Origin of the sequence: uncultured Imperialibacter sp. (assembly GCF_963974565.1) — a bacterium.
Classification (GTDB): Bacteria; Bacteroidota; Bacteroidia; order Cytophagales; family Cyclobacteriaceae; genus Imperialibacter; species Imperialibacter roseus.
On sequence record NZ_CAXBCJ010000016.1, the window covers coordinates 1 to 57,671 of the forward strand.

46 protein-coding genes and 1 tRNA gene (1 of these 47 running past the window's edge) are annotated in these 57,671 nt (G+C 46.9%); 21 read left to right on the forward strand and 26 right to left on the reverse strand.

The features are described from left to right. A partial coding sequence (locus AAC052_RS19645) for a hypothetical protein (RefSeq protein WP_339815155.1) occupies positions 1-303 on the forward strand: 303 nt, incomplete at its 5' end. Beyond that, on the forward strand, positions 215-1,306 hold the full coding sequence (locus AAC052_RS19650) for a hypothetical protein (RefSeq protein ID WP_339815156.1): 1,092 nt from the start codon (positions 215-217) through the stop codon (positions 1,304-1,306). The genes AAC052_RS19645 and AAC052_RS19650, both read left to right, overlap by 89 nt. Positions 1,307-1,524: 218 nt before the next feature. On the opposite strand, the gene AAC052_RS19655 is transcribed toward AAC052_RS19650, so the two are convergent. Continuing rightward, positions 1,525-1,770: a DUF6364 family protein gene (locus AAC052_RS19655; protein WP_339815157.1), complete on the reverse strand. Its 246-nt coding sequence runs from the start codon at positions 1,768-1,770 to the stop codon at positions 1,525-1,527. Between the two features lie 135 nt (positions 1,771-1,905). Next, the gene (locus AAC052_RS19660) at positions 1,906-3,579 is read right to left on the reverse strand and encodes a hypothetical protein (RefSeq protein WP_339815158.1); all 1,674 of its coding nucleotides are present in this window, start codon (positions 3,577-3,579) and stop codon (positions 1,906-1,908) included. Between the two features lie 601 nt (positions 3,580-4,180). On the opposite strand from AAC052_RS19660, the gene AAC052_RS19665 reads away from it, so the two are divergent. The 5 genes from AAC052_RS19665 to AAC052_RS19685 all read left to right on the forward strand — a co-directional run bounded on the left by AAC052_RS19665 (position 4,181) and on the right by AAC052_RS19685 (position 11,157). Then, entirely contained in the window at positions 4,181-5,401 is a 1,221-nt protein-coding gene (locus AAC052_RS19665) for an aspartate aminotransferase family protein (protein ID WP_339815159.1), read from the forward strand. After that, on the forward strand, positions 5,394-6,428 hold the full coding sequence (gene argC, locus AAC052_RS19670) for an N-acetyl-gamma-glutamyl-phosphate reductase (RefSeq protein ID WP_339815161.1): 1,035 nt from the start codon (positions 5,394-5,396) through the stop codon (positions 6,426-6,428). The genes AAC052_RS19665 and argC overlap by 8 nt, the downstream gene beginning before the upstream one ends. Further along, positions 6,425-7,636, forward strand: a complete 1,212-nt coding sequence (argJ, locus tag AAC052_RS19675) for a bifunctional glutamate N-acetyltransferase/amino-acid acetyltransferase ArgJ (RefSeq protein ID WP_339815162.1) — start codon at positions 6,425-6,427, stop codon at positions 7,634-7,636. The genes argC and argJ overlap by 4 nt, the downstream gene beginning before the upstream one ends. 177 nt (positions 7,637-7,813) lie before the next feature. After that, entirely contained in the window at positions 7,814-8,464 is a 651-nt protein-coding gene (locus AAC052_RS19680) for an SGNH/GDSL hydrolase family protein (RefSeq protein WP_317487651.1), read from the forward strand. Between the two features lie 260 nt (positions 8,465-8,724). Further along, a complete protein-coding gene (locus AAC052_RS19685; RefSeq protein ID WP_339815163.1) occupies positions 8,725-11,157 on the forward strand; it encodes an ABC transporter permease in 2,433 nt (810 codons plus the stop codon). Between the two features lie 78 nt (positions 11,158-11,235). On the opposite strand, the gene AAC052_RS19690 is transcribed toward AAC052_RS19685, so the two are convergent. The 4 genes from AAC052_RS19690 to AAC052_RS19705 form a co-directional block, all read right to left on the reverse strand. After that, on the reverse strand, positions 11,236-12,291 hold the full coding sequence (locus AAC052_RS19690) for a sugar phosphate isomerase/epimerase (protein WP_339815164.1): 1,056 nt from the start codon (positions 12,289-12,291) through the stop codon (positions 11,236-11,238). Positions 12,292-12,566: 275 nt separating this feature from the next. Beyond that, positions 12,567-13,025: a hypothetical protein gene (locus AAC052_RS19695; protein ID WP_339815165.1), complete on the reverse strand. Its 459-nt coding sequence runs from the start codon at positions 13,023-13,025 to the stop codon at positions 12,567-12,569. A 101-nt stretch (positions 13,026-13,126) separates the two neighbouring features. After that, positions 13,127-14,983, reverse strand: coding sequence for a sialidase family protein (locus AAC052_RS19700; protein WP_339815166.1), 1,857 nt, complete (start codon positions 14,981-14,983; stop codon positions 13,127-13,129). A 175-nt stretch (positions 14,984-15,158) separates the two neighbouring features. Then, positions 15,159-17,606 (reverse strand): ABC transporter permease, encoded by a 2,448-nt coding sequence (locus AAC052_RS19705; RefSeq protein WP_339815167.1) that lies wholly within the window; start codon positions 17,604-17,606, stop codon positions 15,159-15,161. 375 nt (positions 17,607-17,981) lie between these two features. Here AAC052_RS19705 and AAC052_RS19710 point away from each other — a divergent pair, with 375 nt between their 5' ends. Then, on the forward strand, positions 17,982-23,261 hold the full coding sequence (locus tag AAC052_RS19710) for a PAS domain S-box protein (protein ID WP_339815168.1): 5,280 nt from the start codon (positions 17,982-17,984) through the stop codon (positions 23,259-23,261). Beyond that, a complete protein-coding gene (locus tag AAC052_RS19715) occupies positions 23,227-23,604 on the forward strand; it encodes a response regulator (RefSeq protein ID WP_339815169.1) in 378 nt (125 codons plus the stop codon). The genes AAC052_RS19710 and AAC052_RS19715 overlap by 35 nt, the downstream gene beginning before the upstream one ends. A gap of 33 nt (positions 23,605-23,637) precedes the next feature. Here the strand turns inward: AAC052_RS19715 and AAC052_RS19720 are convergent, their stop codons facing one another. The 3 genes from AAC052_RS19720 to galK form a co-directional block, all read right to left on the reverse strand. Next, the gene (locus AAC052_RS19720) at positions 23,638-26,307 is read right to left on the reverse strand and encodes an ABC transporter permease (RefSeq protein WP_339815170.1); all 2,670 of its coding nucleotides are present in this window, start codon (positions 26,305-26,307) and stop codon (positions 23,638-23,640) included. Beyond that, on the reverse strand, positions 26,304-26,630 hold the full coding sequence (locus tag AAC052_RS19725; RefSeq protein ID WP_151999539.1) for a helix-turn-helix transcriptional regulator: 327 nt from the start codon (positions 26,628-26,630) through the stop codon (positions 26,304-26,306). The genes AAC052_RS19720 and AAC052_RS19725 overlap by 4 nt, the downstream gene beginning before the upstream one ends. A gap of 111 nt (positions 26,631-26,741) precedes the next feature. Next, complete coding sequence (gene galK / locus AAC052_RS19730) at positions 26,742-27,917, reverse strand: galactokinase (protein ID WP_317487661.1); 1,176 nt, start codon at positions 27,915-27,917, stop codon at positions 26,742-26,744. 357 nt (positions 27,918-28,274) lie between these two features. Between galK and AAC052_RS19735 the strand changes: the two genes are divergently transcribed. Next, the gene (locus AAC052_RS19735; RefSeq protein WP_317487662.1) at positions 28,275-29,594 is read left to right on the forward strand and encodes a DEAD/DEAH box helicase; all 1,320 of its coding nucleotides are present in this window, start codon (positions 28,275-28,277) and stop codon (positions 29,592-29,594) included. Between the two features lie 196 nt (positions 29,595-29,790). Here AAC052_RS19735 and AAC052_RS19740 read toward each other — a convergent pair whose 3' ends face one another. The 3 genes from AAC052_RS19740 to AAC052_RS19750 form a co-directional block, all read right to left on the reverse strand. Beyond that, entirely contained in the window at positions 29,791-30,393 is a 603-nt protein-coding gene (locus AAC052_RS19740; RefSeq protein WP_339815171.1) for a hypothetical protein, read from the reverse strand. Positions 30,394-30,791: 398 nt separating this feature from the next. Then, positions 30,792-31,667, reverse strand: a complete 876-nt coding sequence (locus AAC052_RS19745) for an RluA family pseudouridine synthase (protein ID WP_317487664.1) — start codon at positions 31,665-31,667, stop codon at positions 30,792-30,794. Between the two features lie 2 nt (positions 31,668-31,669). Continuing rightward, a complete protein-coding gene (locus tag AAC052_RS19750) occupies positions 31,670-32,557 on the reverse strand; it encodes a class I SAM-dependent methyltransferase (RefSeq protein ID WP_317487665.1) in 888 nt (295 codons plus the stop codon). A 147-nt stretch (positions 32,558-32,704) separates the two neighbouring features. Here AAC052_RS19750 and AAC052_RS19755 point away from each other — a divergent pair, with 147 nt between their 5' ends. After that, complete coding sequence (locus tag AAC052_RS19755) at positions 32,705-33,499, forward strand: RNA methyltransferase (protein WP_339815172.1); 795 nt, start codon at positions 32,705-32,707, stop codon at positions 33,497-33,499. On the opposite strand, the gene AAC052_RS19760 is transcribed toward AAC052_RS19755, so the two are convergent. After that, on the reverse strand, positions 33,496-34,104 hold the full coding sequence (locus AAC052_RS19760) for a phosphatase PAP2 family protein (RefSeq protein ID WP_339815173.1): 609 nt from the start codon (positions 34,102-34,104) through the stop codon (positions 33,496-33,498). The genes AAC052_RS19755 and AAC052_RS19760 overlap by 4 nt on opposite strands. A 169-nt stretch (positions 34,105-34,273) precedes the next feature. Here AAC052_RS19760 and AAC052_RS19765 point away from each other — a divergent pair, with 169 nt between their 5' ends. The 3 genes from AAC052_RS19765 to AAC052_RS19775 are packed head-to-tail and all read left to right on the forward strand — an operon-like array spanning position 34,274 to position 37,024. Then, positions 34,274-34,912, forward strand: coding sequence for a hypothetical protein (locus AAC052_RS19765; protein WP_317487668.1), 639 nt, complete (start codon positions 34,274-34,276; stop codon positions 34,910-34,912). A 22-nt stretch (positions 34,913-34,934) separates the two neighbouring features. Further along, a complete protein-coding gene (locus AAC052_RS19770; protein ID WP_339815174.1) occupies positions 34,935-36,353 on the forward strand; it encodes a pyridoxal-dependent decarboxylase in 1,419 nt (472 codons plus the stop codon). Positions 36,354-36,370: 17 nt separating this feature from the next. Then, positions 36,371-37,024 (forward strand): hypothetical protein, encoded by a 654-nt coding sequence (locus AAC052_RS19775; protein WP_317487670.1) that lies wholly within the window; start codon positions 36,371-36,373, stop codon positions 37,022-37,024. A 9-nt stretch (positions 37,025-37,033) separates the two neighbouring features. Here AAC052_RS19775 and AAC052_RS19780 read toward each other — a convergent pair whose 3' ends face one another. Continuing rightward, the gene (locus AAC052_RS19780) at positions 37,034-37,594 is read right to left on the reverse strand and encodes a DUF3109 family protein (RefSeq protein WP_339815175.1); all 561 of its coding nucleotides are present in this window, start codon (positions 37,592-37,594) and stop codon (positions 37,034-37,036) included. 433 nt (positions 37,595-38,027) lie between these two features. On the opposite strand from AAC052_RS19780, the gene AAC052_RS19785 reads away from it, so the two are divergent. Then, on the forward strand, positions 38,028-38,459 hold the full coding sequence (locus AAC052_RS19785) for a putative toxin-antitoxin system toxin component, PIN family (RefSeq protein WP_339815176.1): 432 nt from the start codon (positions 38,028-38,030) through the stop codon (positions 38,457-38,459). A gap of 56 nt (positions 38,460-38,515) precedes the next feature. Here AAC052_RS19785 and AAC052_RS19790 read toward each other — a convergent pair whose 3' ends face one another. From AAC052_RS19790 to AAC052_RS19805, 4 genes are all read right to left on the reverse strand, one after another. Continuing rightward, on the reverse strand, positions 38,516-39,898 hold the full coding sequence (locus AAC052_RS19790) for an amidohydrolase family protein (protein WP_339815177.1): 1,383 nt from the start codon (positions 39,896-39,898) through the stop codon (positions 38,516-38,518). 133 nt (positions 39,899-40,031) lie between these two features. Beyond that, entirely contained in the window at positions 40,032-42,455 is a 2,424-nt protein-coding gene (locus AAC052_RS19795) for an ABC transporter permease (protein ID WP_339815178.1), read from the reverse strand. Between the two features lie 109 nt (positions 42,456-42,564). Continuing rightward, positions 42,565-43,119, reverse strand: coding sequence for a DUF2911 domain-containing protein (locus tag AAC052_RS19800; protein ID WP_317487673.1), 555 nt, complete (start codon positions 43,117-43,119; stop codon positions 42,565-42,567). 6 nt (positions 43,120-43,125) lie between these two features. After that, complete coding sequence (locus AAC052_RS19805; RefSeq protein ID WP_317487674.1) at positions 43,126-43,578, reverse strand: GNAT family N-acetyltransferase; 453 nt, start codon at positions 43,576-43,578, stop codon at positions 43,126-43,128. Positions 43,579-43,781: 203 nt separating this feature from the next. Here AAC052_RS19805 and AAC052_RS19810 point away from each other — a divergent pair, with 203 nt between their 5' ends. From AAC052_RS19810 to AAC052_RS19830, 5 genes are all read left to right on the forward strand, one after another. Beyond that, entirely contained in the window at positions 43,782-46,067 is a 2,286-nt protein-coding gene (locus AAC052_RS19810; RefSeq protein WP_317487675.1) for a UvrD-helicase domain-containing protein, read from the forward strand. A gap of 116 nt (positions 46,068-46,183) precedes the next feature. Then, on the forward strand, positions 46,184-46,852 hold the full coding sequence (locus AAC052_RS19815) for a DUF4290 domain-containing protein (RefSeq protein ID WP_339815179.1): 669 nt from the start codon (positions 46,184-46,186) through the stop codon (positions 46,850-46,852). Continuing rightward, positions 46,853-48,157 carry a UDP-N-acetylglucosamine 1-carboxyvinyltransferase gene (gene murA, locus AAC052_RS19820; protein WP_339815180.1) on the forward strand — a complete coding sequence of 435 codons (1,305 nt, stop codon included), beginning with the start codon at positions 46,853-46,855 and terminating at the stop codon, positions 48,155-48,157. A 93-nt stretch (positions 48,158-48,250) separates the two neighbouring features. Beyond that, on the forward strand, positions 48,251-48,997 hold the full coding sequence (locus AAC052_RS19825; protein WP_317487678.1) for an OmpA family protein: 747 nt from the start codon (positions 48,251-48,253) through the stop codon (positions 48,995-48,997). 52 nt (positions 48,998-49,049) lie between these two features. Continuing rightward, positions 49,050-49,131 (forward strand) — tRNA-Leu (locus tag AAC052_RS19830). On the opposite strand, the gene AAC052_RS19835 is transcribed toward AAC052_RS19830, so the two are convergent. From AAC052_RS19835 to AAC052_RS19870, 8 genes are all read right to left on the reverse strand, one after another. Further along, on the reverse strand, positions 49,132-49,836 hold the full coding sequence (locus AAC052_RS19835; protein ID WP_339815182.1) for a hypothetical protein: 705 nt from the start codon (positions 49,834-49,836) through the stop codon (positions 49,132-49,134). A gap of 58 nt (positions 49,837-49,894) precedes the next feature. Continuing rightward, entirely contained in the window at positions 49,895-50,647 is a 753-nt protein-coding gene (locus AAC052_RS19840) for a membrane or secreted protein (protein WP_339815183.1), read from the reverse strand. 110 nt (positions 50,648-50,757) lie between these two features. Continuing rightward, positions 50,758-51,882, reverse strand: coding sequence for a DNA polymerase III subunit beta (gene dnaN / locus AAC052_RS19845; RefSeq protein WP_317487681.1), 1,125 nt, complete (start codon positions 51,880-51,882; stop codon positions 50,758-50,760). A gap of 114 nt (positions 51,883-51,996) precedes the next feature. Next, complete coding sequence (locus AAC052_RS19850; protein WP_339815184.1) at positions 51,997-52,935, reverse strand: hypothetical protein; 939 nt, start codon at positions 52,933-52,935, stop codon at positions 51,997-51,999. Positions 52,936-52,939: 4 nt separating this feature from the next. Continuing rightward, complete coding sequence (gene gldG, locus AAC052_RS19855; RefSeq protein ID WP_339815185.1) at positions 52,940-54,625, reverse strand: gliding motility-associated ABC transporter substrate-binding protein GldG; 1,686 nt, start codon at positions 54,623-54,625, stop codon at positions 52,940-52,942. Continuing rightward, a complete protein-coding gene (gldF, locus tag AAC052_RS19860; protein WP_339815186.1) occupies positions 54,622-55,347 on the reverse strand; it encodes a gliding motility-associated ABC transporter permease subunit GldF in 726 nt (241 codons plus the stop codon). Before gldF ends, gldG begins: the two co-directional genes overlap by 4 nt. A gap of 3 nt (positions 55,348-55,350) precedes the next feature. Next, positions 55,351-56,277 carry a gliding motility-associated ABC transporter ATP-binding subunit GldA gene (gene gldA / locus AAC052_RS19865; protein WP_317487685.1) on the reverse strand — a complete coding sequence of 309 codons (927 nt, stop codon included), beginning with the start codon at positions 56,275-56,277 and terminating at the stop codon, positions 55,351-55,353. A 24-nt stretch (positions 56,278-56,301) separates the two neighbouring features. After that, the gene (locus AAC052_RS19870; RefSeq protein ID WP_339815187.1) at positions 56,302-57,006 is read right to left on the reverse strand and encodes an SDR family NAD(P)-dependent oxidoreductase; all 705 of its coding nucleotides are present in this window, start codon (positions 57,004-57,006) and stop codon (positions 56,302-56,304) included. Between the two features lie 24 nt (positions 57,007-57,030). Here AAC052_RS19870 and AAC052_RS19875 point away from each other — a divergent pair, with 24 nt between their 5' ends. After that, positions 57,031-57,671 carry the 5' portion of an acyloxyacyl hydrolase gene (locus AAC052_RS19875; protein WP_339815188.1) on the forward strand. The gene runs 445 nt beyond the window's last position, so 641 of the gene's 1,086 nt are visible here — the first part of the coding sequence; the start codon lies at positions 57,031-57,033; its stop codon lies off the right edge, out of view.

Below are 57,671 nucleotides of genomic sequence, written 5' to 3' on the forward strand. Positions count from 1 at the left end.
ATACTTTACTACTTGATCGAAACAAAATTATATACACATGAAATAGCCATAAGGAATACCATACCCAACGGACCGGCGTGGAACGATGAATATGCCTCTAACACGAGAAATGTTCAATCCCAAACCGGTTCAGCTATTCCCGCTTCGGCGGCGGTTCGCCGAGCGACCGATCGCTCCGGCGAACCGGTGGCCATTGAAAAACAATTATATACACATGAAAAACCAGCTATTACTCTGCCTTCTCTTTATCGGCCTGCTCTCAGGCACCTCGTTCGCTCAAAAAACCTACGTGATAAAGCTTAACCCCGACTATATCAACATTCCTAACAGGAGTTTTTATATAGACCAGGTCATTGACAACCGAACCGATAAAAGCCGGATTGGCATTGTGCACAACGGTACCCAGCGCCTTGCCCAGTTTGAGTACGGACTGGAAAACTCGCTGGAAGGCTACTTGAAATCTGCTTTTCCAACCACAACCCAGGAGATTCCTATTGTGATGGTGATCAACCGACTGGAGATTTCCGAAAAACCGGCAAATGTTGGCGAGGTTGGGTACGCCGACATTTCTGTTGACTTTTTTACTGGCGAAATCAAGCTCTTCAGCACCGATCAGCATGTAGAGGTCACTGGCAACGACGTAACCAAATTGCACGAAGCCAACATACGGGAGGCCGTAGCAAAAAGCCTTTTTGCGTTTGACGACTCCAACTGGGTGTCGGTGATGCATGGCAAAACAGAGAAACCGCAACCGTCCAGAAATACGGTGCCTGGATCCGATGCTGCGCTATACTCTGTCACTCAGCCTGTGAGTGGAGACAATCCTAACTACAAAGCCTCAGAAAGCAAGGCAAATTCAGTAACTCAAGCCCCTGCGGAATCACAGGAAGAGGCAACAACTGAAACCTACTCAGAGAATAGAAATATCACGGCAGTGGGTTACCAAATTGGCGGCATAACGCTGATAGGTGTAGACTATGAAATCAGAGCCAGCGACTATTTCGGTGTGCACCTGGGAGGTGGATTGGCTGGATTCACGGTGGGAATGAAAATTCACACCAACCCCGAAAAGAACAGCTCGTTCTTCAACCTAAGCTTCAAAGACGGTGGCTTCGGAAAAATCACAACCCTGGGATTGGAATTTGGAGGTCGATTGGTATTCAGTAAATCCAGCGACCTTGGACTTGTGACTCAAATAGGTATTCAAAAAATTCTGTCTATCGACGAAGAATTTGAGAAACAAGTATTCAAAGGAAACGGTGCGCCTCCTGTTATGATGGCCTTTGGCATTGGGCTTAGCTGGTAGACTGGTTTATCGCCTAAGTAGGGAGGACAATTATGTACTGGTTGAACTCAGGTATTCGGAAGCTGTCATTACTGGGATTCCTGATGCTTTAAAATCCTTAAGGTCTCTGGTGATGATTGTATCGAGGCTGTTTTCTACAGCAGTATAATATGCAACCCATCCTCAAAGTCTTGTGGCTAGCAAATCAAGGACTATGTTGGTGTCTAGCAGTAGCTTTTTCACTTGTACTTCTCAAGCAAATAGTCAGTATACCCCTCTTTATAGTCAAAATCACCATCAATTTTAATGACTCCACTCAAGCTTCTCACAAGCGGCGTTATTTCTCCAGCCTTCGAACTTCTGTCCGTCAGAGACAATAGGTAGCTTTCTATCAACTTAGAGAGGCTTATCTTATGGGACCTGGCATACAGCTTTGCCTGCTTAATTACTTCCTTGTCAAGGTTCAGTGTTAATTTGGTCTTCATAACACTTAAATTAACGTGAGTTCGATATAAAAGTAAAAAAAACTTAATGCAAGGCGCCCAACTTATTCAGCGCTTGTGCCACAACAATTGATGACATTCTCAAGAATTTCGGGTAGGGATCAGAAGAACGCTTCCTTACTCCCTGATCACCTTCAAATGATCATCATTGCCCGTCATTTGCCAGTGTCCCAACGATATTGGGATACATCCTATGGCATTAAGTTGGTCAAAGAAGTCTTTTACTTTAAATGGTTCATTGTTGGCCTCCTTCATTCTGGCGAACTCTGCCATGGCATTTTCCAGTAAATACTTACCTGTAATGTAGCTGCTGCCATAACCCGGCTGGCGGAGGTATAAATGCTGTTCGAAGAGCAGTAATTCCTTTTCTGTTTTCATCCAGCCTCTTGGTGTATATTCGGAATGGATACCACCTGCTTCCACACTGTTCATTTCGTTGGCCTGAGCGTAAAGCGAACCCAGCCCTCTGGCGGCCCGCTGAGCAATCATGATGTAGACAATTTCCCTTACTCTCGGGTCTTCATCGTAAAAGCCTGCCTGCATAAACATCTCCTCCACAGCTGTGGCAGTGCCCTCATTGCGTGAATCGAAGATATTGTACAACAAAGGCCCTTTTCGAATTTCACTTTCATGGGGTTCGTTGTCCATCCGGGCCAGCTCAAACCAGTGATAGAAATGTGAGTACAGTGGCCGTGGGTCATAGTGCATGCCAATCAGGAAAAAATTACGTCTTTCCTTCGGCACATAGCTGCCCAAGTGCTCTCTCAGCGCTGGCTCCATATAAGGCTTCACCGTCAAAATTTCGTCCTGCTCGAGAAACGTCATCATACTCACAGCCGCCTTTTCCGCCATGGCCTTAAATGCTTCTGGAGAGTCGGCAGCGGTAAGCTCAGGCAAGTCACGGTTGCGGTGTTCTTCCAGTTTAAGAGAAGCCCAGGCACGAGACAATTCCCGTTTTAGCAGCATCACCTCATCGTCCCACGTGAGGGGTACCAGATGAACATTTTGCAGGTACCATGTATAATTTTCCTTCCCAACGCCTGAAGGCCCGGTTTTGGACTCCGCCTTTTCTTCCAGCCATTCAACCAATTCCTCAGTAGACGCAATACCATCATTGATAACTTGCACCAGACCAGCGTCGTCCTTTACACCAGGCAGCATCAGCAACCCCTTCAAATCTTCGCTTTGCGTGCGGATATCCCTGATGCCCGCTACCCACAGGTCTTTGGCATTACCGGTTAAGTTGATTTTTGCTTGTTCGTTAAAAGCTGGAATGACGGACAGCTCTTCCAGGAACTGAATCTTGCCTTCGGTATTGAGGGGAAAGCTGTACTTCCAAACATCCAAAGCGGCATGGTTTGTCGGTCCTTCATGAGCAGGCACGTCGCTGCGCTCCATCCACAGCACTTTGTAGAAAGCCGGATCTCTTTCCCATGGTTTCAATATGTGATGATTGAAATCGTAGCCGTTCATTTCTGCCCAAACAACTGTCCAGTCAACCTTTTCTTCAACTGACCAGCCAGCAGTGTCCACAGCCATCAGCCGGCCCTGCAACTGCTCAAACTCCGTCCAGCGCTTTTCGAACGTGGCTACAGTATAGTCCGGAGCTCCATCCTTCAGGGGTGGGGTTTCGAAGCTCCTCCACTCTTTGAACAGCGCCACCAGGTCTTCGTATCGTTTGGTGGTTGGCGCAGCGGCGGTGACTACCTCTTGCTTAGGCTGCTCAGGCTGGCAACTGGCGACTAGAATGAGCAAGGCTAAAAGCTGGAAAAGCGATGAAAATCTCTTCATTGAAACGGTTGGTTTGGATAAGGGCCGAATATAGGTAATTTCTAAAATCCGTTAGTCCGGGATTACGGGGGCGGTGTATAAATCACGTTAAATCTTTAGTGCAACGTGTAAGTGTCGAAAATGCATATTTGACACCCCAACGTACTGTGCCGGAAACCACAAGCTATACTCCAAATCTCATTTTCACCGCTCCCACCTAATTTTTATCCTTCCATCATATCTAACCCTTCTAAAAAAAGAAACGAGCGGCCGCAGGGAAGGGTTAGCGGTACTATAAAAGCATGGTCGGTTACTCAATGAACTTCTCTTACCGACAATACGCCTGAAAAAGTCGTTTTAAATCATTTAAATGGAACATTTCCGGGCTGAACTGTGTATCTTTGAGGTAGTTGATCAAAGATATTCAAAGGGTTTACCCCTTTAATACCCCAAAACAATGAATCATCAAAATGCCCCAAGTGCCAGTTTTTTTCGTGCCCCTCGCTTCCACTTTACCACCCGAGGCCGTAGTGGTGATTCCTTGTTTTTATAAGCATTAACCAACTCACTTTATTAACATTATCTGACATGCCGGAGGGCATGTCGCAGCTATTTATTACCCATGAGTATATACAACAATCAGCAGCTTCACGACATTGACAAACAACACTACCTCCCCACCTTCGGCAGGTTTCCCATTACATTCGAGCGGGGAAAAGGTGCCAAACTCTGGGATACCGATGGCAAAGAGTATATCGATATGCTGGCCGGTATCGCTGTTTGCAATGTAGGCCATTGTCATCCAACAGTGGTGAAGGCGCTCCGGGAGCAGGCAGGCAAGCTGATGCACATCTCCAACTTTTTCCTCAGCGAGCCCCAGGCGCTACTGGCCAAGAGGCTCAGCGAAATCTCCGGCATGGACAGGGTGTTTTTCAGCAACAGTGGAGCTGAGTCGGCCGAAGGTGCCATAAAAATTGCCCGCAAGTATGGCCATAGCAAAGGAAAAGGCGGCACCGTCATCTCTATGAAAAACTGCTTTCATGGCAGAACGCTGGCCACGATAGCCACTGGCAAAAAAACGATGCAAGATGGCTTCGAACCCATTCCTCAGGGCTTTATGCAAGTGCCATTTAACGACATAGACGCACTGAAGAAGGCTTTGCAGGACAATAATCCGAAAGGCGGCACTCACCAAATATCCGCCATCATCGTGGAACCCATTCAGGGGGAAGGCGGTATCAATGTAGCTGACCTTGAATTCCTCAAAGCGCTGCGTCAATTGTGCGACGACGAAGAAATTGTGCTGATTTTTGATGAAATCCAATCTGGCATCGGCCGCACGGGCAAGTGGTTCGCTAAGGATCATTTCGGCGTGCAGCCTGATATTATGACCCTCGCCAAAGGTCTTGGAGGTGGTATTCCCATCGGTGCCATCCTGTGCAGTGAGAAAATGGCCTCCGTCATGAAACCGGGCGACCATGGCACCACCTTCGGGGGCAATCCGCTTGTTTGCGCTACGTCGCTGGCCGTGCTGGAAGTGATTGAAGAAGAGAACTTACTGACGGCCGCAGCAGAAAAAGGAATCTGGCTCAAAAAGGCCCTGCTGGACATGAACGAGTCTTCCCTCAAGGAAGTAAGGGGAAGGGGGCTCATGATCGGTGCTGAGTTCGATTTTGAAACCAAGCCCCTCGTGGTGGAAATGCTGAAAAACGGCGTGGTAGCCAATGCCACCGCAGGCAATGTGCTGCGGTTCGTACCAGCGCTCACCATCGGTTATGACGAGATGGAGCAAGCCATTACTGTATTAAAAGAATCATTAATAAATATAAAAGCCCATGCCTAAGAAAAAGATAGGCGTTGTTGGCGCCACTGGTTACACTGGTTCAGAGCTTGTTCGCATCCTGGCCAACCACCCCGAAGTAGAGATTGCCGTCATTACGTCAGAAAGTCGGGCGGGTGAGAAATTTTCAGATGTTCACCCGTTTTTCAAAGACATCGTTGACCAACCCTTACACAAGGCCGACAAGGTGAACGAGCTCAACCTTGACCTGGTTTTCCTCGCTCTGCCTCACGGTGTGTCGATGGAATACGTGAAGCAGTTTGCCGGCAAAGGCTTTAAAATCGTTGACTTTTCAGGCGACTTCCGGCTCGACTCCCCGAAAACTTACGAGGAATGGTACAACAAGCCACACACGTTCGTCGAAGGCTTCGATACTGCCGTTTATGGTCTTCCGGAACTTTTCTACGACAAAATCAAAGGTGCTGACCTGGTGGCTAATCCGGGCTGCTACCCCACAAGCGCTATTTTGCCCCTGGCGCCGTTGCTTGCAAATGGTATCATTGAAAGCAAAGGCATCATCATCGATGCGAAGTCGGGCATCACTGGCGCCGGCATTAAAGCCAGCACCACCACTCACTTTTCGAATGTGAACGACAATTTCAAGGCTTATGGTTTAAAGAACCATCGCCACACCATTGAGATCCAAGGCGTGTTGGATGGCATAACAGCCGGGGTGACACTTCAATTCACCCCTCACCTGCTGCCGGTAGATCGTGGCATCCTTTCAACGACTTACGCCAGGCCTAAGGGCGCTACAAGCAGTGCTGAATTGAAAGCACTTTATCAGGACTTTTACAAAGACAAGCCCTTTGTAAGAATCTGCGGCACGCCACCTGCCATCAAAGACGTGCGGGGCAGCAACTATTGCAATATATACGCCGACTTCGACGAGCGAACAGGCAATATCATCCTCATCAGCACCATCGACAACCTGGTGAAGGGTGCCGCCGGGCAAGCTGTTCAAAACATGAACATCATGCTCGGCTTCGAAGAATCTTTAGGTTTAAATCAAATACCCGTCAACCCATGATCAAGAACATTACCAATGTAAGAGGCATCAAATGCTGGGGCGCTCATTCGGGTGTCAAATCACTGCGGCGTGACCTGGCTTTGATATATTCTGAAGTACCCGCCAATGGTGCGGCTGTTTTCACCCAAAACAAGGTGGTGGCTGAGCCCATCAAGGTATCAAGAGAAAACATCAAAGGCGGTATCGTTCAGGCTATCATTATCAACGCTGGCAACGCCAACGCCTGCACAGGCCAACAAGGAGCAGACGGCGCTCAGGCCATGCTGAAAACCGCCGCCGAAGCGCTTGGCATCGATCAAAAATCTATCATTATTGCTTCCACTGGCATTATTGGGGAGCCGTTTCCCACTGAAGATGTGGTAAAAGGCATCATCGAATCAGCTCCAAAGCTGAGCAGCAAATCAAACGCTGGGTCGTTTGCCGCCAACGCCATTCTTACGACCGACACTTTTCCAAAAGAGGGCTTTCTGGAGTTTGAGCTCGATGGCCATGAAATCAACATGGGCGGTATCGCCAAAGGATCGGGCATGATCCACCCCAACATGGCCACCATGCTGGCATTTATTGCCACCGACGTAGCAATAGAGTCGAAGCTTTTGCAGAAAACCCTGAAGGAGGTAGTTGACCGGACTTTCAACATGATCACGGTAGATGGCGACACCTCAACTAACGACATGGTGGTGGTGATGGCCAACGGCAAGGCTGAAAATGACATACTGAAGTCGGAAAAAGACAAGGGCTATGACGTGTTCAAAGCAAAGCTAGAGGAGATGATGAAGCACCTTTGTATGCTGATCGTTTCGGACGGGGAAGGGTCTTCGAAGTTTCTCGAATATACCGTTAAGAATGCAACAGATGAGGTAACGGCCAGAAAAATATGCCGGGCCGTGTCGAGCTCCACCCTGGTAAAGACTGCCATGTTTGGCCGTGACCCCAACTGGGGACGCATTGTTTGCGCAGCAGGCAATGCCAACGTCCCATTCAACTTCGAAAAAGCCGACCTATACCTTGGCGATGACAAAGAGATGATACAGGTGCTGGAAAAAGGCAAGCCGCTCGACTACGACCGCAACTATATGAAACGAGTGCTTCGGGAGTCACATATCTATATCAACCTCGATTTGAACGAAGGCAAGGCAGAAGCCACCGGCTGGGGTACTGATTTGACAACGGATTACGTGCTGTTTAACTCGGTGTATACGACTTAGGTAAGACCGGAGACCGAAGCAGGCGTCGGGGCGGCAAGCAGGCAGGTTGCGCTGGGGCCGTCAGACGTCATCCTCGACGCCTCATCAGCATTCGTCCGATACCGTTGAAAAGAAATCAGTCGATGATTTCGTTAGGGTTTATTTATCTTAATTGCTCATTCCAAAAAAGATACCTACATGTACAAAAGACTTTCATTCCTAACTGCCCTTTTCTTTGGTTGCGTCACGCTGCTTGCTCAAAACCCGCAACGTTTTCAGGGAGAAATTGACAAATACGCACAGGAAGCCGCCTCAGTAAGTAACAAAAAGCTTGCATTGTTTACTGGCAGCTCATCCATCAGAATTTGGGATGATATGGCGGAGAGATTCCCAAAAAAGAACGTACTCAACCGGGGCTTTGGTGGTTCGTCCATGTCGGATCTGCTGTACTACACAGATGAGCTAATCTTCAAATATTCCCCGTCAAAAATCTTTATTTATGAGGGTGACAACGACATAGCCTCAGGAAAGACAGCCGAACAAATCCTGACAGACGCAAAGACCATACTTGCGCAGATAAGAGAAAAACTACCCAAAAATGTAAAGGTATACTTCATCTCCGCTAAGCCAAGTGTTGCCCGCTGGAGCCTGAAAGACAAGTACGTTGACTTCAATACCCAGCTGGAAGCCTGGACAAAAACTGAGGCTAATGTCGGCTACGTTGATGTGTGGACACCTATGCTACAGCCAAACGGCGAGGTAATGGATGACATTTTCAGAGAAGACAACCTTCACATGACGTCGAAAGGCTACGATATCTGGGAGAAGGTCTTCAAAAAATATTTATAGGCGCAACTATCTTCATCAAACCTAAGAAAAAGAGGAGTGCGGGAGCGCTTTCAGGCTCCCAACTCCTCATTGCTATTTCTCAATTTTCATCAGACTAAGGCGCAGAGTGGTTGACTGCCTTCACCCAGCCTTCTAAAGCCTACTGCTTACCAACTACTGTTTACCTTTCACTCTTCACTTCCTCTCTGTCCATTTTTTACTATCTCATTTCTAAATAATTGAGGATTATGCATCTTTAAAAAAGGTTCAAAAACTCAACCATGTTTAAAAGTGCTCTCCTTATCGGAATAAGAAACTTGCTGAAAAACAAGTTGCATTCCGCCATCAACCTATCAGGCTTTGCGATAGGCATTACTTGCTCCTTGCTTATTCTCGCCTTTGTTTGGGACGAACTCCACTACGACCGCTTCCATCCCAATGACGACAGACTCTACCGCCTGGCCCTGCACCGCAGCTTTCCGGGCCGTGATGTGTCATTCGCTACAACGCCTTTCCCGGCAGGGCCTACTCTGCTGCAAGACATCCCCGAGATAGAAAGCTATTGCCGTCTGTTTACACCCTCCTCCAGTCCGCCGAGAGTACGAATTGGCGATATTGAGTTTTACGAAACTAACCGGCTGGCCGCAGATTCAACTTTCTTCAGGCTGTTTGGAGTTCAACTGAAGGAAGGAGATCCCCGCAACGCCCTGAAAGATCCCAATAGCGTGGTGCTGACGGAGAGCACCAGCAAAAAGTACTTTGGAGATCAGGAGGCTCTTGGTAAAATGATCAAGGTGGGTGACTCCACCCTTTACCGGGTAACCGGTGTAGCCGGGGATGTACCGAACAGAACTCACCTTGAGTTTGATTTGCTCTTCTCACTACGCTCCTTCCCCGGTGCCCACGATGGCACCTTTTGGGGGTCTTACCAATGCCTCAACTACTTCCTGCTGAAGCCCGGCGTAACCCCGGAGCAGGTGAAGGCAAAAATCCCATCGGTTGTTAAGCAGTATATGGGACCGCAGGTCGAGTCCCTCCTCAACATCACTTTCGACGAGTATGAAGCAGCAGGCAACCGGCACAACTATGTTTTTCAACCTATTCAAAGCATCCATCTCGAAAGCAACTTCCAAAACGAAATAAAGCCGAATGGAGATAAAAATTACGTCTACCTTTTTATGGTCGTTTCGGTGCTCATTCTGTGTACAGCCTGCTTCAACTTTGTGAACCTGTCAACTGCTAACTCTGTCAAACGAGGCAAAGAAGTGGCTGTCAGAAAAGTGGTGGGTTCAAGCAAACTTCAGCTTATCATCCAGTTTATTACTGAGTCCATTGTCATCACACTGATAGCTGTCCTCATTTCTTGTCTGCTGTTTATCTGGCTACTTCCGTATTTCAATCAGCTGGCAGAAAAGCACATTGCTTTGTCAGACTTTAGCCTGCTAAATGTCGCCGGACTCCTTTTGGTCTTCACAGCTCTTTTAGGCACCCTTTCGGGGCTTTATCCTGCTTTCTTCATTTCGTCTTTTCCCACGCTCAAAATTTTCAAGGGAGAACTGAAGCTAAGCCACAAAAAATGGGGGTTCAGGAACATCCTGGTGGTGGCGCAGTTCATGGTCTCTATTTTTTTGATGGCAGCCACGCTGTTCATTTACCGTCAAATGAACTTCATGATGGATAAAAAACTGGGCTTCGACAAAGATCAGGTGCTCGTCATCGAACGAAGCAACCAGCTGGGTGGCAGCCTCAGGGCCTTTATGGACGAATTACAGCAAGTCAACGGCGTGGAAAAAGCGTCGGCCTCTTTTCATGTACCCGGCCGACAAATGAGCGGTGGCAGCTTTCATGCCCAGGGAGTTTCCGCCACAGAGCGATATCTTTTTACTGCTATCTACGCCGACTACGATTTTGCTGACACGTACGGGATCAAAGTAAACGAAGGCCGCTTCTTTTCGAAGGATATGGCCTCCGACACGGCGGCCGTTCTTGTGAACCAGGCCACAGTAGACATGGTGGGGTGGGACAATCCGCTGGAACAAAAAATTCTGCCCACTGCTGGCACTCTCCAGCGCATCATTGGCGTGGTAGACGACTTTCACTTTGCCTCGCTGCACGAGAAGGTCGGGCCGCTGGTCGTCTTTGGCATTTCTCCCCAGCAGTTGGCTACACTCAGTCCTAATCTGGTATCCGTTCGAATCGGTTCGGGCGCATCTACAAAAGCCACGGTGCAAAGCATAGAGGCCACCTGGAGCAAATGGATGCAGGGCAGCCCCATTCAATACAGCTTCCTCGATCAGGAATTCAATGCGCTATACCAGAATGAAGAACGTATCAGCAGGGTGTTTTCTACTTTTTCCATACTGGCCGTTTGCATCGCCCTTATTGGCGTAGTCGGACTTTCCACCTACATCGCCAATCAGAGAACAAGAGAAATTGGTATCCGCAAAGTGCTGGGGTCGTCAGCGTCGGGCATCCTCGTGCTGCTCTCAAAAGACTTTGTTCAATTGCTGATTGCCGCAAACTTACTGGCACTTCCGCTGGCGTGGCTGGCTCTGAGTAAATGGCTGGAGCAGTATCCTTACCAAACTTCGCTGACCATCTGGCTCTTCCCTGTTATTGGTATCGTCTTCTCTTTTTTCATTGTGCTCACCACTTGTCTGGTTACCTACAAAAAGGCACAGATGAACCCGTCGAAAGCGATTAGGTATGAGTAGGAAGAAAAAACTGGGAGCAAAAAAGCCCTTGCTGTTTTGTCAATCAGCAAGGGCCAACGATTCGTTTAGCTAATTCAACTAAGCCAGCGCCTTTCTGCAATATTCGACGCATTTCTGCACTTCTTTTACCGGATCTGAACCTTCAGGGATCTCGTATTCAAGCTCTATTGTGCCAGGAAACTTATACTTCTGCTCGCTCATGAGCTGAAGCACTTCCGTCAGCGGTGTATCGCCGGTCCCCCACACCAGGTTCTTTTTCCCATGCTCAGGGTTCTGGCGATCCTTCATGTGCATGCTTAAAATGCGATCGGCCTTTGCTCTCACCATGCCCAGTGGATCGGCATTTCCTGCAGCTACAAAGTGGCCTAAGTCAAGATTCAATCCATTGTACTTCGACTGCTTCAAAGCCGTATCCCACAAGGTAGGGGTTTGTTGCTCGTGTCCGTGGTAGCCGATAGACACCTTGTGCTTGGCCGCCAGGGTACCCAATCTGAGTGTCTGCGCATCGTCGCTTGGGTGCTCCAGGGTAACGTGGCTGGCACCAAGCGCTTTTGCTGCCTTCAGCCCGTATATCACTTCTGCATCGGTATTGTCTTTGCCAAAGGCATTGGGTTTGAAAGCGTAAATCTGCACACCGGCGTCGTTGTACATTTTCTTCACCTGTGCAAACTTGTCCATGGAAGCCGTTGCCCTCCAGGCGGCCACTTCCTTGTTGTAGGAAGCCGACTGCGCCTGCATATCAGCCATCTGTTTCTTCTCGTCGTCAGTCAGCTCTTCCCCTCTTCTTTGCTTACCATACAGGCCAAACATTGCCCTGCGGTCAATAGTGCTCTCAGGCTTGCCTGCAAAACTTTCAGCCGGATCGCCCATCAGCTCCACGGCGCTGATACCGCAATCCACGATGTACTTTAGTGTAGCCTCAGCGCTCTGATCGGGCAGGCTGCGAAACGAGTAGGTAATGACACCCAACTGTACTCCGTTGATCATGGAGTCAGGCTTGCCATAGCTTTTGATGATGTTGGGGAAACCGCTTGCTCTTAAAAGAGACGGGGCTACTAAAATACCGGCCGCTGCTGTAGCCGACTTGCCTATAAAATTCCGGCGTGAAGCCAGGTGTTGTTCGTTATTTTTCATTGAAGTAGGTAGTTAAAATGACACGACGTATAAGACAAACAGAATTAATTCTCCCGGGTTTGCGCCAACTTACCATCAGCCAAACATTCCAGAAGAACTAAGATACATGAATTTAGCTGTGCAAACGGCAATCAGCAAGCTTTTGGAGGTATAATAGACAATACGTCGTTTTTACACGATGGTCGGCAAGATTTACATGATTGACTGAATACCGGCAGTGCTTCACAGCACATTCCTGGAGAAAAAACTTAACCATTCTGATGAACCGAATCCTCTTAGTCCCGAAGGGAGGCCACACCTGTCAGGCTGATTTTTCGAGAATATTCAACATTGTTCACTGTAAGGACATAATTCTTTGACTTGCCTACTCTTTCAATACTAACTGGCTTCAGTCCTATCTCTGGCTGATATATATAAAGCTGATTTCCAACTACATGCCATCTTGTATTCTGAAGTTTTGTAGCATAGTCATTTGCCCAGTCGTCGTTCACTGTGACCGTTTGCCCCTGCTGCACCCACAAATATTTGGGCTCATTTTTGCTTTGGATGGCATTAAAAGTGTCCTGAGCGCTCCTATTGTACCAATAACCGACAATGTTGTTTGTTGAAATGTACTCTTCGGCGCCCTCAGTAGACACCATAACATACTCCCCATCTTCAGCTATGCTCTCTTGAGCAAGTAGAGAAGTAGAAATCAGAAAGAGTGCGGAGAAAACAAGAAAGAAACACTTCATGGTAGTTTATTTTAGGTGGAAAATATCAGAAAGTTATCTAAAAAGCAAAAAACAAGCCAACGTTGAATCTTTCTCATTTCAAAGCCACAAGCTCTTGCTCTCTAATACGTCTTCACCGATTTGAAAGCCTCCTGCGTCGTACAGAAGTAAAGCTGTTTGTTTTTCAGTTGATGAACCCTGCTGATTGTATACAATTGACCTGACTGCCCGACTTCAGATGGGAGCTCCAGCCACTCTTTACCGTTCCATTTGTAGATAAACCTTTCGCCAGAAAGGCCATCTACATAACCCAGCGATTTGACACTGAACAAAGTACCATCGTGGCCAACAAAGTCCGGAATCTTCCCCTCTATTTCTTTCCATGTTTGTCCTCCATCGTCGCTTCTGATGCCCTGATTGAACTGCTGATAGTTTCCGTTTACATCTACCCTCACACCGAACAGAATACCTTCCTTGTCGATGCACGTCACATATTGTGAGCCTCCTTCAAAAAGTACAGAAGAAGCGGACCAACTGATTCCATCCGAAGACTTGCTCACATATGCGCTGAACTTCGGCACGCTGAAGCCCGTTCCGCCCAGGTAGTAGTCGTAACTATAACCGGCAATGGCGACAAGGCTTCCGTCACTAAGTTGCTGCACAGAATGGCCACTATAACTCGGGAAGCCAATAGAAGCTTCCTTCCAGGTGACGCCACCGTCGCTGCTTCGGTACACATTGTTACCGAATGCGTAAAGGTTTCCATCAGCATCTTCATAAAGTGTGGAAAGCGTAGTTGATTGCTTGAGGTCGATGGGAAGAAGGCGCTCGTCGCTCAGCATTTCATACAGGGCCCCATTGAGGATCATGAATGTCTTGCCGTTCGACGTTTCAATGGCGTCAGATAAAGTGGCCTCCTGACCAACAAGCGCTTCGCCAATCACTATCTTCTCATCGGTATCCAGGTTATGTTCAACCAGACCATAAGCGATCTTCCCTTCCGCCAGCCCTGCATAATAGACGGTTTCATCGGCGATAGCAGCAGAAAAAAAGCCCCCAGTCACATTGTTGTGGTAGCCCGGCGTCGCAAAAACTTCCCAGGCCCCGTCCGCATACTCGTAAATTCCATTGGGTGCAACCTGCAGCACAAATACTCTTCCCGAGGGCGACACCAAAACCTGCTGAGGATTCTGGTAGTTGGTCATCGCTCCCACAAAAGGCATAGTTGTCAAAGCGCCGCTGGCAGTTACCCTGGTTACGCCGGCTGAGCTGGCAAAGTAAAAATTACCGTCGGCTGCTGCAAGCTGCTTTTTGTTTGGCAGCCCTTTGGCTATGCCCGCCAACACCGTCCACTCCCCACTCGCCGGGTTGTGCTTGTGGAGGTCGCCGGTCTGGGAGTTGATAAAAAAAATCCCGCCACCAGGCGCTACATCCATAGCGGAGCTATTGGTTGGTATTGATATGTCAGCAAATGCCGTTTCTCCCTTTTTCCTTAAACTGAGCTTGTTTTGGCTGCTTATACTGCAATTGCAGTTGACAAAATAATACAGATTGCCGGCATCGTCGAGAAATGCACTGTCGAGCCAACCCGCATTAGGATGTTGCACAGGTGCCACCGAGGCACCATCATAGAGGTAGTAAGCGTGCTCCACCTGCAAAAATACCAAACCTTCGTCGGTAACCTTTTTAGGTGAGCTCCTGGCAAAGCTGTTGTTGGCACTGGAAAACTCCTTCCATGTTTGCCCTGCGTCGTCGCTGTAGTAAAATCTGGGAGTTGTGCTCGTTAAAGGGTTTACCTTCACGGCGAAGTTCTGCTTGTTTGGACTCACGGCAACATCCTGCACGGGAAACTGACCAAATTGCGGCACTGCGATGCTGAAAGCACCGGTGGAAGAAGTAAGATCTCCTTCCGGGTCGTCATCTTTGCCGCAGCCTGCCAGTATCAATAGTGTGAGCAGCATCCAACTAAGGTTCTTCATACCATTTTTTGATGCCAAAGTTAGCCTTGCTGACGCCTGTACGACATCCGTGCCGGACGGTATTTTAGAGGGGTGGGAAGGTGGTATTCCAGCACCAGGGAGCCAGCGTTAAACATGTAAAAGCAAAAAAAAGAGGGCTGCGCACCCTCCTTTCCATTTATTTCAAGTCCAATAATTATTCGTCTTTGAGCACATCCACCATATTGAGCCGGGCGGCAGTGTAAGAGCGGTAGCCCATGGTAACTACGGTGACGAGCAAAGTAACCCCGAGGGAAATAGCCACGATTTCCCAGCCTATGGTAATGTGATAGGCGTAGCTTTCGAGCCACTTTTGCATGCCCAGGAAAGTGCCAGTCGCAGATAATAAAAAGGCGACAGACAAGACAACCAGAATCTCCTTTGCGAAAATATTCAGTATTTGACCAACAGAGGCTCCCACTACTTTGCGAATGCCTATCTCCTTGCGCTTGGCATTTGCCATGTAATCTGTAAGGCCATACAGCCCTATCGCACAAATCACTATGGCCATCAAAGCGAAGAACCTCATCACTTTGCCCATCACGTCCTCCATACGGTACTGGTTGGCAACTCTCTGGTCAAGGAAGTTATACTCAATAAGCAATTCAGGAAACACTTTCTCCCATTCTTCACTGATAATTGCCACGGCCGCTTGCCCTGCCTCGGGGTCGGTGGAAGCAAGTGCAATAGACAACTCATAAAAGCCGTTTGGTCCATAATTCATCATTACAGGCACAGCCTCCTGATGAAGTGAATTGGCATTGAACTCCTCCACCACTCCTACTATCTGAAATTTACCTCCCCAGGTTGCCTGGAACAGCTTCCCAAGCGCTTCCTGTGGATTAAAAATTCCCATTTTCCGAATAAGTGTTTCAGTAACAACAACTCTTTGATTGATAATTGATTCACCCTCCGGCGACCTCTGATAGGTGTCAGTAGCATTCACATTTCTTCCTGCAAGCAATTTGATATCGAACAGGTCAAGGTAGTTTTCATCCACCTCTTTTACGTTCACGGTAAACAATTCATCTTCACCTTTTTCAGGGCTAAAATGCTGACCGGTGTTGTTAGTACTTGCCAGCGGCCCTCCCAAATTGAGACTAGCCTGCGCTATTTCGGGGTGCTTCAGCAGCTCGGTTTTTAGCACTTCCGATCGCTTTAAATCCGGCTCAGGAAACTGGATTGTCACAATACCATCCTTTCTGAATCCCATATCCTGGCTGCGGAAGTAGTCGAGTTGGAAAATGACAATGATGGTACCCATGATAAGACCTATGGACACCGCAAACTGAGAACCTACCAGCACTTTGCGAAGCGGAAACTTACTTTGCTTATCGATGTTAGAGATCTTTGTTCTTATGGCTGTTAATGGTGAAAAACCTGAAAGGACAAAAGCCGGGTACAAACCAGACAATAAGGACACCGCTGTGATCGAAATGGCACAGAAGACGATCCAGTTAGTCAACGGAACGTCCTTGATAGTCATTGGGTAGTCGATCAGGTCACCAGCCGCCCCAAGCATCACATCGGCTATGAGGAAGCTAACCCCGTGAGCCAGTGCCACAATGATGAAAGACTCTAACAAAAACTGGGCAATAAGCGCCGGGCGATGCCCGCCCAATACTTTTCTGATACCCACTTCCTTTGCTCTTTTTACAGCTCTGGCGGTAGAAATATTAATAAAATTGATACTGGAAATCACTATAAGCAATACAGCCAGAGCAACGATAACCCTGATGGTGGCTGGTTCAAGAGACATGCCACTGTAGGTGCCGTAGTCGGTGGTATGAACCTGGCTCAGGGGCTGTAGGAATACACTGTAACCATCAAGAGTATTGTTTTTTTCTACCACATCCTTTATGCCCGCCTCGACAACACTTTCCTGGGTTTGGCTATTCAGCTTAATGAGAGCCTGTGTATTGCCATTGAGCCTGTCCCATATCTTGCCTTCTCCAAAGTAGGCATTCACTCCTTCCTGGGCTTCATAGTACGCTACCATATTAAACGGAAAGTCGGTCGATTTTGGAAAATCCTGGTAAACAGCTTTCACCACCAGGTCGTGCTTGTTGCCAAGGTTAATAATCCGGCCCAGCGCTCTGTCGTACTCATTGTTGATATCAAAGAACTTTCGGGCGGTTGCTGCTGAAATAACCACCGAATTAACATCTGACAGCGCATTGGCAGAGGAGCCCGCTACCCACTCGAAATCAAGGATTTCAAACACATCCTGATAAGCAAAGCCTATATCCTCTTCCTTGAGCTTTTTTAATGCTCCTCCTTCCTGGGGGATGTTCACCTGCGCTGAAAGTGAGTACAAATTTGTAGCAGCTTCAATGCCTGGGATTTCACTCTTTATAGCGCCGGACAATGGATGGGGAACAGTGGCAAATTTCACATCGTCGTCCCCACTTTTCCAGTGGCTCACTACCCTGTATACCTGCTCCAGGTGGCTTTGGTGCTTGTCGTAGCTCAGCTGTAGGGTTAGAAACGAGTAAATGGCTATCACGCAGGAAGCACCTAATGTAAGACCCGCAAGACTGAGGACGGTATAGGTTTTGTTCCTTAAAAAATTCCGTACAGCAGTAAGAAAATAGTTCCTAAGCATAGTAGTAATGGTTAATCCTCAAGATTGATCTGCAAATAATTGTGCCAAAACAATAAACAATTGATTGTCAGATAATTAAAATAAATTAAAGTTAGCATCGTGTCCATAAATGGACATTGACTGTGAAAAATTGTACGCAATTAAAGATTTCGAAGCCATCATTTGCGGAAAACAAATTCTTTTACTAGAATGCTACACTTTCTATCTTTATAATTAGCCACTGGCCATAGTCTAGTACCGATCATCTGATCTAAGAAGTTCCGGTAGGGTTACTTGACAGTCTTAATTTTTAACGTTTTTTTTTCCAACCAGCCTATGGTAGTGCAGTCAGCAGTGCCGCCTACGTGAAGTTGTAGAGGTATCTTTTGTCTTCGTATGGATAAATCGCTCAATATCGCTCTGAAAAATGAAGTCTATCAACTTACCAGTACTAATGAAAGCATTTATGAAGCAATAGAAGAGTATGCACATAAAGGATATTGGTATTTGGATCTCAATGCCAAGACCAACTGGTGGGCAAATCCAAGATTTTGGGATTCTCTGGGATTTTCCTTTTCAGACGGCGAAACCGATGCACCACTGCCAGCGCTGGAGGAGGTACTTTTGCCTGACGACCTAACGGCACTACTTCAAACCATCGAACAGCTTTCAAAAGAAGATAGCTTCCTTCTTACACTCAAATACCGTCATAAAAACAATCAGCACCTATCTTTTGCGGTACACGCAAAAATTATAAGAGACAAAGCAGGAAAGGCCGCCAGGCTTCTCGCACTGCACAACAAAAGTAAGAACCAACCTTTTTTTGTCAATGAACTTTACAACCAGGTGCTCTATTCCATTCATGAGGGTTATCAGCTTACCGACACGGGCAATATACTGGATGCCAATGATAGCTTTTGCAAACTGATTGGTTACACAAGAGGCGAGCTCTTGACAATGAACCTAACTCATTTGGCGGCTGAACTCACACCTGATCAGGTTCAGGATTTCATTAACAAAGTTTTAGCCAAGAACGGCGGCACAATATCTACAAAAGCCAGGACAAAAGATGGCCGCCTGGTAGATATCGAAATCAGGACAACCCTTATCGATCATAATGGGAAGCCGTTACTGGCCTCTTTCGTACGTGATGTAACTGAACAGTTAAGAACTAATGAAAGGCTCGAAATAGCCCTGCAGCAATACAGTTCTCACCGCAATAACTCTCCGCTGGGAACGGTCGAATATACAAAAGACCTGATTGTGACGCAGTGGTCGAGGCAATGTGAGGAAATTTTTGAATGGACAGCGGATGAAATTTTAAGCGCCAATATTTCAGCCTTCAATCTCATTTATGAAGATGATCTCGACGCCACAACCAACGTGGCCCTTGACCTGATGTCGGGCAAGGTAGACGGCAACGTCTCCTTGAATCGCAACTACACAAAAAGCGGCAAAATCATTACTTGCATATGGTACAACTCCGCCATCAAAAATGAAAAAGGCGAGGTGATCTCTATTATATCACTCGTTCAAGATGTTACACACCAGAAAGAAATTGAGTATAAACTGGTCGAAAATGAACGAGCGCTGGACGTATTCTTCAACAACTCTCTGTATGGTTTCTTTTTTATGATGCTGGATGAGCCAGTAGCATGGGACGACACTGTGGACAAGAAAAAGGCGCTTGCGTATGTATTTGAACACCAAAGAATCACAAAAATAAACCGGGCGATGTTATCGCAATATGGTGCACAGGAAAAAGAGTTTCTTGACTTAACCCCAAAGGATTTTTTCGACCATGACATTGATTATGGCAAAACTGTTTGGAAGGAGCTGTTTGACAACGGTTCGTTAAAGGTGGATACGCTCGAAAAGCGTTTTGATGGATCAACATTTTGGGTGGAGGGCGAATATGTGTGCCTTTACAACTCTGCCGGGGAAATCACGGGCCATTTTGGGATTCAATACGATGTCACCGAAAAGAAAGAGGCCGAGCTAGCATTGACAGCCAGTGAAGAAAAGCTTAAAGAGGCACAAAAAATGGCGAAAATGGGCGATTCCACCATCAACCTAATAACTGGTGAGTTTTTAGCGTCAGAAGGGCTTTTGGAGCTTGTCAGGGTTGAGAATATGGAGGGCCCCGAGTTAAAAAAATGGCTGGATGCCGCACAGCACCCTGAAGACTCCGGCAAATTGGAGTCTTGTGTGAGAAATTGCCTCGCAAATAAACAGGAGGTAATTCCACCGGTTGAGTATAGAATGACAAGAAAAGACGGCATTTTGATTTGGGTCAGAACTCAGGGAAAAATAATCTATGAGAATGAAAAACCGTCAACCATTTTCTTTACAACGCAGGACACCTCCCGCAGCAAAGCCGTAGAAGAGCAAATCAAAGCTTCGGAACTACGTTTCAGGTCACTTATTGAAAATAGCAAAGATGGTCTGGTGATACTCTCTGTAGATGGCAACATTGATTACATATCCCCTTCTATTGCAGGAATACTCGGTTATCAGGATAGCGAAATGGTTGGAATCGATCTTGAAAAAATGGTTCACCCCGAAGATATCGAAGGATTAATAAATGCTTTCCATTTGGCACTACAACAACCGACGACTCCTATAACCGGTTTGTTATATAGAGCCAGGCACAAGCAGGGAAACTGGCGCTGGATGGAAGGGTCGCTGACCAACTTCTTAGAAATCCCTCATATAGGTGGCGTTGTTAATAACTTTCATGACGTAACCCACCGGCTGGAAAACTCGAACCTTTTAAAAAAGGTCAACAATCAGCTAAAAGCTGCTCAAAAAATTGCACACCTTGGGTACTGGGAATGGAACTGGAAGGAGGAAACCGTCTTTTGGTCTGAGGAGCTTTACGCTATCTGCAAAACAGACAAAATACCTTCTGAGGCGGCCCTTTTTGCAGCCATCCATCCCGAGGATCAGCCCACATTTACTGCCTATAGGAAAAGATTATCCGAGGAAAAGTCAGAAACCACGATCGAATTTCGGTTTCTGATTGGAAAAGATGTCAGAATCTTCATGGTAAGGACCCTTCCCTTGCTTGACAGACGTGGAAAGGTGATTGGTTTGGAAGGAACGGTTCAGGATATCACAGAAAGAAAAGAACGTGAACAAGAAATACTAAGGCTATCAACCTTTCCTTCCGAAAACCCAAATCCAGTGCTAAGGGTGCTGAAAGACTATACAATTAGTTATTCCAACAAAGCCAGTCAGCCAATTTTGGTCAGCAAGATTTCAGGTAAAGCGCCAAAACTGCCTGAGCAGCTCCGGAATTTTGTAAAACAAACCTTTGACGGCTCCGAAATATTGCGAGCGGAATTCTCGGTTGGCGGTATTACCTATTCTTTTACGTCAGCCAGAAGTCAACAAGGCGATTATGTGAACCTGTACGGTCTGGACATCTCACCACAAAAGGAAATTGAAAAAGCCTTGAGAGATAGTGAATACCTGTTAAATGAGGTTGGGAGGATAGCCAAAATTGGGGGTTGGGAACTGGATCCGGAAACAGGCGAAGGCACCTGGACCAGAGAAGTCGCCGAAATACATGATTTGCCGTTTGGCACTGAGGCCGGACTTGAACTTGGGCTGAGTTTCTACCTCCCCTCGTCACGGAGTATCTTGGAAAAAGCTATAAATGATGCGTTTCAACTGGGTAAAGCATATGACCTCGAATTGGAGATAATTACCGCAAAAGGTAATCGCAAGTGGGTTAGAACCATTGGAATTCCTTTACTAACCGACGATGGAAAGGTCAAGCTCAGGGGTTCGTTTCAGGACATTACAGCACTTAAGAATGCCAAAGACAATATTCTTTTGGAGAAAGAGCTCTCCGACAATATCATCAACAGTTTACCCGGTGCATTTTATTTATATACTCAGGAAGGTGAGTTTTTAAGGTGGAACAAGAACCTTGAAGAAGTCACAGGGTACACAGCTGAAGAAATCAGCACCATGCACCCTATCCAGTTCTTCCACGACAGTGAAAAGGAATTGCTGACAGAAAAAATAGAAAATGTATTTGTTGCCGGAGAAGACAGTGTCGATGCGCACTTTCTCACCAAAAGCGACCAGATGATCCCCTACTACTTCACAGGCAAGGCTATTTCCTACGATGGTGAAACCTGTCTCATGGGAGTAGGAATTGATACCAGCGAACGAAAAAAAGCATTGGAAGCTTTGAAGCACAGTGAGGAACAGTACCGCTCGCTGTTCGAGAACATGAATGAAGGTTTTGCTCTCTGCGAAATGGTTTATGAGAAAGGCAAGGCAGTTGATTTTACGTATATACAAGTAAATAAAGCATTTGAAGACATTACTGGCCTCAAAAAACCGGTAGGAAAGAAAGTGTCGGAGTTGATCCCCGGAGTGGTACAAGCAAACCAGGAGGAAATAGCCTTATTGAGCAGGGTATGCGAAACTGGGATTCCTGAAAGGTTTGAGGTAAAAGTAGAAGGACTGAATGTGTGGCTATCCTCCTCCGTGTTCAGTCCAAAGAAGGGATTTTTTGTGTCGATGTTTCAAGATGTTACCGAGCGCAAATTAGCAGCCATTGCCGTCGAGTCAAGTGAACAGAGGTTCAGGGCGCTTGTAGAACAGTCATTAACTGGCATTTATATTTTTGAGAAGGGAAAATTCATTTACGTCAATGATCATTTCGCCGATATGTTTGGCTACGAAGTAGATGAGGTTCTCACCACATTGAAACCTACGGATGTATTGACACAGTCGGAGTATTCAAGGTCAAGCGACCTGATTGACAAAAGGCTAACCGGTGAGCTCGATTTTGTGCACTATGTAGCGAAGGGGCTTAAGAAAGACGGCACGACTATCTGGGTGGAAATTCATGGCTCAAAAATTGACCTCCAGGGTAAGGACGTAATCACGGGCACTGTGCTGGATATTACGGATCGGATTAATTCCGAACAGGCAATGAAAGAGCTTCTTGAAACAACGACTAATCAAAACATACGGTTGAAGGATTTCTCCTTCATCACGTCTCACAATATCCGGTCGTCGGTATCGAACATACTGGGACTCACAGAACTCCTGATTCTGGATCCGACGAATGCTGAGTACCTGCGGATGCTGCGCACCAGCACGGAGAAATTAGACACAACCATCAGGAATATTAATGAGCTGATCCACTTTGAAAACGACCTTGGAGAAAAAGGCCTGATCGAATATAATATTCTTCAGTCCGTCAACAACGTGCTTGCACAAAACAACCAGATCATCAAAGAGCAAGGGCTGGATATCAGAACTACGGTAGAGAAGCACTTAAGTATCAGATGTATACCTGCTTACCTTGATAGTATATTACAAAACCTTGTTACAAACGCTATAAAATATGGAACCACCGAACGCTCAAACATCATTGAAATCAACGGGCTGAAGGTACGTGACAAGATAGAGTTGCAAATAAAAGATTATGGAAGTGGCATTGATTTAGATAGATTTAAGGATAAATTATTTAAAATTGGGAGTCGGTTCCATTCTTCAAGCGAGGGCCAGGGCTTGGGTCTCTACATGTCAAAGAGGCAAATAGAGGCAATGGGAGGAGATATAGAGGTGGAGAGCCAGCCAGGCAAAGGCACAACTTTTAAAGTTTATTTCAATGCAAAAGGGCCGGAGAATTTTTTTGATAGATGACGACGAGATATTTTTGATGATCTCCACAGTGAATCTGAAGACTGTTTGCAGCGATGTGGAGATCCTTACGGCAACCAATGGGCAGGAGGGCCTGTTGCAACTCAACAGTGCCCAACCAAATGTGATTCTTCTGGACGTGAATATGCCGATTATGGGGGGCTGGGAGTTTTTAGAAAAACTCTCAGGCGCCGGCATTGGAGTAAACTTGAACTTCCCGATTTACATTACCACCTCATCAGTGGACCCGGAGGATAAGCGAAGAGCCCAGCTCCATCCACTCGTTAAAGGTTTCATTGAAAAACCACTCACGGCTGAGAAAATAAGAGAGATGGAGATATGCTAGCAATTCGCTAAAGCCAGCATATTTCAATTTCAGCTATTCCACCCTCAGGCTTTCAACAGGGTTGATGCGTGACGCACGCAAAGTATGATAGACAATGACCAACGCAGCCACTAAAAGTGCGGTCATTCCACTAACAACGAAAAGCCCAACGCCAATTTCGGTGCGATAAGCAAAGTTTGCCAGCCACTTGCTAATCAGCCAAAGGGTGAGCGGCACCGACAACACAATAGCGACTAGCAGCTGAGAAATAAAGCTTTTAGAAAGTAATGCAAAAATTGTAATTGGAGTAGCACCCATCACTTTCCGAATGCCAATTTCTTTGATGCGGCTGTTCACAACCAACACCATAAGACCAAGCAGGCCTAAAATTGCAATCACTATCGAGAGGATTGTTGCTACGGTAATCAGCTTGTTTAGCCTTGCTTCATTTTCATACTGCTGTTGTATTTTTTCATCAACGAAGCTGAAATCCAGAGCCTCATTTGGGAAAATTGCCTCCCACTCCTTACCAAGAATATCCTGCACCTCCGCCAGGTTCGATCCAGTGTAAGTAAACACGAGCTTGGGAACCGGCGAATCTTCCACATTGAAGTCGGAGATTCCCTGCAAAATTGGCATAGCGTTTTCGGCTATCACGAGTGGCTCCACCTGGGAATGAAGGGAAGTGAAGTTGAAATTATCAGTCACACCAATGATCCGGTGTTCACCAAACTCTTTACCTGGCAGTTTGTCGCCAATCGGATTTTCGAGCCCAAAGTAGTCGGCCGCCGCCTGATTAATGATAATTGACTGGCGCTCGTCGAGGCCATTTCCCTCTTCAAAATCCCTGCCCTCCTTTACTTTTATTCCAAATGACCTCAGGTAATTAGCATCAACATTCAGGAAGGCAAAACGTCTGAACACATTCTTGTCGTCGGTGTAAGCAAGCTGCGTCCATCCATTCGAGCCAAACATGTGGGTGGCCATGCCAATATCGGTAACATCGGGGTGTTTTTGCAAGGCCGCCTTCAGCAGTTTGCCATTTTCCATACCCGAAGCTATCACCTGAGTAAGGCGCTGCGCAGCCGGATCCGGCTGAAGCCTAACAGAAACAGCAGATTTGTAAGTGAATCCCAGGTCTTTCTCTTGCATGAAGCTTACCTGCTTTCTCATGATCAGTGTGGTGCTGATGAGAAAAACTGTAACGAGAAATTGAAACACCAGCATGCCCCTTCGGGCCACGTGCCTTCCACCGCCCTGGCTTCCTCCCCTCAAAATGGATACGATGCGAAAACCCGACAGCACAAAGGCCGGGTAAATTCCGGCAGCGACACCTATGGCCAGCCCAACACCCAGGTAAGCGAGCAGATGCCACCACTTGAGCGTGAAAAATATTTGGGTTCCCGTTAAGGCGTTAAATGTTGGAACAAGCAGGATTGTGAGAACCGTGCCGACAGTCATGGCAATTAACGCCAGTAAAAGGCTTTCGCTCAGGTATTGCACCACCAGCGTGCTTTGTCCGGCACCCAGCACTTTTCGCATGCCCACCTCACGGGCTCTGCGCAGAGATTGCCCAATTGAAAGCGTTGCATAGTTAATGCAAGCTATAATGAGCACCAGCAAACCGATGGCACCAAGTATGTACACATATTGAGGGTTGCTTACCGGTGCATAGCCAGCCGGCACATCGGGATTGAGGTGGATGTCAGTGAGCGGCTGCAAACCAATATTGTACTGGCCTCGTTCTACCTCTTCGCTGAGGTACCCCATCACCACATCCTGCATTTTTGCATCAACGCTTTCTACACTGGCGCCCTCTTTCAACAAAACGTAGTTCTCAGGGATAATGCTGAACCAGGCGTTCATAGACCCTTGTCCATACAGTTGTCTATTATTTTCAGTGGAAATTGCAATATCAAACTGGATGCTGGATTCATGCGGGATATCTGCCATGATAGCTGAGACAGTAAAATCTTCAATGCTCTCACCAATTTGAAGACTCATGGTCTTGCCCATTGCTTCCTCATCGCCAAAGTACTTCCTTGCATAGCTTTCAGAGACGATAATACTCCTGAGCCCGGGGAATGGAGCTTCTTTATTCCCTTTCATTATTTCGAAATCAAATACTTGAAAAAAATTCGGGCTGAGCACGGCTATTCGTTCATCGAGACGACCTTCACCTCTGCCTACAAGGTGGTTTTCAATCACCAACTGAGCCGCACTTTCGACTTCAGGAAAATTTTGTTCAAATAAGTCTCTGAACCTAAGAGGAGTAATTGAGTTGAAAAAGATTTTACCCTCACCATAGTCTTCCTTGAGCCAGCTGCGGTAAATCCTGTCTTTTTTGCTATGAAACTGGTCGAAGCTTAGCTCCTGCTTCACATAGAGCCCCATCAGTAGAAAGCAGGCAATGCCGATGGTCAGGCCCACCAGGTTGATAGCTGTGTTGACTTTGTCTCTGGCCAGCACCCTAAAAGCAATTTTGAAATTGTTGGCGGTCATCATAAATATTGAGTTTTTGAGTCTTTTCGATTTTCCTATAGCCGAAATTCTGAGCGACCGAATCACGAGCCATACGTACGTCAAATCAGCGGCTCGCTTTCCGCTCTCAAGCCGGCGCTTTTGATAAACCTCATACAGGTCGCCCTGTAGGTCTTCCAGAAGGTCCGGGTGGCAATACCACTCCAGAAACCGATCGGCCCACCTCGGAGGATTGGAACTCATGAGCCCTGAATCGTTAGAAGCTTTTTGTACAAGCCCATCCTTACCAGCATCGTTTCATCAATCACTTTGCGGCCGGCTACTGTTAGCGTAAAAAAGCGTTTTCTTCTTCCTCCCCTGTCGGCAGTGGCGCCGCCCATCGACGATGTGACAAATCCCTTGGCCTCCAACCGTCGGAGCACTGAGTGTATGGCAGTAACATCGGGCTTTCTACCAGCTTGCTCGGCAATTTCCTCAAGGATAGTTACAGCGTAGGCTTGCCCTGCCAATGAGCCCACGGTCAAAAGCACAAGCTCCTCAAGTTCGCCCAATGATTCTCTTTTCATGACTGCACAAGTTATTTATTGTACAAAGATACAAATTAATAATTTAATTATTTTTTGTACAACAAATTAACGTTTGTTAACACCTGGCATGCGATGAAATCACCAAACGAGTCAGGAAATCACTGATGCCCCACCTTGTATTGAAATGTCGTAGAAGGAAGGTGCTGTATGGAATTGTTTGGTAAATGAGAGGTCTATGTGGCGTTTGAACTCCTCCTCAAACTCCTTTTTCACGATGTTGATGGTGCATCCACCAAATCCCCCTCCCATCATTCTGGCACCCAGTATCTCTTCGGGAAACCTGCCCGCTTCAGCGGCTAAAAAATCTAGTTCCCGGCAACTCACCTCGTAGTCGGACGAAAGCCCACGGTGCGTATCATTCATTTTTTTTCCGAACGCCCGCAAATCGCCCTTTTTTAAATCAAGGGCAGCAGCCTGCGTACGTTGTATTTCTCCCGTCACAAACCTGCACCTGCGGAAGACATTCTCAGGAAGCTCGTCAGCCAGTTCTTCTACCTCAAACGAATTAAAGTCTCTAAGGGAGTTTGCCTCAGGTTTATGCTTTTTAAGAACCGTAACTCCCAACTCACACTCAAGTCGCCTCGTATTGTACTCAGAGCTGGCCAGAGAGTGCTTCACCCGTGTGTCGATAAGTAAAAGGCTGTGATCCTCAAGCTGCAGCGGATAATAGTCGAAGGTTAGGTCCCGGCAGTCGAGCAACATGGCATGGTCTTTCTTTCCCATTTTGCTGGCGAACATGTCCATGATGCCACATTTAACTCCGACATATTCGTGTTCAGCCTTTTGAGCTATCTGAATAATGTCCCAGGGCTCAACAGACAGCCCAAACAATTGCGTCAGGGCCGTTCCAAAACCAACCTCAAGGGCCGCTGATGAAGACAGGCCAGCTCCATTCGGAATGTCGCCGCCAAACACGCAGTTAACCGCCGGCACATCGAAACCTCGCTGCTGCAACCCAGCCACCACGCCGCTAAAAAAGTTAGTCCACGCCGGATTGGACTTTGGCACCAGCTTCTTGTGGTTCACCAGCGCTCCCTTGTTAATATTCAAAGCGAAAAGGGAAGTTTCGGGCCGGGTTGAAGGCGACATAGCAAAAATAATCTCCCTGTTGATTGCAGCAGGAAACACAAAGCCATTATTGTAGTCGGTGTGCTCGCCGATCAGGTTGATCCGGCCAGGTGCCCGTACAAGAATGGCTGGACTTGAGCCGTAAAGCTCTGTGAATGTTCTTGATATTAATGCTTTGTAATCAAGTTCCTCAAACATTACCGTCGTTTAGATTTAATCAACCGGAACCAACATTGCCCCGATAGTGCTTCTTCTTTAAAAGTGTTCAAATATACAAGCAGTTTATTATTTCGAATACACGACAGTTGAAATTGAAGTTTTGGAGAATACCATTGCCCCCATTATTTATTAATAACGAGCGCCCAGGAGCTATTGTCAACTATTTTACGTACCTTTGCGCCAGGTTCTCAGTTGACAGGCCAATTATTTCACATACTCAGCCTGCCGCACGCTTCAAGTCGATGTCTGCCATTCAACCAAGGATCTTTTAAGGACAGACTGCTGATTGTGACCCTTCCCGGCTCGTTATCAGCCATATTTAAACAAAAAACATTAATGACATTTGAAAATCTAGGGCTTGTTGAGCCCATTCAGAAAGCCCTGAAGGCTGAAGGCTATGTTACGCCTACGCCTATTCAGGCCCAAGCCATCCCACATCTTCTTGAAGGCAGAGACTTACTGGGCTGCGCACAAACAGGCACAGGAAAAACCGCTGCCTTTGCTATTCCTATTTTACAGAACATTTACACTGCGAGAACCGAACAAAGAGGTATCAAAGCGCTTATTCTTACTCCAACGAGGGAATTGGCGATACAGATTGACGAAAGCTTTGCCGCCTATGGCAAGTATACCAGAATCAGCCATACAGTAATATTTGGTGGCGTGTCGCAAAATGCACAAACCAATGCCCTCCGCAGGGGTGTCGACGTTCTTATTGCTACTCCGGGTCGTTTACTTGACCTGATGAACCAGGGTTTTGTTCGCCTCGACAGCATCCAGTTTTTCGTATTGGACGAAGCGGACCGCATGCTCGACATGGGATTTGTGCACGACGTAAAGAAAGTGATCGCCAAAATCCCTGCTAAAAGACAAACGCTTTTCTTCTCGGCCACTATGCCGCCCGAAATTGTAAAGCTGTCAGACAGCCTTCTTACAAATCCGGTAAAAGTAGAGGTTACGCCTGTGTCTTCAACAGCCGAAAAAATAGAGCAGTCGCTCTTCTATGTAGAAAAAAGAGATAAGAAGCACTTGCTGAACCATATCCTGGAAAATAAGAGCATTGAAACAGCGCTGGTTTTCACTAGAACAAAACACGGTGCCGACAGGGTAGTGAAAGACCTTAACAAAGAAGGAATTACTGCCGAAGCCATCCACGGCAACAAGTCGCAGAACGCACGTCAGCGTGCCCTCACCAACTTCAAAACCCGTAAAACAAGGGTGTTGGTGGCTACCGACATTGCCGCCAGAGGTATCGATATCGATGAGTTGACCCACGTATTCAACTACGAGCTACCTAATATTCCAGAGACCTACGTGCACAGAATCGGAAGAACAGGACGTGCAGGAGCAGACGGAAAAGCAATTTCCTTTTGCGAAAGAGAGGAAAGGCCTTATTTGAAGGACATCCAAAAGCTGATAGGAAAGACCATTCCAGTAATTGACGAGCACCCATTTGTGAATGCAACGCCTGTACCTACGTCCAGCGAAGTCTATTCGTCAAGACCCAAGTCTGGTTCCAGCGGCAACTCGGCGTCGTTCAAAAAGAAGTGGAACAACAACGGAAGGCCAAACAATAACGGAAACAGGTCTTCGGACAGGCCGCAGCGGGATTCTTCTCAATCGACTGCGATGCCTTCACGGTTTTCGAGGTATTAAGAGTTGACAGACTGCAAATTAACAAAGGGCTTCGGCCCTTTTTTCATGTCTATACTTATCGGGAATGGGGTCATTCAAACCGTTGTAAGTGAAGGAAAGCACAAAAAAAAACTAGCCGCCCTTTGAAAGAGCGGCTAGCCAGATTGATAAGCGGATTAATGAATGTTTTCAGTATAATTTACAGTCTGCTTTGTGCTTAAAAATCGAATTTTTGGTCTTTAACTACAGTGTTATTGTAAGATACAGTGAAACGAACACCCGCTCCTTTGATTTGGCTTAGGTCATAGACTCTGGTGAAGAAATCAGCTGACTTCACTTCCTCAGTGAACAAAAGTTCATCCTGACCACCGTAGATAGCCACTGAAAGTGGTGAGCTTACAGATGCACTTGATCTAAGCACCATTTTCTTTGTGTTCGCATTTGAGCTAAGCGCCACTTGCTCAACCAGTTTATCAACTTCAGAAACGTGGTGAACAGTCTGGGCTACCTTTTCTCCTTTTGAAACTACTTCAAAAGTGTAATATCCTGAAGGAACGTTTGAAAGATCGAAGTTTTGTGCGAAACCTTCGACTACTCTAACAGATCCTTTGTGAATAGAGACGCCTTTTTCATCCAAAACGTTAACCGTTACATTCTGCTTGCCTTCACTCTTATATATTAGTTTGTAAGAGTCGTTCTTATTGAAAGAAACCACCTTCACAGCAGATGAAGCCTTAAGTGAGTCTCCTCCAGCAAATGCAACACTAGAAGTACCCATAGCTACTAGGAGTACAGCAATAAAGTTCTTTGTCTTTTTCATAACTTTTCGTTTTTGAGCTTATCAATTATATATCAAAAGACGTAAAAATTATGATTTTGTTCAAATAACAGGCATTAATTTTAAATGAATATATAGTTAATATATAAAAATTTACGAATTCATTAAAATATCACTTTTTCGTAACCGTTTGCGCTGGCAGTTACACCAATGCAAACGTCTGATTTTTATAATTTTTACATAAAATATTTTTCTCCATGTTGTTTATTCTGATTTATTTCAAATAATAGCCTAACAACAGAATATTATTCTGAATTAAACGCTTCGAAACTGATTGCATAAATCCCGGAATCGCTTGCGGTGGGAATTTCGTTCTGACAAGGCGAAACCAAAAGATCGGAACAAAAGAAATGGAGGAACGAATTGACAGGACAGATTACCTATCTATAGTCCTCACTTTTCTCCTTTGGGTGAGTAAAAATCGTAGATGGCTCAATTTTGAAAGCTAAATCTTTGCCTGTTATCGGGTGTTTTATGTAAAGCTGGGTGGCCATTAATCGAATCTGCCTTTTGAAAGCATTACTCGCCCCATATTTGTAGTCGCCTACTATAGGGCAGCCAATATGACCGAGGTGTACCCGTATTTGGTTTTTCTTGCCAGTAGCCAACTCTACTTCTACCATGTGGTATCTGCCTATCCTCTCCTTATAAGTATAATAGGTAACCGCTTCCTTGGTATTGGGTCCGGGTGTGGTGGCCACAAACATCTTCAAGCCTCTTTCCTCAAGCAACGTGCTAATGGTGCCTTTTTTGGGGTTGGGCTCCTTTTCGGTAATGGCTATGTACTTTTTAGAAAACTGATGCCAGTTAGCTTTCAATTTTTCCTGTATCTCTTCGCTTTTTGCAAAAACAACCAGGCCGCTTACTTCTTTATCGAGCCTGTGCACAGGAAAGGCGCTCTGCGCACCTTTGGTAGCATCCTTTACATAGTCGTCTACCAGCTTGTGCATAGTAGGCCGCCGTGTGATGCCTTCGCCAGCTGTGATGAGGCCCACTGGCTTGTCGCAAACAATAATATACTGATCCTGCCAAATAACACGAAACGGTGCCTTCACATTAAGAGAGGGCTTCTCCTGCTTTTCAATATTAACGAGCTGGCCGGTCTTGACAGGCGTGTCAGCCATTCGAACCTGCTCCCCGTCGAGCGTCACATTGGCAAACTTGAGCATTTTGCGCAGCTTGGTTGTGGAAGTGCCTGCGTAGGCGTCGCCCAATATCTCCAGGATGGTGCCGTCTCTTTTCGCTAAATGCTTCATAATTATCGTGTAAATCTTAAAAACGTTCCCAGAGGCAGCCTTTGCCCTGACGTAGACGGCAGGTAGAACTCTCCGAACTGCATATTGTCAGGCTGAAAGAATGATTCAACCAGGTTGGCCGAAACCAATGCCGAAAGCCCCATGCTATACATATTAAGGACAAGAAACGCTTGTCGGGGTGCCAGCAGTTGACTACACAGCTCCATCAGCTCTGTCAAACTCTCTTCAATCACCCATTTCTCACCATCGGGGCCCCTGCCATAGGCGGGTGGGTCGAGTATAATGCCATTGTATTGCTTGCCCCGCTTCACTTCCCTTTTCACAAACTTCAGGGCGTCTTCTACTACCCACCTGATATCCTTCAAACCACTGGCTTGCTGGTTATCATTGGACCATGTGATCATGTTCTTTACAGCATCCACGTGTGTTACTTCGCTGCCAGCAGCCCTGGCCGCCAAAGAGGAGCCGCCGGTGTAGGCAAACAGGTTCAGTACTTTTCCCGGCTCAGGCCAGGCCTTCACCGTGTCATAAATAAAGTCCCAGTTCTCGGCCTGCTCGGGAAAAACGCCCACATGCCCGAAAGACGTGAATTGCAGCGACATGGTGAGCTGCATGTCTTTGTACCGGTACTTTAAAGGCCAACGATGATTGAGTTTCTGTGAATAAGTCCAGCCTTCATCTTCTCTGCTGCTCTTCCTCGCCTTCGCTGAGTCACGCACAAATACCGCAGATGCCTGCTTTTTCCATTCGTCGTCCGACAGTTTCTTTTTCCAAATAGCCTGAGGCTCGGGCCGGATGAGCGTATACTTTCCAAACCGTTCCAGCTTCTGAAAGTCGCCAGAATCGATCAGTTCATAGTCTTGCCAATGTCGGGGAAAAAGAAGCTGCATATGTAGCATCGGGAAGTAAGGTGCAAAAGTAACGGAATTGTTGGAATTGGACGCCTTCTCGTTTCACATTACGCAATGCAGCCCACCTGGCGATTTAGTTGTGGCCATGAGATGATCTTTGCACAATACCCTGTACTTTTGCTTTCCATGATTCTTGAAATATCAAGTCCACAGAACCAACGCATTAAAAACCTGATCGCCCTTCAGAAGCCCAGGGAGCGCAAAGAGCAGCAGGCGTTTGTTATTGAAGGAGTCCGTGAGATCTCGCTCGCTCAGCAAAGTGGCTACGAACTTCAGGAGATCTACCTCAACCCGAACCTGTACCAGGCAGACCCCCACTACCCTATCTCCTTCGAGCATTCTACTACCTACCACCTGAGCAACGCTGTTTTCTCAAAAGTTGCCTACAGAGAAAGTACGGGTGGAGTAATCGCCGTCGCTGCCACCAGGTCGCTTAGCCTGGCAGAATTGCCTGCCGGCACCAACCCACTTTATCTGGTACTCGAAAATGTGGAAAAGCCTGGCAACATTGGAGCGATGCTTCGGACGGCGGATGCCGCCGGGCTTAGCGGAGTAATCGTGTGCGACCCCAACACCGATTTTTTCAACCCCAATGTGGTCAGGTCAAGCGTAGGTTGTCTTTTCACCGTGCCGGTTGCATCGGCAAGCAATCAGGATGCAAAAGATTGGTTTGCAAGCCACGGCATCACCACCTATGCGGCAGCTTTGACCGACAAAGCCATGCCCTATCACACCTTTGACTACAAGACGCCTTCGGCCTTGCTGCTGGGGACGGAAGCTACCGGCCTCTCCGATTTTTGGCTAAGGAAAGCTAATCAGCAGGTGATCATCCCCATGAAGGGTAAAATCGACTCTATGAACGTTTCGAATGCGGCCGCCATTCTCATCTACGAAGCGCTTCGTCAACGTGATTTTGGCTAAGTACTGCTAAGCAGCCCTGCCTTCAGACCGGGTTTTTGGAACCAATCATTCCCACTGATCAATAAAAAAATCAAGGCCGTGAAAAAAGTCCCCAGCAAAGCGCCAGCATACACGTCCATAAAGAAATGCTGGGAGAGGTATACACGGGAAGTGCCCACCAAAAAGGCATAGCCAAATGCCGCCCAAGCCATCCATCGGCTCTTGGGAAAGGCCAGGACAAGAAACGTAGCAATCGAAAAAGCAGTGACGGTATGACCGGAGGGAAACGAAAATTTACTGTGAATATCCACTCCTTCTATAAATTGCAACTCACCTGACTTGAAAAAGACTTTGGGCCGCATCATCTCTGGAAAAAGTACTCTTTTGCTCAACTGCGATACAACTAGCTGCATGATGGAAACAACCGACAAAACAATGCTGAGCCGGTAGCTAAAAAGAAGAAAGGCAATGAGCACCATCAAATTAACAAGACCATCGCCCAGGTGAGTAAAGTACTTGAAAAAGTAGTCTCCCAGCGTGTTGTGGCTTTGATTAAGCAGAAGAACAATGCCGCCCTTCGGAATTAAAATTAACGTAACAAGCCCTCCGACTGAAAAAAAGGTCATCAAAAAGGCATATATCTTTACTGCTGGGTGTTGTTTTATCTTGGCTGACATTATCAAATTCGCCTGAAGAAAACCGGTGCGCCTCCAAATTTGAAATCAATCAATAAAAGTAACAATGCTTACCACCGAATTCTATTACTTTGAATTCTAATTGCGAAGTTCAGATGAAATGAAAAATAGCCTGCTTTTGTGTATCGTCCTTTTAGCTAGCTCCTACGAAGCCTGGTCTCAAAATGCTGAAAGGCTCAATGAAAAACTAGAGGATTGGTACTTTGGAACTATCGTAATGGCCTCCGGAGACGTGATCGAATGCGACTTTGCATATAACCCGCTTACGATAGAAGGCCTGCTGCAATTCAGCTACGAAGGAGTCAACTACACAGCTGGCCCAAGCAAAGTCTCATCCTTTAGCTTTTATGATGAAGAGCGTAAAGTCTATCGCAAGTTTCAATCCTTCCCCGTTTACAGCGAGATGACAGAGATGACAAATGAAATTTTCATGGAGATACTTCACGAAACGCAATTCATTTCATTGGTTGGGAGGAAAACAACTGGACTGAAGCCAGGCTACGGCTTCAATGCCAATGCTGTGATAACTCAGAAAAACGTTATCAAGGGTTATGAAAGATACTTCATTGATATGACCACCGCCAGGTTACACGAAATGACCAAAAAAGAGTTTTTCAAACTTACTTCAGATAAAAAACCTGAAATAAAGTCCTTTATGAAAGAAGAACATGTTCAACTAAATGACTCAGCTGACTTCATAAAATTGATGGAATTCTACGCCTCCTTGAAATTATATTGAAAAGACCCGATTAGTGTTGTGTATGATGACACCAGAAACTTTTAGAGTGGAAGCCCACCGCCTCGTCGACTGGATGGCAGATTTTCTCGAAAACATTGAGGAATATCCGGTAAAACCCGCCACAAAGCCTGGCGACATTATCAAGCAGCTACCGGCTTCCCCTCCTCTTCAAGGCGAAAGCTTTGACAGGCTTTTTAAAGATTTTCAAAGCATCATCATGCCGGGGATTACGCATTGGCAGCACCCCCATTTTCATGCCTATTTCCCGGCCAACGGAAGCTACCCTTCGATTTTAGCAGAGATGCTTACCACCACACTGGGCGCACAATGCATGATTTGGGAGACCTCACCAGCAGCCGCAGAGTTGGAGGAGATGGTGATGAACTGGCTCAAGGAAATGATGGCATTGCCCGCAGCATGGCACGGGGTCATTCAAGATACCGCCTCCATGGCAACCCTTGTGGCACTCCTAACAGCCAGGGAAAAACAGAGCGGCTTCCGGGTGAACGACGAAGGCTTCAGCGGGACAGAAAAGTACCGGGTATACTGTTCCAGCGAAACCCACTCCTCTATAGAGAAGGGTGCCAAAGTCGCTGGGATAGGAAAGAAAAATGTGGTAAAAGTGCCTGTAGATGACCTGCAGGCGATGAAGCCCGACGAACTGGAAGCGGCTATAAAAAAGGATATTCAGGCCGGGTATACGCCGTTGGCAGTGGTGGCCGCTATCGGCACCACCAGTACTGTCGCCGTCGACCCCTTGAAGGCGATTGGCGCTGTTTGCAGTAAATACAATGTTTGGCTGCACGTCGATGCTGCTTATGCAGGCACAGCCCTGCTGCTGCCAGAGTGCCGCTGGATGATGGAAGGTCAGGAGTTGGCCGACAGCTTTGTGTTCAATCCGCACAAATGGATGTTTACGCACTTCGACTGCACGGCTTACTTTGTGAAGGACAAGGAAGCGCTTATTCGCACTTTTGAGATCCTGCCCGAATACCTGAAAACTGCCACCCGTGGACAGGTGAACGACTACAGGGATTGGGGCGTGCAACTGGGTCGTCGGTTCAGGGCTTTGAAACTGTGGTTTGTCATCCGCTCCTTTGGCATCGATGGACTGCAAAAGACCTTAAGAGGACACATGTCCTGCGCTGAAGACTTTGAGTCCAAAGTGGTGAACCACCCCGATTTTGAGCTCATCCTGCCTCGATCATTGAATGTAGTGGTCTTCCGTTTTAAGCCAGTAAATGAAAACAATTTAGAAAAGCTCAATCAGCTAAATGAGCTGCTGATAAAAACCCTGAACACCTCGGGGAAAGTCTTCCTCTCCCACACCAAAGTAAAGGGCATTTACTGCATCAGAATGGTGCTCGGCAACACCAGCCTGGAGCAAAGGCATGTTGACGAAGTGTGGGCATGGATAACTGATGCCTCTAAGTCGCTTTAAACTATTATCTTCGTTGTATGCGCATCATTTTCCTCCTTTTTCTTCTGATGTCTTTCAACAGTGCGGTCGCTCAGGACACGCTAAAGTGGCTGTCGGCTGGGTTCAATACCCAAGCATACAAAGGAGACCTTGGGGACAAATACAGCAAATGGACAGGTGGGCTGTACACGAGCTTGCAATTTAAGACTCAGAAGAAATGGAATGGCAGCGTGAATCTTATCATAGGTAATGTTACCGGACAAGACCTCAATCCGGTTTTCAACGTCAGCCCTGAAAGTGGCAGACAGCCCAATACCTATTTCAGCAATTCCTTTGTAGCAGCTTACTACCAGGTTCACTGGAACGTTTATCTGAGGAGCCGCCTCAGGGTATTCCTGGGCCAGGGAATCGGCTTGATGAGATACAATGCCAAAGACGAGCAGGGGGTTAGCCTGGCCAACCAAACGAACACCCGGGCCGCTAATGAGTCGGCAGGCAATATTGCTTTGCTTCTGCCTACCAGCATCGGAACAGCCTATCGGTTCAAAAACAACTTCGGCGTAAGCTACAAATTCACCCTGCTGAACACAGCCACTGACTACCTGGATAACATTTCACAATTGGGAGGTGTCACGGGTGGCGACAATGTGCTGGCACATCAGGTTTCCTTACTGGTGCCCATTTATTTCTAACTGAAGCCCTCAGCCTTCGATTTCTTCCACCAGCTGCTGATACCAGGCCTCTCCGTATTTGCGGATCAGCGCCTCTTTCAAGAACTTGTAGACAGGCACACCCAGCTCCTTGCCATGGTCACAGGCAGGCGCACATATTTGCCAGCGGTGGTAGTTGAGGGCGTCGTAGTTATCGTATTTCGATATCCTTATTGGGTACAAATGGCAAGAAATAGGTTTTCTCCACTTTGTTTTTCCTGCCAGCCAGGCTTGCTCAGTGGCGCATTTTAAAATGCCTCTTTCGTCATAGATAGCAAAGGCGCATTCCTTATTATTGATAGTAGTGGTGGAAAAGTCACCCTCCTCGTCGAGCAGGTAAGCCCCACTTTTCTCAATGGCCTTCACCCCAGCATCGGACATAAAAGGCTTCACTTCATCCAAAATGCTATCAATTTGCTGAAGTTCGTCTTCCTCTAAAGGAGCCCCCAGGTCGCCTTCTACGCAGCAAGCGCCTTTGCACTTGGTAAGGTCACATACAAACAACTGCTCTTTGATGTCGTCAGAGATGACGGCGTTTTCTACCAATATCATGGTGCAAAGTTCTCGCTATTTACGGAGTAAAACAATGATTCACCCTAAGACGCTTGCCATTTCCATATTATCTTCAACCTGTCAGAGCTCTAAGGGAATAGTTTAAAACGAGATATGCCGATCAAATTCAGAAAATATCGTTATTTGTAAATAACAAGAAAGAAAGGGCAGAGTGTAGAAACGCTTCTTATAAATTAACTGTTTACCGAAAGTATGGCTTCCAACGAAACATTCAACCTCAAAATAAGCCGAGCTCAGCTTTTCAATTTAGTGAGTAAAATGAGCAAGAAGGATCAGAGAGATCTTCTAAAAGCCCTTCAAGACAGAACCTATTTGCAGCGCTTCGAAGATTTACTTCAGAAATTCCACACAGACGATTTAACTATGGAAGAAATCTCCCAAGAGGTTGAATTGGTAAGACAAAAAAGGTACGATGAAGGGAAGCATCAAGTACAAAGTAGTAGTCGATACTAACATCTTTATTTCCCTCCTGATTGGCAAAGTTTTGAAGGATCTGCCAAAATACCTTCACTCAAGTGCTGTTGAGCTAGTTATGTCGGATGAATTGATCAGCGAACTTATCGAAGTTACATCAAGGCCAAAATTTAATAAGTACTTTTCTGAGGAACTTGTTCGGGAACTCCTTATCCTGGTAGAAGAACGATCAACAACAGTCCAACCACAATCACAAATTAACGTCTGCAGGGACGCCAAGGACAACTATCTTCTTGCTTTAGCTATTGACGGAGACGCAGACTTTCTGGTCACAGGAGACAAAGACTTACTGACGATGGGCGCATTTGAGAACACGAGAATTGTCGATTATAACGAGTTGGAAAGAATAGTTAAAAGTAGCCGAAAGTAGTAGCCAAATACTTACTCTCTAAATTCTCCCTGGTATTCGTTCTGGTTCCAGAAAGTCTATTCCTCATACAAAGCAGCAATCTTCGCCAACTCGCCGTCGATAAACTGCCTGTCCAGCAGTTTGCCCCTCACCATCACCCACTGAATCTTGCTCATATTGGCAATGTCATCCAACGGGTTCGCCTTCACCAGCACCAGGTCGGCCGAAGCACCTTCACTCACCTCCCCAAACTTTCCTTTTTGATTAAAAAATACCGCACTATTAACCGTTCCTGCTTTCAAAGCTTCGTAAGGAGTCAACCCACAGTCGATCATCGACTTGAGCTCGTGGTGAGCCGAGAACCCGGGCACGTTAAATACCTGCGGCGCATCAGACCCCAGAATAATGGGCACACCAGCCTCGTGCATCTTTTTGATCATTACTTTCCTGATCTCATTAAGTCTGTTGGCATTGGCTTCGCTAAAAGTTGGGCCGCTCAAAAAGCTCTCTTTTGACCTTTTCCAGTTGGCCCTGGTCTGCTTCGACATGTAAATCATTTCCGGTTCCGCCAGCAACACATCAGCCGATTTGGTTGATATCCAGCGGTCAAACAATGACTGAGTAGGCACTATTGCCACCTTGTTGGCCAGCGTCTTTTGAATAAGGTCATCCAAAAGGTTCATGTCAGCATAAGGCACCCAGTCGACACCAAAGAACCCATTGCTTTCCGGATCCAATCCCAGCGTGTCGGGCACCAAGCCTTCCACATAGCCGTCGACATGATCTACTGTGCCATACCCTGCCTCCAGCGCATGGCGTATGCCAACAAACACCGATACATGTCCGCTGTAAGTCTGCCCAACCTCTTTGGCTGCCGTCACCATGGAATCAAAAACCGACAGCTTAATGCCAGGGTGCAGCTTCATGAAATCATAGCCCATCTCCTTTTGCTCTTTCACCAGTTTCACTGCCGACGCTCCGGTGGGCACACTATTCCCATTGAAAGAGGGGCCTGAAGTGAAAATCCTGGGCCCGAGTATTTCCCCCGCCATCACCTGCTCCCTGAGCTTCAAATGTTCAGGATGGCCAAGCATGCCCCTAATGGTGGTGACGCCCTGAGAAAGATAAAGGAAGAGCGTTTCAAGCGTTTTATCGGGGCCCGGGCCCGGCTGGGGTATGTGCGCATGCATCTCGGTAAGGCCCGGCACCAGATAGGCTTCTTTCGCATCTATAATAGTGGCCGCCTGGCTAGGCATGAAATGCTTTTCATTCACTATTTTTTGAATCACACCACCTTTCACGTAAACAACCTGGCCGGTTACCACCTTATCGGAGGTCATGGTGATCAGGTTAACATTGGTGATAGCATAGTCATAGCCCTCACCAACGTGGGGATCGGTGCCGCAACTGAAAATGAAAAAAACGAACAAGAATAGAAAGATGAATTTCAAAAGTTTCATATAAATGCCTGGTTAGTCCACTGAGTAAGTAGCACAATTTAATGAAACTATTGATTGAAAGTACTGGCTATGGGTTGGAGCCAAAAAAAGCCCTGACCAATGGTCAGAGCTTTATCGCTATGCTTAAGAAAATTTATTCATTTCGAAGCGCATTCACCGGATTGGCCGTGGCTGCTTTGATCACCTGCGAAACAATAGTAACCAGGCCAAGACAACCAACAATGAGCAAAGCCATCGCTATGACGCCAAACCCAATCGATACTCTGGTAGCCATCAGGTTCAGCCATAAATCGCTGACCAGCACTGCAATGGGCACAAACACCACCACCGAAATGATAATTACCATGGAAAACTGGCGGGTGAGTGATATGATGAGGTATTGAGTGGTGGCACCAAGCACTTTTTTGATGCCAATCTCCTTCACTTTTGTTTGAAGATGGAAGCTCACCATGCCCAACAACCCAAGGCAGGAAATAAAGATGGCGAAGAGTGAGACAGCAGTTACGATTGACGTGATATCACCGAGAAAGAAGTAAAAATGATCCATTTCCTGATCCAAAAAACTATACTTCAAATCTCTTTTGCTGTCTATCGACTTCCACGCTTCCTGCAGGTCACTTATCACCGATGGCACATTGGCAGAAGTAATTTTAAGGTTAATGTTCTCATAATTATCCGGCATGAACCGCAGAGCCATCGGCTCTATGGATTTCATCAACGGCTCAAAATGGTAGTCTTTCACCACGCCAATTATCTGCAACCGATTTTCTTTATCCAAAATAATCTCCTGTCCGATGGCTTCATGGGGTGTTTCAAAGCCGACCGTTTTTACAGCGGTTTCATTAAGGATGATGAATTTCTCTGTGCCTTCGCCGTCCCCAGGCGCATAGTCTCGTCCTGCCAAAAGCGTAATCCCGAAAGTGGAAATATAATTCTCGTCGACAGAGAAGTGATTGAGCCCGAATCGCTCATCCTCCATATCTCTTTGAAAATCGGCACCATGCGAACGGCCAACGGCAGGGTTGTGGGACGAAAAAGTGTAGGCAGTAACAGCCGGATTCTTACTAAGCTCAGCTGCTACTATCTCCGGTTTGCTGCCCTGCAGCTCCACCACCAGCAGGTTCTCCTCATTGAATCCGTACTCAGAGTTTACCATCAGGCTGGTTTGCTCCCTCATCACAAGGATGGAGATGATCATAAAGATGGATAGGCCAAACTGAACAATCATCAGCACTTTTTTGAAAGAGAAGTTCGACATGAATCCCCTCTTACCTGCACCTCCCGAAACCCCATGGTAGCCTTTCAATGCCTGAATGGGGCTAAACTTTGAAAGGAAAAGAGCAGGAAAAACACCCGCTATAAGTCCAACAAATACACTAAAGCCAACGAAGTAAGGAAAAGCGCCGTAAGAGAAATCAACACTCAGTTCTGCCAGAGTAAATATCTCCAGTCCATTGAAGGCGGGGATCATCACTTTAAGAATACCCACTGAAAGAATGAGTGACAGCATGGCCATGATGACGGATTCGATGACAAACTGATGAATCACCTGACGCCGGGTGGCGCCCGACACTTTGCGAATACCAATCTCCCGTGCCCGGGTCAGTGATTTTGCCAGCGATAAATTTGTGTAGTTGAACAGGGCAGTTACCATTACCACAAGAGCAAGAAACCCAAAGAACGCCAGCACAATGCTGGGTATGTAAAACCCGAGCTCATTGCCGTACAAATTCCCCATGGCAATTTTTGTTACCGGAGCCACGCCAAATGTGTAGGGTTGTCTGTCTTCAGCCCATTCAATGTTTTCTTCAGCGAGGCTGGCCACGGTTGTCGCTACCTGGTTGGGGTCTACACCAGGGTTTAGCTTAAAATAATTGTAGCCTACCCACAAGTTCTGCCAGTTATCATTCTTTTTATCTTCAAATGGGCCACCCTCAGACATCGAGTTGAGTGTGCTCATTGAAGCAAGCGCATCAAATTTCATGTGCGTTTTTATTCCCTCCATATCAACAACTCCGGTGATTTTGAAGGGACCAACGCCCGTGTAGTCAAGTATCAGTCCGAGATAGGTATCTTTTTCACCAAAAAATTTCTCGGCAGTCTCAGTCGTCAACACCACAGAAAAAGGCTCATTGAGTGCCGTTTCCTTGTTGCCTTCGATCATAGGGAAAGAGAAGACATCAAAAAACTCGTCATCAACAAGAAGACTCTTTAAATCCAGTATCTTTTCGTCCGTTTGCACCTCCCGGCCGAGATCAAATCGCATATTTGTGTATGCCTCAAAATAGGCATACTGATCAACCATCGCTTTTTTGAACGGCAACGGACTGCTGGCAGTTCCTGCGAAAATACGGGGCGCATTGGGGTTAAAGCTCTCTATCCTGTAAATACGATCAGCGCCGGCATGAAACCTGTCGTAGTTGTACTGATTGTAAATGATGGTGATAAGCAGCAACGAAACCGACATCGCCAATGACAATCCGGCGATATTAACAAAGCTGAACAGCTTTTGACGAGTCATGCTCCTTAAAGCAATCTTGAAGTAATTCTTAAGCATAATAGTCCTTTTTAAGTTATGAGCTTTAGACTATTGCTTTACGCTCTCCGTTACCGTGCCGGTAGATCTATTGTATTGAAATGAATAATTGAGGGATTGAACAGGTTGTTCATTTGAGCGAACTGACTGGCGGATTCTCCCATTTGATAGGCACCCTGGTCAGCGTCCTGTTCCATTTGAAAAGAAGTTGGGTTCCGTTTTCATCAGGTTGAAACTCCATCGTCAACTGCTCTACTTCTTCTTTTGGGTTAAGCACCGGCACCTCCACTCTCAGCACATCCAGGTCGTAGTTGGGTTCGAACTTGCCCCACTGAGCTAATTCGCTGTTGAGTACTATTGTCCAGCGGGCAGATTCCGGAATAGTATAGAGTCTGTATCTTCCTTTTTTGATCGGTTTACCCCCAAAAACCACATCTCTGCTAAACTCAATCTCAGTGGCTTCGTTGGCTCCTGTTCTCCAATATTCACCGTAAGGCACCAGCCCACCAAAGACCTTCCTGCCTCGCTTGTAAGGCCTGCCATAGTCAAGATCAATGGTAATGTCCTGTGTTTGGTAAGTCGCCTGCCCCCTTGGGCTTAGCCCCAGAGAATTATAGAATTCATAAGCTGTATAGCCACCGTAGACCAGCAGTGCCAAACCCAGTACAAATAATACCTTTTTCATTTCCTTCTACTTTAACCATTCGTACAACTGGTAATGGTCGCCATTCATGCCAAGTTTGCTGTACACTCCCTGAGCTGATGTGTTTGTTTTGTCCACATACAATCTCAGGCCTGCCAAAGAAGGAATCCTTTTAACTTTATCGGAGAGAAACTGATACATTTTTTTAAAAACACCTTTTCCCCGGGACTCTTCTATCACAAACACCGACTGAATCCACCACACCGTGCTGTTTCTCCAGTCGGACCACTCAAAGGTGATCAGCAATGAGGCAACAATCTTACCTTCCCCTTCAGCTACAAAATACGTGCCCTTATTTGGATCGTTGAAAACAGAAATAACGCCTTTTTCAACCACAGCCCTGTCCAGGTTCAATTTCTCTGTTTCCCAGGCCATTTTTATCTGGAAGTCGATAATAATCTTGGCATCTCCCAATGATGCCTCACGGATAGTCAAATTCATACACTGTTCTTTAATAAAAGGCTGGCAAATTAATAAACGAGTAGAATAATCGGACAGTATTTAACGCATTATCAAAACATTCCAACATTAGCCTTCCTGCCAGACGCAGATTCCACAGCGTTCGTCGCCTTAATTTTCCTGATATCGAAATTCCTCCAAAAGTTTACTCGCATGTGAAGCCCGTCATTTGTTAACTTGCGGTCATGAGTCTAGATGCGGAAGAGGAATTTCTAAAAGAACTAAACGAACCTCAGCGAGAAGGGGTAATCAATACGGAAGGGCCGACCATGATCATTGCGGGCGCAGGATCGGGAAAAACCAGGGTACTCACCTACAGAATCGCCTACCTGATCAAGTACAAGCATGTTGATCCTTTCTCGATAATGGCACTAACCTTTACCAATAAGGCGGCCAGGGAAATGCGTAACCGAATAGAAAAAGTAGTGGACAATGATGCCCGAAACATTTGGATGGGCACTTTTCACTCCGTGTTTGCCAGACTCCTTCGTTCGGAAGCGCATCATATTGGCTATCCGAGCAACTTCACCATCTACGATGCCGACGACTCCAAGTCGCTCATCAAATCTATAGTAAAAGAACAAGGGCTTGATGACAAAGTCTACAAAGCCAACGCTGTATTTAGCCGCATTTCTGGTGCCAAAAACAATCTGGTATCGTGGAAAGACTACATCAATAATCCCCTGTATCAGGCCGACGACGAAAGCCAGATGCGGCCGCATATTGGCAAGCTCTACCAGCTTTATGTGCAGCGCTGTTTCAAGGCCGACGCTATGGATTTCGACGACCTGCTCTTTAATACCAATCTGCTTTTCAAAGAACACCCAGACGTGCTCAACAAATACCAGCAACGCTTTCAATATGTGCTGGTGGACGAGTTTCAGGATACCAATATTTCGCAGTACCTGATCACAAAAAGGCTCGCATCCGTCCGCCAAAACATAGCTGTGGTAGGCGATGATGCACAAAGTATTTACGCTTTCCGGGGAGCCAATATTCAGAACATCCTAAATTTCGAAAAAGACTACCCCGACCTGAGAATCATCAAGCTGGAGCAGAATTACCGGTCGACGCAAAACATTGTCAATGCTGCCAACTCTGTGATAGTGAAGAACAAAGCCCAGCTGCACAAAAACGTTTGGACTTCCAACCAGGAAGGTCGGTTGATAGAGCTCATCAAGGCCGTGAGCGACAATGAGGAAGGGAAGCTGGTGGCCTCGACCATTTTTGAGCAAAAAATGAATCACCAGTACCATAACAGCGATTTTGCTGTACTGTACCGCACCAACAGCCAATCGAGGGCAATGGAAGAAGCGCTCAGGAGAATGAACATCAAGTACAAAGTGGTTGGAGGCCTGTCGTTCTACCAAAGGAAGGAGATCAAAGACCTGCTTGGGTACCTGCGCTTCGCCGTCAATCAGAACGACGAACAGGCGCTTCGCCGCATTATCAACCTACCAAAGCGGGGCATTGGCGACTCCAGTGTTGATAAAATTATCGTTGCCGCCGATGAGCAGGGCGTTTCCCTTTGGGAGATTCTTGAGAATATCCACCATTTTGTGGGTGGGCGTGCAGGTGAAGCGATCAAAAACTTTGTCACCATGATCAAGAGCTTCCGCATTACCATGGAAAAAAGTGATGCGTACGATACAGCTCAAATGGTTGCGAAAAACTCAGGCTTGCTCAAGGAGCTTTACGAAGATAAAACAGTGGAGGGACTGAACCGGTACGAAAACGTGCAGGAATTGCTCAATGCCATCAAAGAGTTTGTCGACAACCCGGAAACCAACGACAAAACCCTTGGGGCCTTTTTGCAGGAAGTATCACTGCTGACGGATGCCGACGACAAAAACAAAGAGTTGGACGACGCCGTGACGCTGATGACCATCCACATGGCGAAGGGGTTGGAGTTCAAAAATGTGTTTGTGGTGGGCATGGAGGAAGATCTTTTCCCCTCCCAAATGATGCTCAGCAGCCGGGCCGACCTGGAAGAAGAGCGCAGGTTGTTTTATGTGGCTATTACCCGGGCAGAACAGCATCTTTTCCTCAGCTATGCGCTCAACCGCTATCGCTACGGCAGACTGAAAACCTGCGAACCGAGCCGCTTTTTGTCAGACATCGACACGACCTATCTGCAAGTGAGCAAATCTATTGGCAGCCACGAACCGCTGCCTGGCGTGCAGGCACAACACTTCGGAAAGCGCTCGCTCATTGCCGGCTTCCCGGAGCAAAAACCACAAGCACCAAGACATTTTGTAAAGCAAACCGCACACCAACCCTCATCCGATTTCAAACCAAGCGACACCAGCAATTTAATAGTCGGCAACAGAGTGGAACACCCCAAATTCGGCTTTGGAAAGGTAATAAGGATGGACGTGGATGGTGCCAACAGGAAGGCCATCATTGATTTTGAGCAGTTTGGTGAAAAAACTTTGCTTTTAAGCTTTGCCAAATTGAGAATAGTAGAATAGTTTCGCCAAAAGTTTCATTTCGGAGTAAGAAGACTCTACCTTTAGATGAAACTTTTCATTGCGATTTTTGTAAATTGCTAGGAACCCGGTTAGAGTAGCACCAAAACGGCGTTCCTATGAATGACTTCAATGAAGATAAAAGCCCTTTAGTTTTGAGAGAATACGGAAGAAATGTCCAAAAGCTGGTCAACTATGTGAAGACCATTGAGGACAAAGAAAAAAGGACCCGCTTTGCGGAGACCCTTGTGGATTTGATGAAGATGATCAATCCTAACACCAAAGATTATCCGGAGTACACACAGAAAGTTTGGGACGACCTCTACATCATGGCGGGTTTCGAGCTTGAAGTGGACGGACCTTTTCCTATGCCTGAAAAGAGCATACTTGGTCGCAAGCCAAGAAAAATGGATTACAACACTCACAATGTGCGGTTCAAGCACTACGGAAAAAACGTGGAGTTGATGATCCAGAAGGCGCTGGCTTTGGAAGATGCTGAAGAGCGTGAGGCTGCTGTCATTTCCATCGGCAAGCTGATGAAAACTTTCCAGCTGGCCTGGAACCGTGATAATGTTGACGATGAAGTGATTCTTCAAAACATTGAACAGCTCTCTAAAGGAGACCTCACCATTGGTATTGAGAAAGTAAAGGAGCAAAACCTTTTCGACCCATTGGTGAAAGAAAGAGAGTTTGCCACCAACCAACCCCGCCAGCAGAGGGACAATAACAACAGAGGCGGCAACAACAACAGAAACAAACGTAATTTCCAAAAGCGCAGGAGAAACTAGATGGCCTCTTTCAGGGTAAAGGGAGGGCAGCGCCTTAAGGGGGAAATACAACCTCAGGGCGCTAAAAACGAAGCTCTTCAGATAATTTCGGCAGTTTTACTTACAGCAGAACCAGTACACATCAAGAAAATTCCTGATATCAGGGATGTGAACAAACTCATAGAGTTGTTGGCTGACTTTGGTGTGCAAATTGAGAAAACGGGCCCTGAATCCTACATTTTTACTGCTAAGGACGTCAACCTGGACTTCCTTGAGTCCGATCAGTTCAAGGAAAAGGCGGCTTCGCTTCGTGGATCTATCATGATCCTCGGCCCGCTTCTAGCCCGGTTTGGGAAAGGAAAAATACCGAAGCCCGGAGGAGACAAAATAGGCCGCAGAAGGCTCGACACGCACTTCATTGGTTTTCAAAAACTGGGAGCTAAATTTGACTACCATATCGGTACCGGCTTCTACAATGTTTCCGCCAAAGAGCTTACTGGCACTTATCTTCACCTGGATGAGGCTTCCGTTACGGGTACTGCCAATATCATTATGGCGGCCTCAATGGCCAAAGGCACAACTACCGTTTACAATGCAGCCTGTGAGCCCTACATCCAGCAGTTGTGCAAAATGATCAACCGGATGGGCGGCAAAATATCAGGCGTTGGCTCCAACCTGCTTGTGATTGAGGGTGTGGAGAGCCTGGGAGGCACCGAGCACACCATGCTGCCCGACATGATTGAAATCGGCAGCTTTATTGGGCTCGCTGCCATGACCCAAAGCGAAATTACCATCAAAGATGCCCGTATCGATCAGCTGGGCATCATCCCTGACACCTTTAGAAGACTGGGCATCAACCTGGAATTCAGAGGCGACGATATCTTTATACCCGCTCAGGAGCACTACGTAATAGATTCTTTTATCGATGGCTCCATCCTCACCATTGCGGATGCTATTTGGCCTGGCTTCACGCCCGACCTCATCAGTATCATTCTGGTGACCGCCACTCAAGCCAGAGGAACAGTGCTTGTCCATCAAAAAATGTTTGAGTCACGGCTGTTCTTTGTGGATAAGCTTATCGACATGGGTGCTCAAATCATTCTTTGCGATCCGCACAGGGCAACAGTGATTGGCCTGGACAGGGCATTTCCACTGCGCAGTATACAAATGACATCTCCAGACATCCGTGCAGGCGTATCGCTGTTAATTGCTGCGCTGTCTGCCGAGGGCACCAGCACCATCCACAATGTGGAGCAAATCGACCGTGGCTATCAATACATAGAAAAACGTTTAAATGCCATTGGCGCACAAATAGAGAGGTTTTAACCCCGTTAAAGAGTCGTTAATACCTGACTTTGGCTCAGGCACATATTTTTTTATATATTCAATTTTTTATCGACCTGTTCCTGCATGAAACCAATGTCCCAACTACTCGCTCGGGTAGCCGTGTACCTTATGTTTACACTGAGCGTTTCGCAAATTGCTACGGCTAAAGTTAGCCCGGAAGCAATAAAAACGTCCACCGACAATTCCGAAGAAACACCTCCTGAAAACCTCAGATTAACTTTGATAGTGGTCGACAGCGAGACGAAGAAAAAAATCACTGCCAAGGTTAAGGTACTCGACATGCTGAATAAAAAGGTGCTCTTCGCCAAAGAGCTTGGCGACACACTTAAGTTAAACCTTGCTGCAGGCGGAGACTATCGCATTGTTAGCAAGGCCGACAGCCATCTTTTTAACGAAGTGGAGTTCAATCTGGCGAAAGAAAACCTGGGGCCTGATGTTAAAATAACGCTGGAACTAAGCCCGATTAAGATTGGCATGAAGCTCCAGCTAAAAGAGGTCTTTTTTGAAACCAACTCGGCTAAAATGCTGGAAGAGTCTCTTGCTGAGATACAAGAGGTTTATGAGTTGCTTTGGGAGCACCCGAATCTGGTTGTTCAAATTGCGGCGCATACGGACAACACAGGCACTCATGATGACAATATGGAGCTCTCCGGGCGCCGGGCGCAAGCTATTGTGGAAGTGCTGAAGGATAAGGGTGTGCCCGAAAAAATGCTGGCGGCTAAAGGGTATGGCGAAACAAAGCCACTGCTACCCAATACAACCGAAGAGAACAAACAAAAGAACCGACGGGTTGAATTTATCGTTATCGATATTCTGTAAGTTTCATAGCATGGTTTTCGTGCAGTTATATTAATATTGCAGCTCCTTAGATGCGGATGTGGTGAAATTGGTAGACACGCTAGGTTCAGGGTCTAGTGCCGCAAGGCATGGAAGTTCGAGTCTTCTCATCCGCACTATTTTTTACTCCAAAGCTCATAAAGCGGCGCCCCCTGGCTGCTTTTTCCTGTGTGAGTCCAGTTACCTCCCTCCAGCTTATACCTGAATCCAAGCGATTTACCGATCCTTTCGTCCGCATTCGCATAGAATTCCAGGCTCTCCACATAACCTGTCGGAGTGATGGAATAAGTGCCACCAGCGGTTGCCACAAACTTCCGGGAAATTGTGTCAAAGGCAATCCATTGGAAACGGCTATCGGATAATATCTTGATGGTCTTTACTTTATAGTCAGTTCTGACTGTGTCGCCTGCTTCATTCCTATACGCCGCAGCGTACCAAAGGCCAGCCAACTGGCTTTTATTTCCAGCATCAATTCGCTTCCAATCGCCCAGCACCATACCGTCCCTGGCCACCAGCTTGTAGCCGGTTTCAGTGGGCTTTGTGTGCAACACGTGCTGTTTCCCCACCTGATAATGATCGGGAGAGTGGAATTCGATGGTCACAGTCATTTTGTCTCCCTCCATCTTATAAGTACCTCCGGAAGTAGAAAGGAAATGATGATCTTTTGTCAGAAAGGAAGCTGTGGTGAAGTACGTGTCACTGACGATCAAAATCTGAGTGACGGGTCGCCCTTTGTCAACACTTTCGCTCATCCAGGCACCAACATATTCGTTATTGGCAGTGGGTCCGGCAGGTGCATCAGACGGGTCTTGCCAGGCCAAAAAACAGCCCGGCAAAACCAGCCAACATAAGATGCTCAAAAACTGCATCGGAGAACGATCATCTCTTAGACCACACTTCGTAAATAGGATCACCTTTGCTGCTCAAACCGCTGTGGTGCCAGGCTCCTTCTTTCAGTGAATAATCGAACTGCAAGGCTGCCCCTACCCGAGTGTTGTCTCTGGAGAAGAACTCTATGTTCTCAGTGTACTTTCCTCCTTTGGTGGTGTAATTGCCTCCGCCGGTGCCAAAAAACTCTCCAGTTGAAGTGTTGTAGGCGATCCACTGGAAGCGTGTACCTGACAGGATTTTCATGGTTTTACGTGGGCCGCTTGTATCCCGGTTAGCGATGCTCCCGTCGTCGGCTTTGCGACCAGACATGAGCCAGGGCCCCATCAGCGCTCCGGGCTTTCCTTTATCTACATTAGTGAAGGTATAGTAAATTGACCCATCGGAACTGCTGACAGTAAAACCATCTTTGGTCTCTTTCAAATTCAGTGTCGTTGGTTGGCCGACAGAGGAAGGGTCTGAACTGTTAAATTCCAGCGTGACTGAAAGTGAGTTGTCAGTGTTAGAATAGCTACCTCCCAGGGTGGTGATAAATGAACCGTCAGCTTCGGCATAGGTAGCCATGGAAAAGTATCCTTCGGTCATCACAAGCATGTGTTTTGCAGGCTTTCCACCTACGGAAGCTGAGCTACTCCACGCACCAGAAAGATCCAGCTTTCGATACGAGTCAGCAGAGGTGAACGAAAAACTAATCGAGGCCGCAAGGGCTATGCAGACAATTGCCAGTAAAGTGTATCTCTTCATGGGTGTGTGTTTGAGTTAATAACTCAAATTAATGAAAAACAATGACACACTAAAGCCTCAGTAGAGGCTACTGGCGAGAAAAAAGATGATCGGCTCAAAACGAGTTTAGCTTACACGTAATTGTTAAGCATTACCGGCATTACCAGCATGAGGAGGTCTTCATTCTCATCTTTGTCAACCGGGACAAGCAAGCCTGCTTTGTTGGCAGCCTGAAGTTTAAACGAAATCTTTTTCGACTCAAGGTTACTCAACATCTGAATGAGGAACTGGGCATTGAATCCGATTTCAATATCTTCTCCATCGTGCTCACACGAAAGTCTTTCGTTGGCCTCATTCGAGAAGTCAAGATCTTCAGCAGAAATCATCAGTTCACTGCCTGTGATTTTAATCCTTACCTGATGAGTGGTTTTGTTGGCGTAAATCGCAATCCGCTTCATGGAGCTGAGGAACTCCAGGCGGTCGATGGTCATGATGTTATTGTTTTCCGCCGGAATGACGTTGTCGTAGTCGGGAAAGCGCTCGTCGATGAGGCGGCAGATCATCTTAACATGATCAAACTTGAAATAAGCGTTTGACACGTTGAACTCCACACTTACATTGGTGTTTTCTCCCGGAAGTGTTGTTTTAAGCAGGTTCAGCGCCTTTCTGGGGATGATCATTGAGTTCGTTACGTCGGCAGCCACATCAACCCGGCGGTAGCGTACGAGACGGTGGCCGTCTGTGGCTACAAAAGTGGTATTGGTTTCGTCAAGCTTGATGTAAACGCCAGTCATGGCCGGGCGAAGCTCATCGTTGCTGGTGGCGAAGAAGGTATTATTGATGGCTGTTGCAAGCACGTCCGAAGATATGTTCACCGAAAAACCGTTGGTTACTTCAGGCACCTTAGGGAAGTCGGTAGCGTTTTCGCCTGAAAGCTTGTAGCGCCCGTTGTCGGAGCTGATCTCGATGCTATAAGTGTCTTCGTCGACAGAAATGGTTACTGGCTGCTCAGGGAGGTTAGAAAGGGTTTCCAGCAAAATCTTGGCTGGCACTGCAATGCTGCCGTTTTCTTTGGCCTCCACTTCTATTTCGGTAATCATAGAAGTTTGCAGGTCAGAAGCCGTCACTTTCAATGTTCCGTCGGTAATCTCAAATAGAAAGTTTTCAAGGATAGGCACTACCGGATTAGTGGTAATCACTCCTTTGATAGCTGATAGTTGTTTGAGTAGATATGATGACGAAACAATGAATTTCATAGAATTTCTGTATTGTAAGGTAAGATTGTTAACCCGGCAAAGTTATAACAAAAATTAGATTTGAGGGTAATAAAATGCTATTCCAATTTTAAACAACGAAAGAGGCAAACTAACCTATTTTTCAGGCCTCAAATCATCCAGCGAAATCAGTAGCGAACGGACCCGCCCTGCATCGCAAACAGAGTAATTTCCTGCTTCATCCTTTAGCAGCACATAGGGCTGATCGGTTGGGCCGGGGTAGACATCAAGCTCCGTATTCTTCGCAGAATCAATGTCCCTCAACCTGATGGTTGCCACAGGTGTTGCGTCCATCAGACTGTCATAAACGGGAATTTGCCCCTTGCTGATGAACTCATTGGTAAAAAAGGACTCGTACTGCTGAATGTAGTTTTCGAGCACAAGGGTGTCTGCTTCCGGCAAGTCGGCCACTTTCAGGGTGGTCTTGTCAAAGGCGATGGTTACATCTTTCTTCTGATCATCGACATAGTCGATTGTTAAAGACTGGATCGAGCGCCAGTCGCTGGAAAACAGCAGCCTGTTGCGCCACTGGTTTTCGGTAAATTCAAAGATGCCGGAAACATAGTTGGGATAGCCGGGCAGCTCCACCTGATACACCTTGCTCTCCCCCGCCAAGGTGAAGTAGGATTCGGTTTTCGAAGGGTTGCCAGCGGCAGTAAACTCGGCGAGCATACCCTGCCCTCCACTGATAATTACTTTTCTGCCTGAGGCCATCCACTGCTTTACTTCAGCCAGCTGACTTGGCCCCACTTCTCTTTTTACCCTCACCAGTTTCAGCACACCCACAAGGAAATTTCGGATGGATCGATCCACTTTGTACTTGTCGTTGACCAGCCATTTGCCATTTACTTTGCTCAATATCACGCTGTTTTCATCGGAAATCATCTCAATGCGTGAGATTTTGGTTGTGTCGGATAGCTCCAGTAAATCGTACCCCACAATGGATGTTTCGGATGGACGGCCAGCCCACCATGTGCCGACAATTAGCAGCAGCAAAACGCCCAGAGAAATAAGTAGTGTGGTGTTTTTATGCATGGCCTTAGAACCTGGTGTATTTTCTCTTTCTTAGGAACATTTTAGCGATGCCGAAGAGCAGCAAAAGCACCAAAGGGCCTGCCAGATTCAACACCTGCCAGAATGTGCGGCTTTCATCGATCTTCTGCTTATCGAGCGGTCGTATCTTCACCTCCCGGTTTCTGGCTAAAATCAACCCATCGTCGTCCATAAGGTACTCAAGGGCATTGACAATGAAGTCCTTATTGGCATACACTTTTTGTGAAATAGGGTCGATACCGAGCTCCATTGGCTGCCCGTTTTCCGGATTCAGCTCATTGCGGATGAAATCGCCATCTGCCACCACCACTATTTTTGAGGGCACTCCCTTTTCCCTGAAACCGGTTTTATTTACGCCTCTTGGAAGCGTCCTGTTTCTATAAAGCGAATTAAACGGGCCTTCCAGCAAATAGGCCACTGGCTGACTACCCTGGTTGAACGCCTCGGGGTTGATGCCTCCCCGGATATCGTTGAGGTTGACCCTGACAGGCGACGACAGCACCCTGGATCTTTCCGAGGTGAACATCAAAGGCGTCTTTACGATGCCGTCGGCTTTTACTGTGTCGATGGTAGAGGTGAATCGGAAAATGACTGCATCAAGGTTTTTGACCACAGGGTGATCTGAAAACCGATTGACCTCCGGGAAAAACGGCCAGGGGATCAATTTCACCTGAGGTTGGTCGCCCACCATGCCATCGATGACCAGGAATTCTCCGCAGCTTAAGTCTTGCACAAAGTTCTGGTTGATACGTGCCCCGTAGTTGAAAAGCAGGTCAGTGAGGTTGTGTTCAATGGGGAAGGCGATGGTGCCTGCGCCCTCTGCCCCTGCCATGTCGACGCTAAGCGCATCAATGAAAAACAGCAGCTTGCCCCCACTCATGACGTACTGATCGAGAAGGTATTTTTCGTTTTCACTAAATTCCACCGAGGGCTTTGCGACCACGATAGCGTCAAACCCAGCCAACGGCTGCACCTGCCTGGCCAGCTGAATGGCACTCACCTCATACTTTTCCATCAGCAACGACTGAAAACCAGCCAGCGCCAGTGTGTCAATGGCGTAATGGTCAACAACTACCCCTACCCTCTTTCTATCGTTGTTCACCAACTGTTTGATGGCATAGGCAAGGTTATATTCCGCTCCCTCTATCGACTGGTTGAGCAGCTCCTCGTTGCCATCGCCTTTGTTACCCTTGAGCAGCATCACGCCAGCTTCCCTGCCTCCGTAGGAAATCAACGCCCCAGGATACAACCGACGGCGGACAGTATTGCCGTCTTTGGTGTAGCTCAGGTCTGTAGGTTGAATACCTTTAGCGCTCAGCTCCATCATCATTTTTTCCTGTGCCTGGCGAGAGCCTCCTGCTACGGGATTCTTGAAAGTAAACTCAAGGTTTTTGCCACCATACACGCTGAACTCTTCCAGCGTCTCCCTGATCGATTTCTGAAGCCTTTTCAGGTTGGAAGGCAGCTCTCCTTCGAGGTACACTTCCACATACACCACCTCGTCGAGGTTACGCAACAATTCTTTAGTTGGCTCAGAGATAGAATATCTTCCTTCCTCGGTAAGGTCAATGCGGAGTGGCCAGGTATCCGCCAGCATGTTTACCCAAACGACCAGAAAAAGGCCATTGAGCAATATCAACCATCGGGTCACCTGTCTGCTTTTCCAGTTCATATCCTTTGGTTGAGTTTAAGTCTGGTTATCAGCAGGAATATGAAAATTACACTCAGAAAATAGACAATGTCCCTGGAATCGAGCAGCCCCTTGCTCAGCGAGTTGTAATGTGTAAGCATGCCCAGCTGTTCAAGGAACAATGAGTAGCTGCCCCACACGTTGATGGCAGCGATAGAGTTGAAGCCCGTGAAAAGGAAAAAGCAGAGGAATACAGCCAGTATAAAAGCAATGATTTGGTTTTCTGATAACGACGATGCCATTAGACCAATCGACGTGAAAGCGGCCCCCAACAAAACCAACCCGACATAGGAGCCTAGGATGCCAGCGGTGTCGAGGTTGCCCGGAGGATTACCCAACGATGAAATAGAGAAATAGTAAAGAGCAGTGGGCAGCAAAGTAAAGACGACAAGAAAGAGGCCTGCCAGGTATTTGCCCCCGATAATCTGCACTTCAGACAGCGGCCGGGTCAGCAGCAGTTCAAGTGTTCCACCTTTTTTCTCTTCAGCAAAAAGCCGCATCGTGATCGCAGGTATCAAAAACATCAGCACATAAGGCCCAAGGCTGAATAGAGTCTCCATATCGGCGTACCCATAGTCAAGTACGCTCGTTTCAGGAAACACCCACATGAGCAGGCCAATGCCGGTAAGGAACACCGCTATCACCACGTAGGCAATAAGTGAATTGAGGAAGCTATTGACTTCTTTACTGAAAACTGTCCACATAGGCTAAGAAACTGTTTCTTGTGTGAGTTCCTTAAATATATTTTCCAGAGAGTTCTCCTCTTGCTGGATGCCCAACAACGGCCAGCTATTTTCACCCGCCAGCTTGAGCAGCGACGGTCGAATGTCCTTGTCAGCATCGATTGTAAGCCGGATCTTCCTGGCGTCGATGGTCTCTATATTGACTACTTCCTTCATTTTATCCAACCCGGCAAAGCTGCTCATTTCTTCCGAAAACTCCAGTACCACATAGGTTTGGCCTTTGGCCTGCTTACCCAGCTCTTTCACGGTGCTGTCGGCCACTTTCTTCCCCTTATTGATGATGATGACCCTTTCGCAGATAGCAGTCACCTCCTGCATGATGTGGGTAGAAAACACCACGGTCTTTTCTTTACCTATCTCTTTGATTACATGGCGGATTTCCAGGATTTGGTTTGGATCGAGGCCGGTGGTCGGTTCATCGAGGATAAGTACCGGTGGATTGTGGATCAGTGCCTGAGCTAAGCCCACCCGCTGGCGGTAACCTTTCGACAGCTGGCCGATCAGCTTGTTTTGCTCTACTCCCAGGCCGCACAGGTCAATCATCTCCTTTACCCTGCTGGAAAGGGCATTGCCTTTGATTTTGTGCACATGGCCAATGAAAGCAAGGTACTCATGCACGTACATGTCGAGGTAGAGCGGGTTGTGTTCGGGCAGGTAGCCCACGTGGTTGCGCACTTCAGCCGATTGGGTTTCGACGTCGTAACCAGCCACGGAAATCGTTCCTTCGGTGGGAACAAAATAGGTGGTGGCCATTTTCATGGTAGTGGACTTACCCGCACCATTGGGGCCTAAAAACCCGAGAATTTCTCCTTTCTTAGCCGAAAAAGAAAGATGATCAACCGCTCTCTGAGCGCCGAAAACCTTACTTACATTTTGTACCTCTAGCGACATATCCTGAATGCAACCCCAAAAATATTATTTTTTAGGCTTTCCTTGTGGTCTTAGGGGTCTTAATTCAATATCGCCTGGCAAGTAATTTGGGTGGGTGTCCAATAACTCGACTACCGACTTGGCAATATCTTCCGGCCGCATCATGTTTTCAGGTGGCGTAGAGGTATGTCTGCCTTCGAAGAAATGGGTATTGGTAGAGCCCGGATACACACCAGTGACTTTGATGCCAAAGTCCCGGAGCTCCATCATCATGGAGTGTGTGAGTCCGGTTACCGCATGCTTGGTGGCGCTGTAGGCTGCGTAGCCTTTCACACCATTGAGTCCCGCAATAGAGGAAATGTTAATGATATGCCCGAAGTCGTTTTGCTTCATTTGCGGCACCAGCAGCCTGGATATGTAGAAGATGCTGTCGACATTGGTGCGAAACATTGTCTGCCAGTCTTCGGGCTTGGTGTCCTCAAAAGCCGAAGGAATGCCAAGTCCTGCATTGTTGATCAGAAAGTCGATAGTGTTGCCAAATTTAGCTATTGTGGTCTTGTAGGCAGCTTCGATCGACTCCACCGACTGCACATCGGCGCTAATAAACTGAAAATCGTTGTCTGAAATTCCCGGGTCTGTTCTGCTCCAGCCAGCTACCTTCACTCCCTTCTCTAATAGTTCCTCTACAATGGCAAGCCCTATTCCCTTGCTCGCTCCTGTTACAATTGCTGTTTTACCTTTCAAAATCATACTTTTGAGTCTTTCACTTGTTCGATGCGCTACACGCTTGCAATAATCTTTATTTTCAATCTACTATCAAATGTTTTCGGACAAAGCATTAGTTCCATCGAAGCATCACAAAGTATTGAATTGACTGGTGAGTATGGCTCCTTCTTTTTCAATGAAAAAATTCCCCACCTGACTAACACCGCCCTCAGCGGTTTTAGTGTCGGCTATCAAAAAACACCAATCCCTTTGTACAATTGGGCCAACACCCGCAAAACTTTTTCCTTCCATGCAAAGTTGACTTACCTCGACTTCCACAACAAAAACCTGGGGAAGGCCGTCGGTCTGCAGGCCTTCCTTGACATACCTGTCGTTCAGTGGGAAGAATCGACCATTTACGCCAACACGGGTGTAGGGCTGCTCTACTCCGGCTCTCATTTCAGCATAAAAGAAAGTAACCTCAACTTTGCCATTGGCGCTCCGCTTAGCTACAAAATCAATTTTGGTGTTGGGTTCAAAAGACACTGGGGCCAGAGATGGTACAGCCGGGCGGAATTATCCTTTATGCACATTTCGAATGGTGGCATTAGGGTTCCGAACCTGGGGCTCAATAGTGCACAAATGGCCGTTGGAGCTGGCTACATTTTTTCGCAAAAAGAAAAGGTGTTTGAAGCGCCTAAACCTGGCCT

Coding starts and splice junctions, on each gene's coding strand:
- AAC052_RS19650 (WP_339815156.1), top strand. CDS start 215: ATGAAAAACCAGCTATTACTCTGCCTTCTCTTTATCGGCCTGCTCTCA.
- AAC052_RS19655 (WP_339815157.1), bottom strand. CDS start 1,770: ATGAAGACCAAATTAACACTGAACCTTGACAAGGAAGTAATTAAGCAG.
- AAC052_RS19660 (WP_339815158.1), bottom strand. CDS start 3,579: ATGAAGAGATTTTCATCGCTTTTCCAGCTTTTAGCCTTGCTCATTCTA.
- AAC052_RS19665 (WP_339815159.1), top strand. CDS start 4,181: ATGAGTATATACAACAATCAGCAGCTTCACGACATTGACAAACAACAC.
- argC (WP_339815161.1), top strand. CDS start 5,394: ATGCCTAAGAAAAAGATAGGCGTTGTTGGCGCCACTGGTTACACTGGT.
- argJ (WP_339815162.1), top strand. CDS start 6,425: ATGATCAAGAACATTACCAATGTAAGAGGCATCAAATGCTGGGGCGCT.
- AAC052_RS19680 (WP_317487651.1), top strand. CDS start 7,814: ATGTACAAAAGACTTTCATTCCTAACTGCCCTTTTCTTTGGTTGCGTC.
- AAC052_RS19685 (WP_339815163.1), top strand. CDS start 8,725: ATGTTTAAAAGTGCTCTCCTTATCGGAATAAGAAACTTGCTGAAAAAC.
- AAC052_RS19690 (WP_339815164.1), bottom strand. CDS start 12,291: ATGAAAAATAACGAACAACACCTGGCTTCACGCCGGAATTTTATAGGC.
- AAC052_RS19695 (WP_339815165.1), bottom strand. CDS start 13,025: ATGAAGTGTTTCTTTCTTGTTTTCTCCGCACTCTTTCTGATTTCTACT.
- AAC052_RS19700 (WP_339815166.1), bottom strand. CDS start 14,983: ATGAAGAACCTTAGTTGGATGCTGCTCACACTATTGATACTGGCAGGC.
- AAC052_RS19705 (WP_339815167.1), bottom strand. CDS start 17,606: ATGCTTAGGAACTATTTTCTTACTGCTGTACGGAATTTTTTAAGGAAC.
- AAC052_RS19710 (WP_339815168.1), top strand. CDS start 17,982: ATGGATAAATCGCTCAATATCGCTCTGAAAAATGAAGTCTATCAACTT.
- AAC052_RS19715 (WP_339815169.1), top strand. CDS start 23,227: ATGCAAAAGGGCCGGAGAATTTTTTTGATAGATGACGACGAGATATTT.
- AAC052_RS19720 (WP_339815170.1), bottom strand. CDS start 26,307: ATGAGTTCCAATCCTCCGAGGTGGGCCGATCGGTTTCTGGAGTGGTAT.
- AAC052_RS19725 (WP_151999539.1), bottom strand. CDS start 26,630: ATGAAAAGAGAATCATTGGGCGAACTTGAGGAGCTTGTGCTTTTGACC.
- galK (WP_317487661.1), bottom strand. CDS start 27,917: ATGTTTGAGGAACTTGATTACAAAGCATTAATATCAAGAACATTCACA.
- AAC052_RS19735 (WP_317487662.1), top strand. CDS start 28,275: ATGACATTTGAAAATCTAGGGCTTGTTGAGCCCATTCAGAAAGCCCTG.
- AAC052_RS19740 (WP_339815171.1), bottom strand. CDS start 30,393: ATGAAAAAGACAAAGAACTTTATTGCTGTACTCCTAGTAGCTATGGGT.
- AAC052_RS19745 (WP_317487664.1), bottom strand. CDS start 31,667: ATGAAGCATTTAGCGAAAAGAGACGGCACCATCCTGGAGATATTGGGC.
- AAC052_RS19750 (WP_317487665.1), bottom strand. CDS start 32,557: ATGCAGCTTCTTTTTCCCCGACATTGGCAAGACTATGAACTGATCGAT.
- AAC052_RS19755 (WP_339815172.1), top strand. CDS start 32,705: ATGATTCTTGAAATATCAAGTCCACAGAACCAACGCATTAAAAACCTG.
- AAC052_RS19760 (WP_339815173.1), bottom strand. CDS start 34,104: ATGACCTTTTTTTCAGTCGGAGGGCTTGTTACGTTAATTTTAATTCCG.
- AAC052_RS19765 (WP_317487668.1), top strand. CDS start 34,274: ATGAAAAATAGCCTGCTTTTGTGTATCGTCCTTTTAGCTAGCTCCTAC.
- AAC052_RS19770 (WP_339815174.1), top strand. CDS start 34,935: ATGATGACACCAGAAACTTTTAGAGTGGAAGCCCACCGCCTCGTCGAC.
- AAC052_RS19775 (WP_317487670.1), top strand. CDS start 36,371: ATGCGCATCATTTTCCTCCTTTTTCTTCTGATGTCTTTCAACAGTGCG.
- AAC052_RS19780 (WP_339815175.1), bottom strand. CDS start 37,594: ATGATATTGGTAGAAAACGCCGTCATCTCTGACGACATCAAAGAGCAG.
- AAC052_RS19785 (WP_339815176.1), top strand. CDS start 38,028: ATGAAGGGAAGCATCAAGTACAAAGTAGTAGTCGATACTAACATCTTT.
- AAC052_RS19790 (WP_339815177.1), bottom strand. CDS start 39,898: ATGAAACTTTTGAAATTCATCTTTCTATTCTTGTTCGTTTTTTTCATT.
- AAC052_RS19795 (WP_339815178.1), bottom strand. CDS start 42,455: ATGCTTAAGAATTACTTCAAGATTGCTTTAAGGAGCATGACTCGTCAA.
- AAC052_RS19800 (WP_317487673.1), bottom strand. CDS start 43,119: ATGAAAAAGGTATTATTTGTACTGGGTTTGGCACTGCTGGTCTACGGT.
- AAC052_RS19805 (WP_317487674.1), bottom strand. CDS start 43,578: ATGAATTTGACTATCCGTGAGGCATCATTGGGAGATGCCAAGATTATT.
- AAC052_RS19810 (WP_317487675.1), top strand. CDS start 43,782: ATGAGTCTAGATGCGGAAGAGGAATTTCTAAAAGAACTAAACGAACCT.
- AAC052_RS19815 (WP_339815179.1), top strand. CDS start 46,184: ATGAATGACTTCAATGAAGATAAAAGCCCTTTAGTTTTGAGAGAATAC.
- murA (WP_339815180.1), top strand. CDS start 46,853: ATGGCCTCTTTCAGGGTAAAGGGAGGGCAGCGCCTTAAGGGGGAAATA.
- AAC052_RS19825 (WP_317487678.1), top strand. CDS start 48,251: ATGTCCCAACTACTCGCTCGGGTAGCCGTGTACCTTATGTTTACACTG.
- AAC052_RS19840 (WP_339815183.1), bottom strand. CDS start 50,647: ATGAAGAGATACACTTTACTGGCAATTGTCTGCATAGCCCTTGCGGCC.
- dnaN (WP_317487681.1), bottom strand. CDS start 51,882: ATGAAATTCATTGTTTCGTCATCATATCTACTCAAACAACTATCAGCT.
- AAC052_RS19850 (WP_339815184.1), bottom strand. CDS start 52,935: ATGCATAAAAACACCACACTACTTATTTCTCTGGGCGTTTTGCTGCTG.
- gldG (WP_339815185.1), bottom strand. CDS start 54,625: ATGAACTGGAAAAGCAGACAGGTGACCCGATGGTTGATATTGCTCAAT.
- gldF (WP_339815186.1), bottom strand. CDS start 55,347: ATGTGGACAGTTTTCAGTAAAGAAGTCAATAGCTTCCTCAATTCACTT.
- gldA (WP_317487685.1), bottom strand. CDS start 56,277: ATGTCGCTAGAGGTACAAAATGTAAGTAAGGTTTTCGGCGCTCAGAGA.
- AAC052_RS19870 (WP_339815187.1), bottom strand. CDS start 57,006: ATGATTTTGAAAGGTAAAACAGCAATTGTAACAGGAGCGAGCAAGGGA.